Source organism: Cryptosporangium minutisporangium (assembly GCF_039536245.1).
In the GTDB taxonomy this organism is placed as follows: domain Bacteria; phylum Actinomycetota; class Actinomycetes; order Mycobacteriales; family Cryptosporangiaceae; genus Cryptosporangium; species Cryptosporangium minutisporangium.
In genome coordinates, this window is the sequence record NZ_BAAAYN010000019.1 from 1 (window position 1) to 56,570 (window position 56,570).

General features: G+C 70.8%; 51 protein-coding genes, 1 tRNA gene and 1 pseudogene (1 of these 53 running past the window's edge). 27 read left to right on the plus strand and 26 right to left on the minus strand.

What is annotated here, in order from left to right; all coding sequences use genetic code 11:
* Nucleotides 1-598: pseudogene (locus tag ABEB28_RS15650) on the plus strand (hypothetical protein); the annotation flags it as partial.
* A 15-nt stretch (nt 599-613) separates the two neighbouring features.
* Here the strand turns inward: ABEB28_RS15650 and ABEB28_RS15655 are convergent.
* On the minus strand, nt 614-820 hold the full coding sequence (locus ABEB28_RS15655; RefSeq protein ID WP_345728824.1) for a hypothetical protein: 207 nt from the start codon (nt 818-820) through the stop codon (nt 614-616).
* 163 nt (nt 821-983) lie between these two features.
* Here ABEB28_RS15655 and ABEB28_RS15660 point away from each other — a divergent pair, with 163 nt between their 5' ends.
* The 6 genes from ABEB28_RS15660 to ABEB28_RS15685 all read left to right on the plus strand — a co-directional run bounded on the left by ABEB28_RS15660 (nt 984) and on the right by ABEB28_RS15685 (nt 6,673).
* Nucleotides 984-2,123 carry a sensor histidine kinase gene (locus tag ABEB28_RS15660; protein WP_345728825.1) on the plus strand — a complete coding sequence of 380 codons (1,140 nt, stop codon included), beginning with the start codon at nt 984-986 and terminating at the stop codon, nt 2,121-2,123.
* A complete protein-coding gene (locus ABEB28_RS15665; RefSeq protein WP_345728826.1) occupies nt 2,120-2,803 on the plus strand; it encodes a response regulator in 684 nt (227 codons plus the stop codon). The genes ABEB28_RS15660 and ABEB28_RS15665 overlap by 4 nt, the downstream gene beginning before the upstream one ends.
* A 55-nt stretch (nt 2,804-2,858) precedes the next feature.
* Nucleotides 2,859-3,770, plus strand: coding sequence for an ABC transporter ATP-binding protein (locus tag ABEB28_RS15670; protein ID WP_345728827.1), 912 nt, complete (start codon nt 2,859-2,861; stop codon nt 3,768-3,770).
* Nucleotides 3,767-4,492, plus strand: coding sequence for an ABC transporter permease (locus tag ABEB28_RS15675; protein ID WP_345728828.1), 726 nt, complete (start codon nt 3,767-3,769; stop codon nt 4,490-4,492). Before ABEB28_RS15670 ends, ABEB28_RS15675 begins: the two co-directional genes overlap by 4 nt.
* 57 nt (nt 4,493-4,549) lie before the next feature.
* Nucleotides 4,550-5,383, plus strand: coding sequence for a siderophore-interacting protein (locus tag ABEB28_RS15680; protein ID WP_345728829.1), 834 nt, complete (start codon nt 4,550-4,552; stop codon nt 5,381-5,383).
* 264 nt (nt 5,384-5,647) lie between these two features.
* Nucleotides 5,648-6,673 carry an agmatine deiminase family protein gene (locus tag ABEB28_RS15685; protein WP_345728911.1) on the plus strand — a complete coding sequence of 342 codons (1,026 nt, stop codon included), beginning with the start codon at nt 5,648-5,650 and terminating at the stop codon, nt 6,671-6,673.
* 7 nt (nt 6,674-6,680) lie between these two features.
* On the opposite strand, the gene ABEB28_RS15690 is transcribed toward ABEB28_RS15685, so the two are convergent.
* Nucleotides 6,681-7,850 carry a UDP-N-acetylglucosamine--N-acetylmuramyl-(pentapeptide) pyrophosphoryl-undecaprenol N-acetylglucosamine transferase gene (locus ABEB28_RS15690; protein ID WP_345728830.1) on the minus strand — a complete coding sequence of 390 codons (1,170 nt, stop codon included), beginning with the start codon at nt 7,848-7,850 and terminating at the stop codon, nt 6,681-6,683.
* 9 nt (nt 7,851-7,859) lie between these two features.
* On the minus strand, nt 7,860-8,480 hold the full coding sequence (locus tag ABEB28_RS15695) for a TetR/AcrR family transcriptional regulator (RefSeq protein WP_345728831.1): 621 nt from the start codon (nt 8,478-8,480) through the stop codon (nt 7,860-7,862).
* Nucleotides 8,481-8,599: 119 nt separating this feature from the next.
* Here ABEB28_RS15695 and ABEB28_RS15700 point away from each other — a divergent pair, with 119 nt between their 5' ends.
* Entirely contained in the window at nt 8,600-10,177 is a 1,578-nt protein-coding gene (locus ABEB28_RS15700; protein ID WP_345728832.1) for a GMC oxidoreductase, read from the plus strand.
* 73 nt (nt 10,178-10,250) lie between these two features.
* Here ABEB28_RS15700 and ABEB28_RS15705 read toward each other — a convergent pair whose 3' ends face one another.
* Both ABEB28_RS15705 and ABEB28_RS15710 read right to left on the minus strand, forming a co-directional pair.
* Entirely contained in the window at nt 10,251-12,431 is a 2,181-nt protein-coding gene (locus ABEB28_RS15705) for an MMPL family transporter (protein ID WP_345728833.1), read from the minus strand.
* 190 nt (nt 12,432-12,621) lie between these two features.
* Nucleotides 12,622-13,017, minus strand: a complete 396-nt coding sequence (locus ABEB28_RS15710) for a hypothetical protein (protein ID WP_345728834.1) — start codon at nt 13,015-13,017, stop codon at nt 12,622-12,624.
* Nucleotides 13,018-13,264: 247 nt separating this feature from the next.
* Between ABEB28_RS15710 and ABEB28_RS15715 the strand changes: the two genes are divergently transcribed.
* Nucleotides 13,265-15,880, plus strand: coding sequence for a helix-turn-helix transcriptional regulator (locus ABEB28_RS15715; protein WP_345728835.1), 2,616 nt, complete (start codon nt 13,265-13,267; stop codon nt 15,878-15,880).
* Nucleotides 15,881-15,888: 8 nt separating this feature from the next.
* On the opposite strand, the gene ABEB28_RS15720 is transcribed toward ABEB28_RS15715, so the two are convergent.
* A complete protein-coding gene (locus ABEB28_RS15720; protein ID WP_345728836.1) occupies nt 15,889-16,524 on the minus strand; it encodes a hypothetical protein in 636 nt (211 codons plus the stop codon).
* A 304-nt stretch (nt 16,525-16,828) separates the two neighbouring features.
* Between ABEB28_RS15720 and ABEB28_RS15725 the strand changes: the two genes are divergently transcribed.
* Together ABEB28_RS15725 and ABEB28_RS15730 are read left to right on the plus strand one after the other, a co-directional pair.
* Nucleotides 16,829-17,503 (plus strand): TetR/AcrR family transcriptional regulator, encoded by a 675-nt coding sequence (locus ABEB28_RS15725; protein WP_345728837.1) that lies wholly within the window; start codon nt 16,829-16,831, stop codon nt 17,501-17,503.
* Nucleotides 17,504-17,616: 113 nt separating this feature from the next.
* Entirely contained in the window at nt 17,617-18,885 is a 1,269-nt protein-coding gene (locus ABEB28_RS15730; RefSeq protein WP_345728838.1) for an MFS transporter, read from the plus strand.
* Nucleotides 18,886-18,903: 18 nt separating this feature from the next.
* Here ABEB28_RS15730 and map read toward each other — a convergent pair whose 3' ends face one another.
* The gene (gene map, locus ABEB28_RS15735) at nt 18,904-19,686 is read right to left on the minus strand and encodes a type I methionyl aminopeptidase (RefSeq protein WP_345728839.1); all 783 of its coding nucleotides are present in this window, start codon (nt 19,684-19,686) and stop codon (nt 18,904-18,906) included.
* A 66-nt stretch (nt 19,687-19,752) separates the two neighbouring features.
* Here map and ABEB28_RS15740 point away from each other — a divergent pair, with 66 nt between their 5' ends.
* Entirely contained in the window at nt 19,753-20,013 is a 261-nt protein-coding gene (locus ABEB28_RS15740) for a helix-turn-helix domain-containing protein (RefSeq protein ID WP_345728840.1), read from the plus strand.
* 11 nt (nt 20,014-20,024) lie between these two features.
* Here ABEB28_RS15740 and ABEB28_RS15745 read toward each other — a convergent pair whose 3' ends face one another.
* On the minus strand, nt 20,025-20,579 hold the full coding sequence (locus ABEB28_RS15745; RefSeq protein WP_345728841.1) for an LURP-one-related/scramblase family protein: 555 nt from the start codon (nt 20,577-20,579) through the stop codon (nt 20,025-20,027).
* 305 nt (nt 20,580-20,884) lie between these two features.
* Between ABEB28_RS15745 and ABEB28_RS15750 the strand changes: the two genes are divergently transcribed.
* Nucleotides 20,885-21,940: a YihY/virulence factor BrkB family protein gene (locus tag ABEB28_RS15750; RefSeq protein WP_345728842.1), complete on the plus strand. Its 1,056-nt coding sequence runs from the start codon at nt 20,885-20,887 to the stop codon at nt 21,938-21,940.
* A 62-nt stretch (nt 21,941-22,002) separates the two neighbouring features.
* Here the strand turns inward: ABEB28_RS15750 and ABEB28_RS15755 are convergent, their stop codons facing one another.
* The gene (locus tag ABEB28_RS15755) at nt 22,003-23,904 is read right to left on the minus strand and encodes a glycoside hydrolase family 15 protein (protein ID WP_345728843.1); all 1,902 of its coding nucleotides are present in this window, start codon (nt 23,902-23,904) and stop codon (nt 22,003-22,005) included.
* Nucleotides 23,905-24,072: 168 nt separating this feature from the next.
* On the minus strand, nt 24,073-24,783 hold the full coding sequence (locus ABEB28_RS15760) for a hypothetical protein (protein WP_345728844.1): 711 nt from the start codon (nt 24,781-24,783) through the stop codon (nt 24,073-24,075).
* A gap of 248 nt (nt 24,784-25,031) precedes the next feature.
* On the opposite strand from ABEB28_RS15760, the gene ABEB28_RS15765 reads away from it, so the two are divergent.
* From ABEB28_RS15765 to ABEB28_RS15775, 3 genes are read left to right on the plus strand one after another with little or no spacing between them, the layout of a single operon-like run.
* Nucleotides 25,032-25,274 (plus strand): hypothetical protein, encoded by a 243-nt coding sequence (locus ABEB28_RS15765; RefSeq protein WP_345728845.1) that lies wholly within the window; start codon nt 25,032-25,034, stop codon nt 25,272-25,274.
* On the plus strand, nt 25,274-25,756 hold the full coding sequence (locus ABEB28_RS15770) for a hypothetical protein (protein WP_345728846.1): 483 nt from the start codon (nt 25,274-25,276) through the stop codon (nt 25,754-25,756). The genes ABEB28_RS15765 and ABEB28_RS15770 overlap by 1 nt, the downstream gene beginning before the upstream one ends.
* Nucleotides 25,757-25,779: 23 nt before the next feature.
* Nucleotides 25,780-26,808 carry a DUF1269 domain-containing protein gene (locus ABEB28_RS15775; RefSeq protein WP_345728847.1) on the plus strand — a complete coding sequence of 343 codons (1,029 nt, stop codon included), beginning with the start codon at nt 25,780-25,782 and terminating at the stop codon, nt 26,806-26,808.
* Between the two features lie 209 nt (nt 26,809-27,017).
* Here the strand turns inward: ABEB28_RS15775 and ABEB28_RS15780 are convergent, their stop codons facing one another.
* Entirely contained in the window at nt 27,018-27,929 is a 912-nt protein-coding gene (locus ABEB28_RS15780) for an alpha/beta fold hydrolase (RefSeq protein WP_345728848.1), read from the minus strand.
* Nucleotides 27,930-28,239: 310 nt separating this feature from the next.
* On the opposite strand from ABEB28_RS15780, the gene ABEB28_RS15785 reads away from it, so the two are divergent.
* Entirely contained in the window at nt 28,240-28,539 is a 300-nt protein-coding gene (locus ABEB28_RS15785) for a hypothetical protein (protein WP_345728849.1), read from the plus strand.
* An 84-nt stretch (nt 28,540-28,623) separates the two neighbouring features.
* On the opposite strand, the gene ABEB28_RS15790 is transcribed toward ABEB28_RS15785, so the two are convergent.
* Nucleotides 28,624-28,908 (minus strand): STAS domain-containing protein, encoded by a 285-nt coding sequence (locus tag ABEB28_RS15790; protein WP_345728850.1) that lies wholly within the window; start codon nt 28,906-28,908, stop codon nt 28,624-28,626.
* 439 nt (nt 28,909-29,347) lie between these two features.
* Between ABEB28_RS15790 and ABEB28_RS15795 the strand changes: the two genes are divergently transcribed.
* From ABEB28_RS15795 to tkt, 4 genes are all read left to right on the plus strand, one after another.
* Nucleotides 29,348-29,986 (plus strand): GAF and ANTAR domain-containing protein, encoded by a 639-nt coding sequence (locus ABEB28_RS15795; RefSeq protein ID WP_345728851.1) that lies wholly within the window; start codon nt 29,348-29,350, stop codon nt 29,984-29,986.
* Between the two features lie 61 nt (nt 29,987-30,047).
* Nucleotides 30,048-30,749, plus strand: coding sequence for an ANTAR domain-containing protein (locus tag ABEB28_RS15800; protein WP_376981034.1), 702 nt, complete (start codon nt 30,048-30,050; stop codon nt 30,747-30,749).
* A gap of 267 nt (nt 30,750-31,016) precedes the next feature.
* On the plus strand, nt 31,017-32,120 hold the full coding sequence (gene tal, locus ABEB28_RS15805) for a transaldolase (RefSeq protein ID WP_345728853.1): 1,104 nt from the start codon (nt 31,017-31,019) through the stop codon (nt 32,118-32,120).
* Between the two features lie 47 nt (nt 32,121-32,167).
* Entirely contained in the window at nt 32,168-34,363 is a 2,196-nt protein-coding gene (gene tkt / locus ABEB28_RS15810; protein ID WP_345728854.1) for a transketolase, read from the plus strand.
* Nucleotides 34,364-34,509: 146 nt separating this feature from the next.
* On the opposite strand, the gene ABEB28_RS15815 is transcribed toward tkt, so the two are convergent.
* From ABEB28_RS15815 to ABEB28_RS15825, 3 genes are all read right to left on the minus strand, one after another.
* Nucleotides 34,510-35,637 (minus strand): hypothetical protein, encoded by a 1,128-nt coding sequence (locus ABEB28_RS15815; protein WP_345728855.1) that lies wholly within the window; start codon nt 35,635-35,637, stop codon nt 34,510-34,512.
* Nucleotides 35,638-36,025: 388 nt separating this feature from the next.
* Nucleotides 36,026-36,361: a carboxymuconolactone decarboxylase family protein gene (locus ABEB28_RS15820; protein ID WP_345728856.1), complete on the minus strand. Its 336-nt coding sequence runs from the start codon at nt 36,359-36,361 to the stop codon at nt 36,026-36,028.
* A gap of 654 nt (nt 36,362-37,015) precedes the next feature.
* A tRNA-Asn gene (locus ABEB28_RS15825) sits at nt 37,016-37,088 on the minus strand.
* Between the two features lie 239 nt (nt 37,089-37,327).
* Between ABEB28_RS15825 and ABEB28_RS15830 the strand changes: the two genes are divergently transcribed.
* Nucleotides 37,328-37,687, plus strand: coding sequence for a hypothetical protein (locus ABEB28_RS15830; RefSeq protein ID WP_345728857.1), 360 nt, complete (start codon nt 37,328-37,330; stop codon nt 37,685-37,687).
* Nucleotides 37,688-37,938: 251 nt separating this feature from the next.
* On the opposite strand, the gene ABEB28_RS15835 is transcribed toward ABEB28_RS15830, so the two are convergent.
* The 8 genes from ABEB28_RS15835 to pdxR form a co-directional block, all read right to left on the minus strand.
* Nucleotides 37,939-38,946: a sugar phosphate isomerase/epimerase family protein gene (locus tag ABEB28_RS15835; RefSeq protein ID WP_345728858.1), complete on the minus strand. Its 1,008-nt coding sequence runs from the start codon at nt 38,944-38,946 to the stop codon at nt 37,939-37,941.
* 2 nt (nt 38,947-38,948) lie between these two features.
* Nucleotides 38,949-40,115: a Gfo/Idh/MocA family protein gene (locus tag ABEB28_RS15840; RefSeq protein WP_345728859.1), complete on the minus strand. Its 1,167-nt coding sequence runs from the start codon at nt 40,113-40,115 to the stop codon at nt 38,949-38,951.
* 8 nt (nt 40,116-40,123) lie between these two features.
* Nucleotides 40,124-41,197 (minus strand): substrate-binding domain-containing protein, encoded by a 1,074-nt coding sequence (locus ABEB28_RS15845; RefSeq protein ID WP_345728860.1) that lies wholly within the window; start codon nt 41,195-41,197, stop codon nt 40,124-40,126.
* 253 nt (nt 41,198-41,450) lie between these two features.
* The gene (locus ABEB28_RS15850; protein WP_345728861.1) at nt 41,451-42,527 is read right to left on the minus strand and encodes an ABC transporter permease; all 1,077 of its coding nucleotides are present in this window, start codon (nt 42,525-42,527) and stop codon (nt 41,451-41,453) included.
* Between the two features lie 111 nt (nt 42,528-42,638).
* Complete coding sequence (locus tag ABEB28_RS15855) at nt 42,639-44,411, minus strand: sugar ABC transporter ATP-binding protein (protein ID WP_345728862.1); 1,773 nt, start codon at nt 44,409-44,411, stop codon at nt 42,639-42,641.
* Nucleotides 44,408-45,601 carry an ROK family transcriptional regulator gene (locus ABEB28_RS15860; RefSeq protein WP_345728863.1) on the minus strand — a complete coding sequence of 398 codons (1,194 nt, stop codon included), beginning with the start codon at nt 45,599-45,601 and terminating at the stop codon, nt 44,408-44,410. Before ABEB28_RS15860 ends, ABEB28_RS15855 begins: the two co-directional genes overlap by 4 nt.
* Before the next feature lie 128 nt (nt 45,602-45,729).
* Entirely contained in the window at nt 45,730-47,136 is a 1,407-nt protein-coding gene (xylB, locus tag ABEB28_RS15865; RefSeq protein WP_345728864.1) for a xylulokinase, read from the minus strand.
* A gap of 8 nt (nt 47,137-47,144) precedes the next feature.
* Nucleotides 47,145-48,701: a MocR-like pyridoxine biosynthesis transcription factor PdxR gene (pdxR, locus tag ABEB28_RS15870; RefSeq protein ID WP_345728865.1), complete on the minus strand. Its 1,557-nt coding sequence runs from the start codon at nt 48,699-48,701 to the stop codon at nt 47,145-47,147.
* A 66-nt stretch (nt 48,702-48,767) separates the two neighbouring features.
* Here pdxR and ABEB28_RS15875 point away from each other — a divergent pair, with 66 nt between their 5' ends.
* A complete protein-coding gene (locus ABEB28_RS15875) occupies nt 48,768-49,733 on the plus strand; it encodes a DMT family transporter (RefSeq protein WP_376981030.1) in 966 nt (321 codons plus the stop codon).
* A 13-nt stretch (nt 49,734-49,746) separates the two neighbouring features.
* Here ABEB28_RS15875 and ABEB28_RS15880 read toward each other — a convergent pair whose 3' ends face one another.
* Nucleotides 49,747-50,454, minus strand: coding sequence for a TetR/AcrR family transcriptional regulator (locus ABEB28_RS15880; protein WP_345728866.1), 708 nt, complete (start codon nt 50,452-50,454; stop codon nt 49,747-49,749).
* Between the two features lie 43 nt (nt 50,455-50,497).
* Between ABEB28_RS15880 and ABEB28_RS15885 the strand changes: the two genes are divergently transcribed.
* Nucleotides 50,498-51,205: a DUF4386 domain-containing protein gene (locus ABEB28_RS15885; protein WP_345728867.1), complete on the plus strand. Its 708-nt coding sequence runs from the start codon at nt 50,498-50,500 to the stop codon at nt 51,203-51,205.
* Here the strand turns inward: ABEB28_RS15885 and ABEB28_RS15890 are convergent.
* Both ABEB28_RS15890 and dnaG read right to left on the minus strand, forming a co-directional pair.
* Nucleotides 51,162-51,734, minus strand: a complete 573-nt coding sequence (locus ABEB28_RS15890) for a hypothetical protein (RefSeq protein ID WP_345728868.1) — start codon at nt 51,732-51,734, stop codon at nt 51,162-51,164. The two genes, ABEB28_RS15885 and ABEB28_RS15890, sit on opposite strands and share 44 nt — an antisense overlap.
* A gap of 4 nt (nt 51,735-51,738) precedes the next feature.
* Nucleotides 51,739-54,651, minus strand: a complete 2,913-nt coding sequence (gene dnaG, locus ABEB28_RS15895; protein ID WP_376981040.1) for a DNA primase — start codon at nt 54,649-54,651, stop codon at nt 51,739-51,741.
* A 119-nt stretch (nt 54,652-54,770) separates the two neighbouring features.
* Between dnaG and ABEB28_RS15900 the strand changes: the two genes are divergently transcribed.
* The 3 genes from ABEB28_RS15900 to ABEB28_RS15910 form a co-directional block, all read left to right on the plus strand.
* A complete protein-coding gene (locus ABEB28_RS15900) occupies nt 54,771-55,451 on the plus strand; it encodes a PhzF family phenazine biosynthesis protein (RefSeq protein ID WP_345728870.1) in 681 nt (226 codons plus the stop codon).
* Entirely contained in the window at nt 55,448-55,858 is a 411-nt protein-coding gene (locus ABEB28_RS15905) for a rhodanese-like domain-containing protein (protein ID WP_345728871.1), read from the plus strand. The genes ABEB28_RS15900 and ABEB28_RS15905 overlap by 4 nt, the downstream gene beginning before the upstream one ends.
* Nucleotides 55,859-56,036: 178 nt before the next feature.
* Nucleotides 56,037-56,570 carry the 5' portion of a GAP family protein gene (locus tag ABEB28_RS15910; protein ID WP_345728872.1) on the plus strand. Its footprint extends 144 nt past the window's final position, so only the first 534 of its 678 coding nucleotides appear in the window; its start codon is at nt 56,037-56,039; the stop codon falls past the right edge of the window.

Here is a 56,570-nt window from a genome sequence, read left to right on the forward strand (position 1 = left end):
GCCAGCCCCCGCCGCGCCGCCAGCCCTCGCCGCGCCGCCGGCCCCCACGGCACCGGCAGCGTCGGCCGGGCGGGCGCTGCCGCCGGAGGTGGTGGCCGCGATGCGCCCCGCGAGCACGCTGCAACGCCCCACCGGCGAGCGCGCGAGCCTTCCGTTCCGTCCGGGCGACGCCCCGCCCGCGGCTCCCCGGCCCGTCGACCCGAACCCGCCGAACGACGTCACCCCGCCGAACGACGCGACTCCCACGAACGACGCCACTTCCGCGGCCGACCCGCCCTCGGTGGACGGGAGCCTCGACGAGAACGAAACCGACGACATGCGGGACGAGTTCGTCGAGGAGCTCTGGTTCTGGCTGGAGGACGAGGCCGACGACACCCCGGCGACCGTCGACGAGTGGCTGCGCGACACGTTGCTGCGCATCGTCGACGTCACCGAGGAGTCGATCACGTTCGAGGATCCGACCGGTCGTGTCATCGGTCCGATCCCCGTCCCGGCCGGCATCGCCGAACAGGCCGAGCCGGGCTGGCGAGTCCGCCTCACCGCGGCCCGGACCGGCGACGCGTGGCGCCTCCGCCGCGGTGAGGCGGGTACCTCGTAATTCCTCGGAGCCCGCTCAGCGGACCGAGGCACACTCCGGCAACGGCTCGTCGCCGGCGGAGGCTTGCACGCCGAGCAGGTGTGCGGCGTGCCGACGGTAGGCCGCGCGGTGAACCGCGTCCGGCGCCTCGACACCCGCAACCGCGGCTCGGGCGGCGACCAGTGCGGCCGCGTGAACACGAAGTCGTAGGGCGTGTGCTTGTCGTCGTTCTCGTGCCGTCATCGCGCTCACCGACCCCTGTAGCGCTGTGGCACCGAGCAGTTCGTCGTCCTCTGCTTGATGCGTTGACACCTACACGATAACCGGTCGCGCAACCGGCTTTACGCAAGTTGCAGCCCGCATCCTCGCGCTGTTGCGCTGAAGCGGCCACCCGTACGGTGGTGCGATGGTGGGCAGCCGGATCCCCCGACGGGTGATCGACACGCTCGCGCTTGCCACCGTCGCCCTCGTGACCGGCCTGGACGTGTGGTGGAGCCCGCCCGGCAGCCCCCGGGCCGACGCACTCGGTTACGCGCTCGCCGGAGCGTCGATCGCGGCATTACTGCTCCGCCGCCGACAACCGTGGCTGGTACTCGCGGTCTGCGCCGGTGCGTTCACCGTGCTGTCGCTGCGGGGCTACCGCGGCGAACTGCTGTTCCTCCCGACCGCCGTGGCGCTCTACACGGCGGTGGTCCGCAGCTCGCGGTCGCGCACCGTCCTGATCGGTGCGATCGCGGTCGGCTGGTCGGTAGCTCTGGCGTGGACGGCCGGTGATCGGTCCAGTGCTCCGATCACCGCGATGGCCTGGCCGGTCGTCGCGGTGCTGCTCGGCGAGGTGGTGCGATCCGGCCGGGAGCTGCGCCGGGAGCAGGCCGCTCGGGAAGCTCGGTTGGCCGCCGACCGCGAACGCGAGATCGCCCGCCGGATCGAGGCGGAGCGGCTACGGATCGCCCGCGAGGTGCACGACGTCGTCGCGCACGTCATGGCGGGCGTCACCGTGCAGATGGGAGTCGCCGTCGCCGCGGTCGACCGGCGTCCGGAGGTGGCCCGCGCGGCGCTGCACCAGGCCCGCACCGCGAGCCGGGGCGCGCTGGCCGAGTTACGCACCGCGGTCGCGCTGCTCCGCGACGGCACGTCCGCCCTCGACGCCGGTCCGCCGCCGGGTTTGGCCGACCTCGCCGGCCTGGCGGACGGCACGCGTTCACCGACCCTCCAGGTCGACGTCCGCACGGATCCGGACGCCACGCCGCTGCCCGCCGTCCTCGAACTCACCGCGTACCGCATCGTCCAGGAGGCGCTGACCAACGTCGTCCGCCACGCGCACGCCACCCGGGTGGACGTCTCGGTACGCCGAGACCAGGAGGTCTTGGTCGTGGACGTCACCGACGACGGTGTCGGCGGCACCGATCCGCCCGGCCGGGAGGGCTTCGGGCTGCGCGGAATGGCCGAACGGGCCGCGAGTTTCGGTGGTCGGATCGAGGCCGGTCCGCGGCCTGACGGTGGCTTCCGGGTCCGCGCGTTCCTTCCGACCGGAGGTGCGTGGTGACCGCGATCCGGGTGGTGCTCGCCGACGACCAGACGATCGTGCGGGCCGGCTTCCGTGCGCTGTTCGACCTCACCGACGATCTGCGCGTCGTCGGGGAGGCAGCGGACGGGCCGTCCGCGGTCGCCTGCGCGCGGCGGACCAGGCCGGACGTCGTTCTCATGGACATCCGGATGCCGGGGCACGACGGCCTGGAGGCCGCCCGCCGGATCCTCGCCGACCCGACGCTGACCGGCACCCGCATCCTGGTCCTGACGACGTTCGGGCTGGACGAGTACGTCTTCGAGGCCCTCTCCGTGGGCGCCAGCGGCTTCCTGCTCAAGGACGTCGACCCGGACGATCTCTATGCGGCCGTCCGGATGGTCGCGGGCGGCGGCAGCCTGCTCGACCCGGCCGTGACCCGAGCCGTCGTGCACGAGTTCGCCCGGCTGCGCGGGACGCTCGTCGGCGTCGAGCGGCTGGACGTCCTGACCGAGCGGGAGCGGGGCGTCGTCGCGCTGGTCGCTCGGGGACTGTCCAACGAGGAGATCGGCGCGCGGCTGGTCATCAGCCCGCTGACGGCGAAGACCCACGTCAGCCGTGCCCTGACCAAGCTCGGCCTGCGCGACCGGGTGCAGCTCGTCGTGCTCGCCTACGAGACCGGCCTGGTGCGGACCGGCGACTCGGTACTCCCATCGGAGTAGTCGCCGACTCCCGGTGGCGGATTCGGCGGACGTCGTCGCTTCCTACGGTCGGGCCATGATCCGGACGCGGCACTTGACGAAACGGTACGGCAGCACATCGGCCGTCGAGGACCTCTCACTCGACGTCCTTCCCGGCCGCGTGACGGGCTTCCTCGGCCCCAACGGCGCAGGCAAGTCGACGACGATGCGGCTCGTCCTCGGCCTGGACGCGCCGACGGCGGGCACGGCGGAGGTGAACGGGCGGGCCTACCGGGACCTCGCGATCCCGCTGCGGGAGGTCGGCGCACTGCTCGACGGCCGGGCGCTGCACCCGGGTCGCAGCGGCTACCACCACCTGCTCTACCTCGCGCAGGCGAACGGTCTGCCCCGCGAGCGGGTCGCCGAGGTCCTGGCGGAGGTCGGGCTCACCGACGTCGCCCGACGCCGAGCCGGGACGTACTCGCTGGGTATGGCGCAGCGCCTCGGGATCGCCGCGGCGCTGCTCGGCGAGCCGTCCGTGCTGATCCTCGACGAGCCGGTCAACGGGTTGGACACCGACGGCATCCGGTGGCTGCGAACGCTGCTCCGGCGCGTGGCGGCCGAGGGCCGCACGGTCCTGCTCTCCAGCCACCTGATGAGCGAGATGGAGCTCACCGCCGACCACCTGGTCGTGATCGGTGCCGGACGGCTGCTCGTCGACACCGACATGCAGGGCTTCCTCACCGCGCACTCGCAGGCGTACACGGTGGTCCGCGCGGCGGAGGCCGAACGCCTGCGGGACGTCCTCCGGGACGCCGGTGGCACGGTCCGGCCGGATCAACGAGGCGGGTGGCAGGTCGCCGGGGTGGACACCGCGACCATCGGCGAGTTGGCCGGCGCGCACCGGATCGTCCTGCACGAGTTGACGCCGCACCGGGACTCGCTCGAGGACGCCTACGCTCGCCTGACCGACGACGTGGGTGCCCATCGGACGAGGACGGCCGCATGAGGCACCTGGTCACGAGCGAGTTCACGAAGGTTCGGACGATCCGCTCGACGGTGGCGACGCTGCTCCTGATGGCCGCGACCACGATCGGGACGGCGCTGCTGGTCGCGTTGACCGGGAGCCTGCACCCAGGCGAGACCGCGTTGGCTGGGGCGTTGGGCAACAGTGGGGTCGGTCTGGTCGTGGCGGGGGCATTCGGGGTGCTGGTGGTGTCCACCGAGTACTCGTCCGGGACGATGCGGGCGACGTGCGCGGCGTCCCCACGGCGGGGTGCGGTGCTCACGGCGAAAGTGTTCGTCACTGCGGCACCCGTGTTCGTCGTCGCCCTGGTCGCCGCCGCGATCGCCTACGGAGTCGCCGGCGTCCTCCTCGACCGGGCGAGCCATCCGCTCGGCGAACCGTTTCCGGCGCTGTTCGGTGTCGCGGCCTGCCATGCCGTCGCGGCGCTGCTCGGGCTGGCGCTCGGCACCGCGCTGCGCAACGCCGCCGCCGGCGTCTCCGCGGTCGTCGGCGCGCTGCTCGTTCCGACGCTGATCGGTCCGCTGCTCGGCGACGCCCAGCCCTGGGTGAACGGTGCGACGCCGGTCGCGGCGCTGCAGAAGCTGGTGGGTCCGACCGAAGGCCTCGGATCCCTGGCGGCGTGGCCCACGGTGGCGCTGATGGCCGCGTACACAGCGGCCGGGTTGGCCGCGAGCACGTACCTGTTCCGCACCCGCGACATCTGAGCGGCGACCCCCTAGAGTGAGGCGACTTAGGTAAGCCTAACCATATGAGGTGGACGCATGGCCCGGCAGAACCTGCACGCGAACCGCATCAAGCCCCAGACGTCCGAGTTGCTCACCCTGCACGTCCTGCGCCGGGAACAGATCTCGCCCCACTTCAGCCGGGTGACGCTGGGCCGCGGTGACGTCGAACGGTTCGTGCCGATGGGGTTCGACCAGTGGTTCCGTCTGTTCATCCCGGTGTCCGACGGCTCGCTGGCGCGGGCACCGCAGAAGCTCAACACGATCGCCTTCCTGCGCTTCCTGGCCGTCTCGAAGTCCGAGCGTCCGGTGCTGCGCAACTACACGGTCCGGGACTACCGCGAAGACGGCCCGGACGGCCCCGAGCTGGACGTCGACTTCGTCCTGCACGGCTCGGCCTCCGACGAGACCGCCGGGCCCGCCGCGACCTGGGCGTCGACTTGCACGGAGGGCGACCCGGTGGCGATCTTCGACGAGGGCGTCGGCTTCAACCCGCCGGACGGCCTGAACCGGGTCCGCCTCGTCGCCGACGAGTCCGGCCTGCCCGCCGTCGCCGGAATCTTGCGTTCGCTACCGGCCGACGCCACCGGCGAGGCGATCGTCGAGGTGCCGTCCGCAGAGGACCAGCAGCCGCTGACCGGGCCGACCGGCGTCGAGGTGACCTGGGTCGTCCGGCCGGACCCGCACGGGGTGCCGGGACAGGCGGCGCTCGCCGCGGCCTCGGCGCTGCCGGCGACGACCGAACCGTTCTACGGCTGGGTGGTCGGTGAGCAGAGCCTGCCGACCGAGCTGCGGCGGCACTGGGTCGGCCAGGGTGTACCGAAGAATCACATCATGTTCTGCGGCTACTGGCGCGTCGGTCGGAGCCAGTGACCATGCGGAACGCGAAGACTGACCCGCAAGTAACTTCAGAGCGTGACAGCGAAATCACGATCCGCCTGCGAAATCCGACAGCCCAGCCCTAGCATCAGGTGCGCCGCGCCCGACCTCCGCGTCGGTCGAAGAAGGTACTCACCGGCTGGAAAAGCGGGGTGGCTGGAACCTGTGCTGAACACCGGCTCGCTACCGAAGACCGGATATGGACGCAGGCCGGCTCGGCGCGGCCCCGCTGGTACTCCCCATCAACGGCCGGTGCGAATGCCCGCGGAGTGGGCACCGCACGCCGCCACGTGGATGGCGTTCCCGACGCCGAACGCGACGTTCGAAGAGGACGGTGGCCCGGCGTTGGCCGCGGCACGGAACGCGTGGGCGGCGGTGGCGAACGTCATCGTGGACTACGAACCGGTCCGGATGCTGGTCAACACCGCCGATCGGGCCGCGGCCCGCGAGGTCCTCGACCGCCGCGTGCAGCTGATCGACGTGGAGCTGGACGACGCCTGGCTGCGGGACTCCGGGCCGACGTTCGTGCACGAGGAGAGCGGGACGGGCTCCGGGCCACGGGCGGTCGCCTGGCATTTCAACGGCTGGGGCGCGCAGTCGTGGGCCGCCTGGGATCGCGACCGGCACCTCGGGACGCGGGTCGCCCACTCGGCCGGCGTCGAGGTCGACCGGTCGCCGCTCACCCAGGAGGGCGGCGGCTTCCACGTCGACGGCGAGGGCACGGTGCTGCTCACCGAGACCGTCCAGCTCGACCCGGACCGCAACCCGGGCTGGACCCACGCCGACGTGGAGGGCGAGATCCACTCCCGACTCGGCACCACCACGGCGATCTGGTTACCGCGCGGGCTGACCGCGGACTACGACGAGTTCGGCACCCGCGGGCACGTCGACGTCGTCGCCACGTTCGCCTGCCCGGGGACGGTGCTCGTCCATACCCAGCCCGACCCCGGGCATCCGGATCACGAGCCCATGCGGGAGATCGCCGAGATCCTGCGCACCGCCGTCGACGCCCGGGGCAGGCGGCTGCGCGTCCTCGAACTGCCCTCCCCGACCGTCGCCGACTACGACGGGCGTCTGGTCGACCACTCCTACGTCAACCACTACCTGGGTAACGGGGTCGTGGTCGGCTGCGCGTTCGACGACCCGGGGGACGCCCGGGCGGCGGCCGTGCTGGCGGAGGCCTACCCGGGCCGGGACGTCGTACTCGTCGACGCCCGGGACATCTTTCGCTTCGGGGGCGGCGTGCACTGCATCACGCAGCAGCAACCCGCCACGCCCGGGTGAGGTGACCTCAGGCGGTCGGCGTAGCCACCGCGAGCAGGACGTCGACCAGGCGGTCAGCGGCGTCCGGGCGGCCGTGGGCACGCGCCGCGTCGGCGACCTCCCGTCGCCGGGACGGATCGGCCAGCAGCGGCGCCACCGCACTCCGCAGGTCGTCGGCCGACACCTCCCCCAGCAACCCGATCGCCGCACCGGCGTCCGCCAGGTGCCGCGCGTTGTGCGCCTGCTCGCCACCGGCCGCCGCCGCGTACGGGATCAGCACCGACGCCTTGCCCAGCGCGGTGAGCTCCGCGATCGTGCCCGCACCGCTCCGGGACACCACGACGTCGGCCAGCGCGAGGACGTCCGGCAGCTCGGTGCCCAGGTAGCCGGTCACGTGGTACCGCGCGGCGAGCTCGACCGGCAGCGTGGCAGCGACCGTCCGCAAGTCCTCGACGTTCGCCGGGCCGCACTGGTGCAGGACGTTGGCCTGGGTGAGCAGCCACGGCAGGAGCTCACGCACCAGCCGGTTGATCTGCACCGCGCCCTGCGCGCCGCCGGTCACGTAGACGGTCGGCAGCACCGGGTCGAAGCCCTGCAGGCCGAGCGCTTCGATCGCTTTCTGCGGCTCGCCGGCGAGCACCGCGGGGCGCACCGGATTGCCGGTCACGACCGCCGACGCCCGGGCCGACTCCGGCAGCAACTCCACACTCGACTCGGACGAGAGCGCCATCCGGGTGGCCACCCGGGCCAGCGTCCGGTTGGCCAGGCCGAGCCGGACGGTCTGCTCGTGCACCACCAGCGGACGACGGCACATCTTCGCCGCCAGGCCGACCGGCACCGCCACGTAACCACCGGTCGCCAGGACGACGTCCGGGCGGAACTTCGACACCAGCGACCGCGCCTCGTTCGCACCCACCGGGACCCGCGCCATGTCCCGCATGTTCGCGGCGGAGAGCATCTTCAGCGGGTTGCGGTCGCGACGGACCTTGCCGGTCGCCACCGACTCGAACCGGATTCCCTCCGCCTCGGCCACCCGGGACTCCAAGCTGTTCGCGGAGCCGATCCAGAGCACGTCCAACGCCCCGGCCAGCCGCGACTGCAGCGCGCGCACGGCGGTCAGGGCGGGATACGTGTGGCCTCCGGTTCCTCCTCCCGAAACGATCAGGCGGAACGGCCGGGCGGCAGAGGCAGAAGTCACGTCACCAGATTAGAACGAGCTGGCCTCGCCGACCGCCGGGCGTCGCACAGGAGTGGCCGGATCGCTGAAGAGGCCGTCGAGCAGGACCTGGAGCAGCCGCTCGGTCGCCTCTCCGCGGTCGACGGTGGAAGGCCCGCCGGCGAGTGCGCCCTCCAGCATCTCGAAGACGAGGGGAAGGTCGGCGATCGAGACGTCGGCGCGCAGGCTGCCCTCCTCCTGGGCGCGGCGGAACGCGGGGCCGAGCACGGCGAGCAGCCCTTCGGTGTACCGGCGCTGCTGCCGCTCGGGCAGTTCCCGGAAGAGGCGCACGAGTGGGCGGTGCTCGAGCTGCATCGACATCACCGCGTGCAGCAGGTCGCGGAACGTCAAGCCGTCGGCGTCGTGCGCGGCCGCCCCACGCTCGAGGTCCGCGAGCCACTGGGCCGCGACCGCGAATCCCAGCGCGTTGCGGTCGGGAAAGTGCCGGTAGACGGTCGCCCGGCCGAGCCCGGCACGGCGTGCGATCTCGTCCAGCGGAACGACGTCGCCATCGCTCCGGAACGCGTCCTCGGCGACCCGCAGAATAGCTTCCCGGTTACGCCGGGCATCCAGCCGTCGAGGCTCTGATCCCGCCGCTGGAATCGCTCGCACGATGCGGACATTACCCATCAGTAGTGAGATCGGCAATCAGTTCTTTCTCTCGGTTCGGCTCCCTAGAGTTCGGCCATCGTTGTCGCCGACAAATCTGTCATTGCCGGGAGGAATTCGGGATGCGCACTCTGAGCCGACGTTCACTCTTGCGGGGTGCGGCGGGACTGACCACGCTCGGCGCGGGTGTCACGCTGCTCCCGGCAAGCGCGTCCGCCCGGGTCCGCGTAGTCCGCGAGCAGCACCGCGTCGTCGTCATCGGCTCGGGCTTCGGCGGAGGTGTCACCGCACTCCGCCTGGCGAACGCCGGCGTTCCGGTGCTGGTACTCGAGCGTGGCCAGCGCTGGCCGGCCGGGCCGAACTCCGAGACGTTCCCCCGCCCCACCTCGCCGGACAAGCGGATGTTCTGGCTCGGGTCGGCACCGTCGCTGCCCGGCATCCCGTCGATTCCGTTCGCCCCGTACACCGGACTGCTGGAGCAGGTGCCCGGCGAAGGCATGCTGACCATCTGCGCCGCCGGCGTGGGCGGCGGCTCGCTGGTTTACCAAGGAATGACGCTCCAGCCGAGCGCTGAATTGTTCCAGAAATGTTTTCCGGAGACACTCGACTACGCAGAACTCGATCGTGTCTACTATCCGCGGGTCGCCGCGATGCTGAAGCTGCAAACCGCGCCGGACGAACTCGTGAACAGCAAGACCTATGCGGCGGCGCGGATCTTCGCACGTAATGCCCGGCGAGCCGGCTACGCGATCGAGAAGATCCCGATGCCGATCGACTGGAATTTCGCGCTCCGGGAACTCAAGGGCGAGATGAAGCCGGCGTACACCAACGGTGACGGCGCGCTCGGCGTGAACAACGGCGGCAAGCACTCGATCGACGTCACGTACCTCGCCGCCGCCGAGGCGACCGGTCGCTGCACGGTCGCGACCCGGCACAACGTCACCGGCGTCGCCCGGACACCGAGCGGCGAGTGGCAGGTGTCGGTCGATCACATCGACGCCGACGGCACCGTGCAGGTGAAGAAGATCCTCACCGCGAAGGCACTGGTGATGGCGGCCGGCACCGCGAACACCACCCGGCTGTTGATGCGCGCGGGAGCGAAGGGCGACATCCCGGATCTGCCTGATGGGCTGGGGACCAACTGGGGATCGAACGGCGACCGCATCTACACCTGGACGAACCTGGCGGACGATTTCGGTGCACCACAGGGCGGACCGGTGGTGTACGGCACCAAGGACTGGAGCGACCCAGCCACCGCGAACACCGTCATCCAGGCGTCGCTGCCACCCCTGCCGAACCTGCGCACGACCATGCTGGTCGGCTACGGCATCAGCGCGGGCCGGGGAAAGTTCGTCTACGACTCGGCGAAGGACGACGCGGTCCTGCACTGGCCCATGGACGCCGACGCCGCGCTGAGCAAGCGCATCCACACCCGCATCAGCCGGATCGCCGGATCGCTCAGCGGACTCGTGGACACCACCGCGATCGCCGCGAACACCTGGCACCCGCTCGGCGGGGCGTCGATGGGATCGGTCTGTGACCTGGAGGGACGGGTACTCGGTCAGCGCGGGCTCTACGTGCTCGACGGTGCGCTGATGCCCGGCACCACGGCGGCCTGCAACCCGTCGATGACGATCGCCGCGGTCGCCGAGCGGGCCCTCGACCGTCTCGTCCGCGACGATGTCGGCCGGGTCATCTGACCTCCGCAGCCGAGCGGTGTGCGTTCCGGCGACCTATGGCTCGCCGGAACGCACACCGCTCGACCGGCCCGGGTCAGGCGTTGACGAGCACCTTTTCGGCCGACTGCTCGTGCAGCTGTACGCGGAGCTTCTCGCCCTCGATATCGACGTTCGGCAGCAGCCGGTCCAGCCACCGCGGCAGCCACCACGCGCTCCGGCCGAACAGCGAGATCACCGCGGGCACGATCGTCATCCGGACGATGAACGCGTCGACCGCGACGCCGAGCGCCAGCGCGAAGCCCACCGCCTTGATCGTCGGGTCGTCGATCAGGACGAAGCCCGCGAACACGCTGGTCATGATCAACGCCGCGGCGGTGACCACCCGAGCGCCGTGCCCCATGCCGCTGATCGTGGCCTCCTGCGGGCCGGCGCCGTGGACGTAGTCCTCCCGCATCCGGGAGACGAGGAACACCTCGTAGTCCATGGCCAGTCCGAACAGGATCCCGATCAGCAGGATCGGCAGGAAGCTCACGAGCGGGCCCGGCGTGGAGACGCCGACCAGGTCCGCGAGGTGCCCCTCCTGGAAGATCCAGACCGTGATGCCGAACGTGGCACCGACCGTCAGCAGGAAGCCTCCGGCCGCCTTCAGCGGCACCAGGATCGAGCGGAACACCAGCATGAGCAGCAGCACCGACAGCCCGACGACCAGCGCGAGGTAGACCGGGAGCGCGTTGGACAGCTTCTCCGACACGTCGATGCCGATCGCGGTCTGACCGGTCAACGACACCTCGGCGGGGGTGATGCCGTCGGTCTTCAGCCGGACGTCGTGCACCAGCGTCTCGGTGCTGGCGGCGGTCGGCCCGTCCTTCGGGATGATGCCGAGCAGCGCGGTGCGCTTGTCCGGGCTCAGGTTCGGCGGCGTGATCGCGAGCAGGTTCGGCGTGCCCTGCAGGGCCTGGGTGACGGTCTGCACGGCCTTGACGGTCTGCTCGGGCGAGTCGCTGGAGACGACCAGGGCCAGGCGGCCGGTGAAGCCGGGTCCGAAGCCCTCGCTGATCAGGTCCGCGGCCTTCCGCTCGGGTGAGCCCTCGGCGGCGGTGCTCGAATCGGGTAGCGAGAGCCGCATGTCCGTGGCGGGCAGCGCGAGCAGCCCGAGGCCGACGATGCCGACGACCACGACCGGAATCCGCAGCCGGATGACCAGCCGGGCCCAGCGGAACCCGAAGCCCTCCTTCGCCGCGGGCGCCCGGTGGCCGGCGGTCCCCCGGAGCTTGCGCGGCAACACCTTCATCCCGGCGAAGCCGAGGAAGGCCGGCAGCAGCGTCACCGCCACCAGGACCGCGACCGCGACGGTTCCCGCCGCGGCCAGGCCCATCGCGGTGAGGAACGGGATGTTGACGACCGCGAGGCCGGCCAGCGCGATGATCACGGTGATACCGGCGAAGACGACGGCCGATCCGGCGGTGCCGACCGAGCGTGCCGCCGCCTCCTCGGGCTCGACGCCCTCGGCGAGGTGCTGACGGTGTCGGGACGTGATGAAGAGCGAGTAGTCGATGCCGACGGCCAAGCCCAGCATCAGCGCGAGGATCGGCGCGGTGCTGTTCAGCTCGAACACGCTGGACAGCGCGTACAGACCGGCCATGCCCGCACCGACGCCGATCAGCGCGTTGAGCATCGTCATCCCGGCGGCGACCAGCGACCCGAACGTGATCAGCAGGACCACCAGGGCGACCGCCACACCGATGGCCTCGGTGCTGCCGACCTCCGGGGGCGAGCTCATCACCTCACCGCCGTGCTCGACCCGCAGCCCGGCGGCCTTCGCGTCGGCGCCCGACTCCTCGTAGGCGCTGCGCTGGGCTTCGGTGACCTCGTCGGCACGGTCCGCAAACTGAACCTGTATCAGCGCGTAACGGCCGTCCGGTGTCAGGGCCTTCGCGGTGAACGGGTCGACGGCGCCCACCACGCCGGGGAGCGTGGAGGCCTCCTCGACCAGGCCGCGGACGGCGGCGGTGAGCTGCGGATCGGCGAGCGTGTCGCCTTCCGGAGCCGCCACCACGATCGTGCCGGTGGCGCCGCTGGCTTCGGGGAACTCACGGGCCAGAGCGTCCAGCGCGTGTTGCGACTCGGTGCCCGGGAGGGAGAAATCGCTGGTGGTCTGGCCTTTGAAGGCGAGCGCGCCGCCCCCGAGGGCGACCAGCAACACCAACCAGGCGACGAGGACGAGTTTGCGGCGGCGGAACGAACCCCGGCCGAGGCGGTAGAGCAGCGTAGCCAATGTGGATCCTTCTCAGGGGTGGAGTCAGGGCACGCACACGCCCCTCCCGTGCTCCCAATCCTGCCGGACCACCCTCGTACCTGCTAGCCGGGCGGCTAGTGGCATGGATTACAAAGAGCCCGCGTTTAGCGTCCTGAACCGTGACCGGGGTCACCGTGCGTCACGTCGGCCGACCCGCCGTCCGTTACCTCTACCTGGCGACTTCCGGATCCAGGTCGGGTAGCCGGGTGGACGCGAGAATCCTCCCGCCGACCTGCTGGAACATCGAGACGACGTCCCGGGTGCGGTGCTCGAGGATCAGCGCCAGCGCGACCTCACCGGGCACCATCGCACCCGCGAACTCGACCACGCTCTCCGCGTCGATCAGCCGGACGTCCTCCGCAGGCCCCCAGTCGTCCGGCACCGCCACGTCGGTGAAGTCTTCGCACCGCACCACGCCCGCCGCACCGCGGAGGATCAGCATCGCCTCGATGACCAGGACGTCGTCCCGGCCGTTGATGTCTTCCAGGGTGCGGGCCGCGCCGGCAGGCAACTCGTCGCCGGGGAACTGCACCACCAGGTACTCCAGAGGGCCTCTGCCGGCCATGTTCGCTCCCGTCCCGTTTCGCCGGACGGTGGAGTCGCCGGGGGCTGCGTGGGACCGCTGTCGTCAAGAGGCTTCCCGATCCAGCCGCTTTCGAACGCTTTCTGCGCACCCGACCTCATCGGGGCGGGACGCGCCCGGCAGATCCGTCGCCAGCGATCCGTGGCGGCCTTTGTCAGCGATGGTGACAATATGCCCCCTGCGTTCTAGGGTCGCACCGGCAGCACCGTGCGCCTGTGAGGGGGCCGCGATGAGCAACCCGCCACCGCTGCTGGCCGCGAAGCTCGACGTACCGCGCCTACCTTCGTTTCACCTGCCCCGGCCGCGGTTGCTGCGGACGCTGGGCACAACGACGGTCACCGTGATCACCGGCGCGGCCGGCACCGGCAAGACGGTCCTCGCCGCCCACTGGACACGCAGTGGACAGGCGCCCGGCCCGGTTGCCTGGCTCCGTCTCGACGCCGAGGACAACACCCCGGACGTCTTCTGGACCTTCGTTCTCGCCGCGTTGCGCGCGCACCTGCCCCGCCTCGATCCGGTCGACCGGCCGCTCGTCGTCGACCGCGCTTTCCTCGGACGCCTGGCCGGCCAGCTGTCGGAGCGGCAGAAACCCGTCGTCCTGGTGTTGGACCGCACCGACCATCACCTGCGAAGCCGAACGATCGGCCGGGAGCTGGACTCCCTGCTGCGGTACGCAGGCGACGGTCTGCGGCTGGTCCTCGTCGGCCGGGGTGTCCGGCTGTTGCCGTTGCACCACTACCAACTGGCCGACGCGCTGACCACGCTGTCCACCGAGGACCTGGCGTTGCGGCCGGACGAGACCGCCGAGCTGGTCGCGTTGCACGGCGTCCGACTCGATCCGTCGGAGGTCAACCGGCTGCACGCGGACACCGAGGGCTGGATCACCGGAGTCTGCCTGAACGCGCGGGCCCGGCGTGCCGCCCCCGCGGATCCCGGCGGGGCCCGAGCCGCGGCACACCGGGCGATCGGCGGCTTCTTCCGGAGCGAGGTGCTGGACGCGCTGCCCGGCCGCGTCCAGGAACTGCTGCTGCGGAACAGCCTGGTCCGCGACGTCGAGAGCGGCCTGGCGGACCGACTGACGGCGCGGTACACCGCCGCCGGTGTCCTCGACGAGCTGGTGCGGGCCGACGCGTTCGTCCGGCAGATCGACCTGTCCACGTACCGGATCCACCGGCTGTTCCGCGAGGTGCTTTCCGAGGAGCTGTCCCGCCGCCACCCCGGCCTGGTACGCCGCCTGCACCAGCGAGCCGCCCGCTGGTACGCCGAGCACGACCGCACCGCGGACGCGGTGCGGCACGCCGCGCTGGTCCGGGACTGGAGGTACGCCGCTGAGCTCGTCGTTCCCCGCGGCGGAGTGCTGGCGATGCTCACGTCGCCCCGCTGCGAACCGTCGGTCGCGACGTTCGCCGGTCTGTCCGCGGAGACCGTCGGGGCCCCGGTGGCGCTCGTCCGTGCCGTCGCCGCCCTCACCCGATACGACTTCGTAACCGCTCGCGGGCATGCGCGGACCGCGCGGAACCTCGCGCTGGCCGAGGCGGACGACGTCTCGGCCGCGGCCCGGTCGACCGCGACCAGCCTGGAGATCGTGATCGGCCGGCTGTCCGGTGAGTGCGACGCCGCCGCGACCGCCGACGGCGAGGCCGACGTGCTCGCGGCCCTGCTTCCCTCGCACTACCCGGCGGATCGGAACGTCCGCTCGTTCCTCGTGGCGAACCTCGGCGCGGCACATCTGTGGGCCGGCCGGCACCGCACGGCCCGCGTTCTGCTCGACCAAGCGGCCGGCGACGCGGACCCGGCGACGAGCGTCGGTGTGCACGATGCGCTCGCGCAGCTGGCCTTGCTCGACTACGCCGACGACCTGCTGGGCCCGGCCGAGGCCCACGCCGCCGCGTCGGTCACCGCGGCCGTGCGCGCCGGCCTCCCCGCGGCCGGACAGTACGGGGCGGCGAGCGCCGCGCTGGCCGGGGTCGCTCTCCAGCGCAACGATCTGCCCGCGGTCCGCGAGCACCTCGCCCGGGCGATCACGGCGGCCGGCTCACCGCACGATCCGACGACCGCGGTCGCCCTCGCCCTGCTGCGGTCCCGTCTCTCCAGCGGACGCGGGGACGGCCACCGAGGACTGGCCGCGCTCCAGGTGATCCGAGCCAACGCCGCCGGCTGGCACCTTCCGGCGACGGTCCGGAGCCGCCTCGACCTCGCGACCGCCGAGGGCCATCTCGTGCTCGGTGAGCTCGGCGTGGCCGAGGAGTACCTACGCCGGATACCGGCGGGAGCCGAGCAGGCGCTCGGGTTGGCGCGGCTCGCGCTGAGCCGAGGCGACCTGAGGTGCGCCGCCGGGCTCCTCGACGACGCCCGCACCGCGACGAACTCCCCCGGCGCGCTGCTGCGGGGCGCGTTGCTGCGGGCCGAGGTCGCGGCCCGGGGCGAGCAGTACGACGCCGCGTGCGAGGCGCTCCGTGAGGCGCTCGAACGCGCGCGGCCGGATCAACAACGTCGGCCGTTCGTCCTGGCGAGCGCGTGGATCCGACCGTTGCTGCGGGGGGATTCGGCGCTGGCGGCCGAACACGCCTGGCTCTCGTGCGCGACCGACCGGTCCACGAGCGGTCCGCCCTCGCCGACGTCGGCGGCGGCAGAACGACTGACCAATCGGGAGGTCGACGTGTTGCGCCGGCTAGCGCAGGCCCAGTCCACCGGCGACATCGCGGTCGACCTGCACCTGTCGGTGAACACGGTGAAGAGCCACTTGAAGAGCATCTACCGGAAGCTGGGGGCCACCGGCCGCAGCCAGGCCGCGCGACGGGCGCGCGAACTCCACTTGCTCGACGACTCCCGGGACGCCGGTTAGGGCCGTGCTCAGCTGAGGTCCCAGGTCTGCCACGAGATCACCCAGTCCCGCTCCACCCGCTCGGGTGACTCACCGGTGAACGCGGTGTCTATCGTCGCCGTGCTCTGCCGGACGCCCTTCTCCTCGTGGATGGCGGGGCACTCGACGTAGACGTTGCCGCCGGCGACGAACGTGCGGACCGACTGCCGCGTCCGCCGACGGACCATCCCGCGCACCACCTTCCGCAGCTCGGCCTGTTGATCACCGGGTACGCCGTGGATCTCGGCGAAGCCGCGCTGCTCGACGACGCCCGCCGCCAGTTCCGCCACCAGCGCCAACCGCGAGTCCGGCGTGGGCGTGGGGAAGTAACGGTCGATCAGCGCGAGGCAGCGACGGCAGGTCGGCGCGAAGGCCACGTCGCCGTGCGGACCCACCGGTCCCCCGTCACTGCCGGCCATGACGGCCCACTCGCACCCGCACAGGGTGCTCCGTGACCACAGCGGGGCGGTCAACGCAGCGCGGTCGTAGCCGGACATCGTTCGGCCGTCGTCCTCGGTCGCCCGGTCGAACTCGACGTCGGGGACGGCTTCGCGGCCGCTGCCGGGCTCGTCCGCGACGGTGGCCAGGTGAACGGCGGCGCCGCTGCTCGTGGTCGTGAGCAACATGGGCCTACCGGTTACCTCGATCACGTTCGGTCCGTGCCGCGAGGAAGACATACCTGCATTCTCACCGCGTACGAGCGTGCTCACCACCGTGCGCGGATCACCGGCACCGGAGGTCACCCGTCGTTCACTCCCGCCTCGCCGAGCGGGACGCGCACCCGGTGCCGGGCGCGCGTCCACGTCAGTCACATGTGTGCTGCCGGCGGCGCGTCCGGATCGGGCGAGCGCGAAGCCGACCAGGCGGCACCAAGTTGAGAGGTTGTCTCTAAGTGGAGACTGTGTCTCAGCTCATGTTACGGTGAACCGCATGACGGGCAAGGACGCCGGGACATCGAATCGACCGCTCCGGCGCGACGCTGAGCAGAACCGGCTACGCATCCTGGCCGCCGCACGTGAGGTGTTCGCCGCCCGCGGCGTCGACGTCACGCTCGACGACATCGCCCACCACGCCGGCCTGGGCGTCGGTACGGTCTACCGCCGCTACCCCAGCCGCGAACATCTCGTCGAAGCGCTCTTCGACGAGCAACTCGACCGCATGGTGACGCTGGCCCAGGACGCCGCCCGGCACCCGGACGCCTGGACCGGCCTGACCGAGTTCTTCGCCGACTCCATCGAACTGCTCGCCGCCGACCGGGGCCTGCGGGACGTCCTCTTCAGCCGCGTGTACGGGCACCAACGGGTCGCGAAGGCCCGCGACCGCATCGGACCCGCGGTCGACGCGCTGATCAGTCGCTGCCAGCAGGCGGGCGTGGTTCGGCCGGACGTGACCGGCACCGACATGCCGCTCGTGCAGTTCATGACGGCGGCACTGTTGGAGTACACCGAATACGCGGCCCCCGGCCTGTGGCGCCGGTACCTGACGATCCTCCTCGACGGCCTGCGCCCGGACGCGACACCGCTCCCGGTCGCCGCACCGGACTTCGACGCCCTCGCCGAGATCGCACGCGGCTGGCACCCGCCTCGTCGCCACGCCCCGGAGTAGCGGCCCCGGACGTTGCCCCACTCGCCACTAATGCAAGTATCTTGCAATAGCGGATGAGTTGCAGCTGAGGGGGGCGCAGTGCGGGCGAGGCACGCATATCTGCTCAGCGGCCGATGAACGCCGATCTGTCGCCGCTGCGGCGCGTCCGGATTCTCGTCGTGGGCTCCGCCGTCGTCAGCCTCGCGAACGCCGTCACCGTCCCTTTTCTCGCCATCTACCTGCGCACCGAGCTGGACGTGTCGATCTCCGCGGTGGGGTTGCTGCTGGCCTGCGCCGTGCTGTTCTCGATCGCCGGGGGCTTCGTCGGCGGCGCGCTGTCGGACGCGCTGGGGCGTCGGGTGGTGCTGTGCGCGGCCGTGCTCGGCGTCGTCGGCTCGTTCGTGGGCCTGTCACTGAGCGACGACGTCGGCACGGCGTTCGTCTGTACGGCGACGCTCACGACCGCGTCCGGCGCCTACAACCCGGCCGCCAAGGTGCTGCTGGGCGACCTGGTGGCCCCGGCCGACCGGCCCCGGTGGTTCTCCTACCAGTACCTCGCGATCAACGCCGGTTACGCGGTCGGGCCGCTGCTCGGGACCGTGCTGGGGGTGACCGGGGACCGGACTTCGTTCCTCGTCGCGGCTGGGTTCTACGCCCTGTACCTGCCGGTGTTGCTGGTCGTCGCAGCTCCCGACCGGCCGCATGTGGCCCGCGCCGGAACGCCCGGAACGGGGACGCCCGGCGCACCCGAGGCGGGGCCGGCCGGGATCGGGACGGCCCCGCCGACCAGGCCGGGGTGGCGTACCGCGCTGGCGCGGTCCGCGCTCGCGCTGGTCACCGACCGGCGGCTGCTCTTGTTGCTGATCGCCGCCGTCCTGCTGGAGACCGTGCACAACAAGATCTCCGTGCTGCTCGCCCAGTACTTCGTCGGTGCCGACGAGAACAGCACCACTCTCCTGGGTGCGGTGATGACGACGAACGCGGTGGCCGTCGTCGGGCTGCAGGCCGTTCTGGCTCGGTCCGTCCGTCGGCGCGATCCGCTCCACGCGCTGACCGCCGGTGGCGTGCTGACGTTCGTCGGGATGGCGGGCTTCGCGCTCGCGACCGACCTGTGGCAGTACGTCGCCGCCATGGTCGTCCTCACCCTCGGCGAGGTGCTCATCGTCCCCTCCGAGTTCGCGCTGCTCGACCGAATCGCCCCCGCTGACCTGCGCGGCGGCTACTTCGGCGTGCAGACGCTGTCGCAGCTCGGCGGCTTCACCGGCCCGTACCTCGGCAGCCTGATCCTCGCCGCGTACGGCGGTCCGGCCATGTTCCTCTCGATCGGATCGCTGGCCCTGGTCAGCGTCGGGATCTACCTGTTCGTCGGGCGACTCACTCCGGCGCCGGCGGCGACGCCGTGAGCGCGCGCAGCCGGTCGATCACGGCTGCGACCGCGGGGGCAGGGTGAGGATCTCGGCTCCGTCGTCGGTGATGGCGATCGTGTGTTCACTGTGGGCGGTCCGGCAGCCCGTCGCGCTCCGGAGCGTCCAGCCGTCGGCATCCGTGACGAGTTCGGCGGTGTCCGCCATGACCCACGGCTCCAGCGCCAGCAGCAGCCCGGGGCGCAGTCGGTATCCACGACCGGGTCGTCCGGTGTTCGGGATGTGCGGACCTTGGTGCATCGTCGAGCCGACGCCGTGACCGCCGAACTCGGTGTTGATTTCGTACCCCGCCTCGCTGAGCACCACGCCGATGGCATGGGAGATGTCGCCGATGCGAGCATCGGGGCGGGCCACGGCGATTCCTGCGCTCAACGCGCGCTCGGTCGCGCTGATCAGGGCAACGGTCTCCGAGGACGTCGCGTCACCCACGATGAAGCTGATCGCGGAGTCCGCGACGACCCCACCTGCGGAGACGGCGAGGTCGAGCGTCAGGAGATCGCCGTTGGCAAGCGTGTAGTCGTAGGGCTTCCCGTGCAGCACAGCGTCGTTGACCGACGTGCAGATGTAGTGACCGAACGGCCCGCGCCCGAAGGACGGTTCGTAATCGACGTAGCAGGACTGCGCTCCGGCCTCGGTGATCATGGCTTGGGTCCACAGGTCGATGTCCCGCAGGTTGGTGCCTACCTCGCAGCGGCTCTTGAGCGTCTGCAGAATGCCGGCGACGAGGGCACCTGCCTCTCTCGCTCGGGGCAGTTCTGTGGTGTTCAAGACCTCGATCATCTGGCACCTTCCCGCGATACCCAATAACTATCCCGGTAAGACTATCCCGGTACTAGAATTGGTGTCATGGTCAGGTTGCCCCTCACCCCCGCAGAGGTCGAACGCGGACAGCGCCTCGGTGCCCTCCTGCGACGCGCCAGAGGGCAGCGGTCGATGCTCGACATCGCGCTGCGAGCAGGCGTCTCACCCGAGACCCTGCGGAAGATCGAGTCCGGTCGCGTAGCCACCCCGGCCTTCTCGACCATCGCCGCGATCGCCGACGTACTCGGCCTCTCCCTCGACGCGCTGTGGACCGAGGTCAACCAGGCGGAGCGGATGGTCTCCTAGCCTCGGCGAAGTCACTTCCCTCCATGGGCCATCTCGTCGATCGCGACCGTGACGGCGAGCAGCAGCACCGCGTCCTGATCGGGCGCGATCTCCACGCCGTAGGTGTCACGGACCCGGAACCACCGCTTCGACACGTTCGCGACCTTGCGGCCGTCGGCCTCGATCTCGTATTCGTGGTCGGCGATGCTTCCGTGGGCCTCGAGATCAGGGCCGTTCTCCACCTCGACCTTCCACCGGTCCCGCAGCGGCGAGATCATCGCCTTGTGCACGAGCGCGATGCGGCCGCCCTCGGGCCCCTCGATCTCCATCGTGTCGCGGATGTGCATTACTCGCTTCTGGATCGTGCAGAGGCGCCGTCCCTCCAGATCCTCGAGGTGGAACGTTTTCCTGAGCCGCAGTGCCTTCCCGTCCACGTGGAAGGCCCGTTCGCCGTCCTCGTCCTCGACCCAGTAGTCGTCCCCGATCGAGATCAATTTCTGCCGTAACTGGTAGCGCCGCGCGCTGCCACCGCGTCCGAACGTCTCGCGCTCCTCACGCCGTCTCGCTCGCCGATCTCCTAGCCCCATGCCGCGGCCTCCGTTCAGTGGAAGGCCCGGCGCGCTGCGCGCCGGGGAGCGACCTGGGCTCGCGATGCCCGGGTGCGCCCATCTCACCGGCTCCACCGTGCCCCGAACCGGCGGCCCTGTCGTCATCCTGCCCGGGTGACGACCCGCGGCGCCGACGGCACGGCTCGTTCGCCGACGGTGGCCGGCGCAGGCCGGCCGGGGCCGCGCCGGGGCGGCCTCACCCCGTCGGGATGAGGCGGCGTTCCCGGCGCGTCCGGCACCGTGACCTTCAGCCGGAGTAGTCCGAGCGACCGGAAGGGCGGGCCGTGGTGCGTGAGGCCGGCCGGCGGGTCGGTGCCCGGCTGGGCCGGGCCGGGGCGTCGATCGTGCGTCGGCTGGACGTTCTGCAGAACCGCCACCGATTCCTCGGCCTTCCCTGGGCGGTGTTCCGCAAGTACTCCGACGACAACGGCGCACAACTGGCGGCGTTACTCACCTACTACGGGTTCCTGAGCCTGTTCCCGCTGCTGCTCGTAGCCACGGTCATCGTCGTCGAGGTGCTCCGGTCGCAGCCGGAGTTGCAGCAACAGCTACTCGAGCGCCTGGTCAATCCGCAGATCCGGCCCGACGTAGAGCAGGCGCTGCGCCAGTTGCCGTCGAGCGGATTCCCGCTCGCCCTGGGGCTGGTGAGCCTCGTGTACGCCGGCACCGGCGGCGTGCTCGCCCTCTACTCCGCGCTGAACCGGATGTGGGGCGTGCCCCGGCGGGACCTTTACCCCCTCGGCCGGCGATACGTCCGGGTACTCGTCGTTCTCGTACTGGCCTTCGCCAGCGCACTGCTCTCCGCCGGCTCGGCCGTGGTCACCGACGAGGTGCTGGGGCTCCCCGCGGTGCAACGCGTCGCCGCAGCGGCCGCGACGGCAGCGGAGATGGTCGTGCTCATCGCCATCGCGCACAAGATGCTGGTCTGCCGACCACTGCGGATCCGCGACTTCTGGGTCGGCGCCGTCATCGGCGCCGTCGTCATCACCGCTCTGCTCACCGTGGCCGTGACCGTGCTTCCGGCCCTCGTCGCCAGGGCCGGACCCGTCTACGGCAGCTTCGCGACGGTGGTAGGGGTCTTCGCGGTGCTGTATCTCCTCAGCCAGACGCTGGTGCTGAGCGTCGAGATCTCGACCGTCCTCGAGGCGGGGCTCTCACCGCGGGGCCTCACCGACGCCCGGCTGACCGCGAGCGATCGCCGGGCGCTCGTCCTTCAGGCGCGCCGACAGGAACGGGTCGCCGGCCAACGCATCACCACGACCTTTCCGACGCCGGCCGCGGACCGTTCGTCCGGAGCCGGCGAGCCCGGAGAGCCGAATCGGGGGGACGTCGCCGAGTAGCGGCGACCATCCGCTCCGGATGAGGCGCTTCGTCGTGGCTGCCCAGCGGCCAAGCAGGACGGTCAGTCGAACTCCTGCTGGAACTCGGCCATGATGATCCGGCCGGCCGCCTCGATCAGGGCCAGGTGGGAGAACGCCTGAGGAAAGTTCCCCAGGTGACGCCCGGTCGCGACGTCGAACTCCTCCGCGTAGAGCCCGAGCGGCGACGCAACCCGCAGCAGGCGCTCCATCAGGTCGCGGGCCCGCTGGTGGGCGCCGGTGATCGCCAGCGCGGAGACCAGCCAGAACGAACAGATGAGGAACGAGCCCTCGCGGCCGGACAGACCGTCGTCGGTCTCGTCGGTGCGATACCGGAGGACGAAGCCGTCCTCCGTCAGCTCGTCGGCGATCGCGTCCACTGTGGCGCGCAGGCGCGGGTCGTCGTGGGGCAGGAACCCGAAGATCGCCGCGAGCAGCGCTGAGGCGTCCAACGAGTCGGTTTCGTAGTGCTGACGCAGCACGCCGGCATCGGTCAGGCCGTTGGTGAGGATGTCCTGCTTGATCTCCTCGGCCGTCGCCCGCCACCGGCTGACGAGCTCCGCGTCCGAACGGATGTCGGCGAGCTTCGCGGCGCGGTCGAGGGCGACCCAGCACATGAGCTTGGACGACACGTAGTGCTGCGGTTTGCCGCGAGCCTCCCAGATGCCCTGGTCCGGCTCGCGCCAGACCGCTTCGGCGCATCGGGCCTGGGACTCGACGAGCGCCCACAACCGGCGCGGCAGCCGTTGGCTGCGGCGGCTGTGCAGCAGGATGCAGTCCAGCACCGCGCCGAACACGTCGTTCTGCCGCTGGTCGAAGGCGCCGTTCCCGATCCGCACCGGGTGGGCGCCCGCGTAGCCCGACAGATCGTTCCGGATGGACTCGGTCAGGTCGCGACGACCGTCGATCCCGTACATGATCTGCAGCGAACCGTCCTCGTTGGGTTCGAGGTCGGCGACGAACTGCATGAACTCGTCGGCCTCCCAATCCAGGTTCAGGTAGTGCAACGCCTGGAGAGTGAAGGTCGAGTCGCGCATCCAGGTGTACCGGTAGTCCCAGTTACGCTCGCCCCCGGGTGTCTCGGGCAGGGACGTGGTGAGCGCCGCGATCGTCGCGCCGGTCGGCATGTAGGTCAGGCCCTTCACCACCAGCGCGGCACGTTGGATCGGGTCGCGCCAGTGATGGTCGGGGATCCGGGCCCGGTCCAGCCACGCGCGCCAGAAGCGGACGGTGGCGCTGAGCCGACGACCGGCCTCCTGGACGTCGGGCACCGAGGCGAGACCCGCCTGCCACGACAACGAGCAGTAGACCTCGTCGCCGGCGGTCAGCGTCCGCCGCGCCCGGACCCGGTCGCCCTCGATGCCGAGGGCCAGGTCCGTCTGCAGGCGGATCGTCTGCCCCGCCCCGTGCGCGTCGGCGATGTGCCTGCCGCTGTCCGTCACCATCGTCCACTCGGCGGGGACCCGCCCGTAGTCGAAGACCGGCTCGCAGACCAGCTCCATCTCGACGCTGCCCTCGAGGCACCGCATCGTGCGCACGAGTTGGTGGTCGGCGTCGTCGTCGGCCGGCGGCCGGCTGTGCGGCGTCACCTCGTCCTCGTCCTCGCTGGGCCCCATCGTGAGCGCCTCGCGGACCTCGACCCAGCCGCTCGGCGTCTTCCAGGTGGTGATCAGCACGTTCGTGCCCGGCTCGTAAGCCCGTGCGGTCGGGTGGTGGACCCCGAACGGACCGATCCGGAAGTACCCGGCCTGACGGTCGAGCAGTGTGCCGAACACGCTCGCCGAGTCGAAGCTGGGGACGCAGAGCCAGCCCACCGAGCCGTCCGGCGAGATCAGCGCACCGGTGTGGCAGTCGGAAAGAAAGGCGTAGTCGGCGATCGGAGGGAACGGGGAGGGCGCGGCAGCGCTCTGCACGTGCGCCCCGGGGGCACTGGCCATCTCACCCATGGTCGCTCCATTCGTCGGCACGAGAACCCATGCTCGACCGATGCAGCGGAGACGCACCTCATCCCGTCAGGGTGGTTCCTTCCGTACCGAGCGACGCCGCCGATGCGATGCACACCAGGGGCCGCTGGAGGGGAGAAAAGTGTGCACAGCCGCGACCGGCCGTCCCGCTCAGTAGGACGGCGGCATCGGCCGGCCAGCCGTCGCCGCAGCATCCGGCCCGACGGTCAGCGCCACGTCGAGTGCCAGCTGTGCCTCCAGGACCCGGGGCCGCAGCACCCGCCAGCTCCTTCCGGCCGCGATGCTCTCGCTCTCCGCGTCGACGGCGGCGATCAGCTCCCGGAGCAGTCCGTTGAGCCGGAGGGCCCACTCCCGACGCGATTCGCCGGGGGCGCTCTCGACGAGCAGGTCCCATTGGTCGACGAGCCCCACGAGCCCGGTGCGGATCGGTGGCCACACCACGCCGCGGTCCGCGCGGCCCGTCGTGTTCAAGACCGGGGGCACCCTGCTCTCGGCCGCTGCCACGGTCGAAGAGCGCAGCTGCTGCGCCTGCCGGTCCCACGCCGACCGTCGTTGCGACCGGGAGAGCACTAGACCACCGACGAAGAGCCCGACGATAACCAGCACCAGAACGCATCCCAGCACGCTGACCGCGGTGTTGTCCTCGGCTGCGGCCGCTGGGGACTGCGTGCTCGCGGGCTGAGATGCCGCGGCCTGGCTCTCGGCAGGGCGGGACTGCTCGGCCGCGGACTCGACCGCATTGTTCGGCCGATCGGTGGCACGCGACCTGGGCTCCCCCTCCGCGCACGCGGCCGGCACTGCAGCGAGTACGGCCACGACGAACGCGGCGCCCAAGAGACGAAGTCGGGGTGAAGCCCTCATGCGCGGCTCCTACTCATCGGCGTGGGGTGCTCCGACGCTATGGAGAGCCGGTCGCCCGGACATCGCTCGCAGGGAATGACTGCCGGATGGTGAATCGACCGGACGTGTCGCCGCACTGAGCGAGTTGTGCGCCCGGTCGCGTGTTCCTCGATGTCCGGCGCGGAGAGCGCGAGATCCGCCCGCTGGGGATGAGGCGGTACCGGCCGCATCCGCGCAACGCTGCAATTCGTCGACGGGAGGAGGCCGATGTGCGGTTGGTGCCCAGGCAGTTGCTGCGTGCGGGGATGACCGGCGATGTGCCCTACTACGGCGGACGCATGACACCGGCCCAGGCGTACGCCGCGTCCCACCCTCCGCCGCCTCCACCCGCGCCGGCACCACCGGTGGCGAGGAGTGGGCCTGATCCACTGCTGGCGCTCCAGCACTTGCTCGACACCGGCGTGATCACGACCGAGGAGTACCGGCAGTTCTGCGCCCGGGTGCGTCAGTGATGGCACCGGTGCAGGTGCTCGTCGTGGGTTTCGACCGCCCTGCGTTCTCCGGCGAGGTTCTCGCCGAGCTCACCCGGCTCCGGCACGCCGGGATCGTCCGCCTGATCGATCTGCTTCTCGTCGCGCGGGCGGCGGACGGCACGCTCGAAACGCTGACCGCGCCGGCCGGCGTCGGCGCGGGCCTCGGTGGACTCGCCATCAGGCTTCTCGCCCGGCCTGAGGTCGAGGCCGACGGTGAGGAGCAGGGGCCCGAGTCCGACCCTTCCGGTACGTGGGCGTGGTCTCTGGCCGATGCGGTGCCGGCCGGCTCCGCGGCGGCCGTGGCGCTGATCGAGCATCTGTGGGCCGAACCCTTGGCGGCCGCGATTCGGCGCGCCGGTGGTACGTCGCTGAACGAGACCTGGCTGGCGACCTATGACCTGGCCCGGCTCGAGGCCCTGGTCGCGCAGCGCCCGACCAGCGACGTGTCGATGTCGCAGTAAGCGAGACGAGGAGAGGAGTTGAGATGACCACGAAGGATGCGTTCTCCCCCGAGGAGTGGAAGACAGTGCTGGAAGGTCCACCGGCCGCCGGCATGATCGTGATCAGTGCCGCTCGTGGCGGCACGATCCGCGAGACGATGGCGATGGCCAAGGCCTACGCCGAAGCACGCGCCGAGCACGGCCAAAGCGAGCTGCTCGACGAGATCGTGGCGGCCAAGCCCAAGGCTGACCACACCAGGTACCACTCGTACGACGAACTCCGGAACCACGGCCTCGGACACCTGCGAACGGCAGTGGCTCTGCTGGAGCGCAAGGCAACGGCCGACGAGGTGGACGGTTACCGGCGCTTCGTTCTCGCCGTCGCGAACAAGGCCGCGGCCGCGCACCGCGAGCACGGCCAGATCGTGAGCCCGGCGAGGCCGCCGCCATCGACCAGGTCGCAGCGGCGCTCCGCCCGACCGACCCCGAAGCGTCTCGAACCTGATCGTTCGAATGAGCAAGGAGGGATGGGAATGGCTGTCGACACTTTCCTGGCCTACGTCGGGGTGTACCGGAGAGTCGAGGATGCCGAGGCGGACTACGACCTGGTGCGGGATCTGCACCGCAAGGTCGGGCTGATCGACGCCTATGACGCCGCCGTGATCGAGCGACGCGCCAACGGCAAGACGAAGATCGTCAAGAAGCACGAGACCCCGACCCGCGTCGGTGGGGCGCTGGGCAGCGGCTTCGGTCTCGCCACTGGTCTGGTCGTCGCGCTGTTCCCGTTCGCTGCGATCGGCGGCGGCCTGCTGGCGGCCACCACTGCCGGTGGCGCAGCGCTCGGTGCGCTGGCCGGCCACGCAGCGGCCGGAATGAGCCGCAGCGATCTCAAGGAACTCGGCGAACACCTGGACGCCGGGACCGCCGGGCTGGTGGTCATCGCCGTGTCCGACATGGCGTCGAAGGTCGAGCGCGAGATGCGCCGCGCCGAGAAGGTGGAGGCCAAGCAGCTCAAGGCTGACACCGCTGAGATCGAGCAGGACGCAAAGGCGGCCGGGGCCGGGCAGGCGTAGAGATCCGAACGGAGCGGTGGACCGTGGGTTCGCGAAGGGGTGCCCCGGCCGGGCGGCCTTGTCCTCGTCCTGTCCGGCTGACGACCTGCGGTCCGCCTGCCATTTCGACCGATGCGAGACGGCGCAGGCCTGCCGTGTAGCTAGGTCGGCGCGGCATCAGCCGCATCGACACGAGGCCGTGTTCCCGGTGCGTGCCGGCACCGTGACGTTCAGCCGGACGACGTCCGAGGGACCGGAAGTGCAGGCCGATAGGGCTGGGTGGTCCGGAGGAAGGCGTGGATCGCCGGGAGGATCTGGGCGGGAGCGGTCTCGTGCGGGTAGTGCCCGGCATTCGCGATCTCGAGCGAATGGGCGTCGGGTAGCTGCTGGACGAGCGTCCGGTGGTGGTGCGGCGGAATGGTCCGGTCGCGGCCGCCCCAGGTGACGAGGACGGGAAGGTCCGCGAGGAGACCGAGTTGACGGCTCGCGCTGACCGTCTGACCTCGCCAGTCGATGACCGACCGGGCGGTGCGCAGGAACGCGCGACGCTGCTGCGCCCGGGCCATCCCGCGGAGATCCTCGGCGACCGAGCGGGCATCCTCCCGGGCGATCACGCCCGGGACCACGGAGATCAAGGGCAGGATTCGGCGGGTCAGGCCCACCGGGAGCCGCCCGAGGCCGGCCACGAGGGTTGCGGCGCCGGGGAGTGTCGCCACCCGCAGCATCGGCGATACCTCGGCACCCAAGCCTCCGCTGCTGATCAGCACGACCCGGTCGGTACGCTCGGGAAACTGGTAGGCGAACTGCAGCGCGACGCCGCCCCCGAGGCTGTGCCCGACCAGCGTGGCGCTGGAGTGCCCCAGCGCCGCGAGCAGATCGCGCAGCGCGGACGCGTGAGCACCGAGGGAGTAGTCACCGGCGGGCGAATCGGACTGCCCGTGACCGGGGAGATCAACGGCGATCACGGTGTGGGTGGTCGCCAACGAGTCGATCAGGTGACGCCAGGTGCGGCGGGTTCCCCCCAGCCCGTGAACCAGCAGGAGCGGCTCGCCCGTCCCGGCCGTGGTGTACGCAAGGATGCCTGCAGGCGTCGCGATGCGACCGTCCGCGCGAGCGCTGGGCGGAAGGGCGAGGGCGGTCATGGTTCCAACTTCCTGGCGGAGAGGTCCGCCCGCGATCGGGATTACGAGATCAGCGGGCGTTTGTTGCGGCGGAGCCGTGTCGGAGACGCATTGATCATTCCCGTCGGCTGGCTCGACTCTACGGCGCCGCTAACGACGGTTCGGCCGAAATCAGCTTCCGACCGTCGTAGTGCGACGAAACCGAAAGCGACGGAGGCGTGTATCACCTGAAGCTGATCTCTCCATTCCCGATTGGCGGGGAGAGGGCGGGGTATCTCCTGGTGGCACACCGAATAGATTCACCCCTTCTTGGCCCTCAATTTGGAGAGCAATGACTACCGCTAATCCCACCGGCACCTACGCGGCCGACACAACCGCCGATCGGGCACCGCACACGCGGCGTCTGAGCACGGAAACAAAGGCCTCGTTCAAGACCAGCGAACTAGTCGCCTACCTGGTTGCCGTCGTCGGTGTGCTGGTCGCTTCGCAGGTCGTCGGCGGCGACGACGGGCACAGCGACTACTTCCGCGCCGACCGCGCGTGGCTCTACATCGTCATCCTGACCGTCGGTTATCTGGTCAGCCGCGGACTGGCGAAGTCCGGCAGCCGCGACCCCTACGACGCCAAGTAGATCCGGCGCACGGCCCGGCGGGTGCGAATCCGCCGGGCCGCACCCGGCGTTGCGGCCGGAATGCCGTACCCGGCGGGACAATCGTCACGATTGCTCGGCCGGCAGGAAGGTCGTGCGGGGGGCGGATCGCCCGGAGGAGGCCCGGAGCACAAGGCTGGCTCGCGCGGACGGCCGCCACACGATCAACTCGGTGCCCGCAGGCATCCTGCGGGAGAGCCTGGCGAGAAAGTTCAGCAGCGCCGAGCCGGCGAAGGTCACTGCCGCGAGGTCGATCAACACGCCGGGCGGCACATCGTCGTCGGCCAGCCAGTCGACGGCCTCGGACAACAAGCACAATGCTGCCGTGTCGACATCGCCGACGAGATCCACGCGGGCTCGACCGGTTTTGGAAGGCGGGCTCGAAATAGTGACCGTGAGCCCTGCTTCAGATCGGTGAAATATGCCGCGCGATGACATCGCTCCGCCTCCGACATACCGAAAGATGCCGGGGTCCGGGGCAACGGCTCATTAAGGAAGCCGCGCTCGGATTCTACGCTCGACGGCGTTCCACAGCTAGCCCGACGCGGCTCCGAGTACTCTTGACCGAGGACCGGAGCCTCCGGTCCTGCTGCCCCGGCCCTCGGCGGTCAACTCGAGACACCGAGAGGCACGGTCGTGCCACGCAGGAATCACCCTCCGCGTCGTCTTCTTCTTTTCCGTGACTGGACACAGGTCTCCCGTTCTCCGAGTGAACCGCATGCCTGAGCGGGAGAGTGTCATCAGAGGCCTCATCGAGGCCCAACCCTCTTCGCCGGGCACGAGAGGGACCTTGCTGCGCATCTGCCGAGCCGCCTCGGAGGCGCTCGCCGCGTCGGGGACCGGGGTCAGCGTGTTCACCGCGGGTGCCGACCGGGGAGTGTGCGCCGCCTCCGACTCACGGAGCGAGCGGCTCGAGGAGCTGCAGTTCGTTCTCGGGGAAGGCCCGTGCATCGATGCCTTCGACAGCCGCCGCCCGGTACTCGTCGCTGACCTCACCGAGGACGCGACGGCCCGATGGCCGATGTACGCACCCGCCGTGCACGGCCGGGGTGTCCGGGCCGTGTTCGCTTTTCCCCTGCAGATCGGCGCGGCTCGGCTCGGTGTCTTCGACGTCTTCCGCGATCAGGTGGGTGCGCTGTCCACCGAGCAACTCGTCGACGCGTTGACCTTCGCCGACGTCACCGTCGCGGTCCTCCTCGACGAACAGGACGGGCTCGGCGGCGCGGGCGGTGAGGACGTCACCGACGCGGTCGAGCATCGGGCGGAACTATTCCAGGCTCAAGGGATGGTGATGGTGCAAATCGGCGGGACAATCAGTGAGGCCATGGTCCGCATGCGGGCGTACGCGTACGCCGAGAACCGTGGCTTGAGCGAGATCGCCCGCGACGTCGTCGCCGGGCGTCTGAGGTTCGATCAGGGCGATTCGTGACCGCGGGAAGTCCACGCCCAGACGCCGGGAGGCAGGCATGACGACCGTTTCCGCTGAGCGGTTGGCGTCGATCTTCGTTGATGTCGCCGACACCCTGGTCGAGCAGTTCGACTTGCTCGAGTTCCTGCACATGCTCACCGACCGGACCGCCGACCTCGTCAGCGCGGCCGCGGTGGGGCTGGTGCTGGCCGACAAAAACGGCCGTCTGGAATTCCTCGCCGGCTCGAACGAGAACGTGAGACTCCTCGAGCTCTTCCAGCTGCAGACCCGAGAGGGACCCTGCCTGGAGGCCTACCGCACCGGACAACCAGTCATCAACATCAACCTGGGCGAGGCATCCTCCCGGTGGCCCCGGTTCGCTCCCCAGGCCACCGCCCTCGGATTCCAGTCCGTTCATGCGTTCCCGCTGCGACTGCGTAACCAGACCATCGGCGCGTTGAACGTCTTCGGCGACACGAAGGGCGGCAGATTCGAGGAGAGCGACGTCCCGATCGTGCAGGCACTCGCCGACGTCGCCGCCATTTCGCTGCTACAGGAACGTGCCATTCATCGCGGCGAGATCCTCACCGAGCAGCTTCAAGGCGCGCTCAACACGCGCATCGTCATCGAGCAGGCCAAAGGCGCCGTGGCCCAGATCCACCAGATCAGCGTCGACGAGGCGTTCATGCGGATCCGCGCATACGCACGCAACAACAACAAGAGGCTCACCGACGTCGCCCACGCCGTGATCGCCGATCGGACCAGAGTGCCTGGCCTCGTCTGACCATCAGGGGTCGGCGCGGCCGGCGACGCCCCGGCACAGTGGGTTACGAAGATCGCCCCGGTGGGCGGGTTTACTCGTCGCCGTGAGGGGCAGCCGAGGGTGGGGAACCGCGTCGGCATCCACCGGCTCGCTGCGTTCCGTTGTTCAGGGGTGGCCTCCCCGGGGACGGCGACCATCCGGAAAGCCCCGATCAGCACTGCCTGCACGGCACCTCCGGCTCGCGCCTGCCGCCGCTGGTCTCCGCTTCGCACCGAACACAGGAGAGCCATGCCCACTTCACTGCAATCGCTGGCCGCCGTCGGGCAGAGTCCCTGGCTCGACTATCTGTCGCGGGTCTTCGTCCGCGACGGTGATCTCGCCGGGCTCGTCGCCGACGGGGTGACGGGCGTGACGTCGAATCCGACGATTTTCCAAGCCGCGATCGCCGAAGGCGACGCCTACGACGAGCAGATGCGCGAGGTGCTGAGGTCGGAGGAGGACCCGAAGCAGGTGTTCCTCGCTCTTGCCGTGCAAGATATCCGCGCAGCTTGCGATCTTCTCTTGCCGGTCTACGACCGTGGCGATTCATCCCGCGACGGATGGGTGTCGTTCGAGGTCGACCCGCACCTGGCCCACGATGCCGAGGCCACCGTCGAGGAGGCCGTCACTCTGCACCGGCGCATCGACCGTCCCAACCTGTTCATCAAGATCCCGGGCACCGAAGCCGGTATCACCGCGGTCGAAGAGACGATCGCCCGCGGCATTCCGGTGAACGTCACCCTGCTGTTCTCGTTGGAGCGCCACCGCGCCGCTGCCGAGGCGTACCTCCGTGGCCTGCGGCGACTGCGCGACGCCGGCGGTGACCTGGCCGCGGTGGCGTCCGTCGCCTCGTTCTTCGTCTCCCGCGTCGACGCGGAAGCAGACCGTCGCCTCGACGAGAAGAGCGGCCCGGCCGACCTGAAGGGCGCGCTGGGGATCGCCAACGCCAAGCTGGCCTACGAGGCCTACCAAGAGATCTTCACCGGCGACGAGTGGACGGACCTGGAGGCTGCCGGCGCCTCGCCGCAGCGATGCCTGTGGGCGTCCACGTCGATGAAGAACCCGGATCGCCGCGACGTGACCTACATCGAGCAGCTGATCGGGCCGAACACGGTCACGACGATGCCTCGGACGACGCTCGAGGCGTTCGTCGACCACGGCCTCGTCGCCGACACTCTGACGAGGGACGTCGAGGACGCGCACCGCACCTTCGATCGACTGGCCGCGGCCGGCGTCGACTACGACGACGTCGTCGCCGAACTCGAACGCCAGGGCGTCAAGGCATTCGTCGAATCCTTCCAGCAGCTCTTCGACGGGATCGCCGAAAAACGCTCGGCGCTCATCGCCACCTGATCGACCGCTGACGCGGTACCCCGCACTACCGACGGATCGGGAACACCATGACGCAGGGCCTCTCTCTCGATCGCCGGGCAGCGGCGCCGATCGCCGACACCGCCGGCTGGGACGACATCGACATCCGGGCCGTCGATACGGCCCGAATGCTGGCCGCCGACGCCGTGCAGAAGGTCGGCAACGGGCACCCGGGTACCGCGATGAGCCTGGCCCCGCTGGCGTACCTGCTCTTCCAGAACGTGCTCCGCCACGATCCGAAGGACGATCAGTGGCTCGGCCGGGACCGGTTCGTACTGTCCTGCGGTCACTCCAGCCTGACGCTCTACATCCAGCTCTACCTCGCCGGGTACGGCTTGGAGCTCGATGACCTCCAGGCGCTCAGGACCTGGAACTCTGCCACCCCCGGACACCCGGAGTACCGGCACACCCGAGGGGTGGAGATCACCACCGGGCCGCTCGGCCAAGGACTGGCCAGCGCGGTCGGCATGGCGCTGGCGGCCCGGCGCGAACGCGGTCTGCTGGACCCGGACACCCCAGCGGGCGCGAGCCCGTTCGATCACCACGTCTACGTGGTGGCTTCCGACGGCGACCTGATGGAGGGCGTCACCGCGGAGGCCAGCTCGCTCGCCGGACACCAGCAACTCGGCAACCTGGTGCTGTTCTACGACTCGAACCACATCTCGATCGAGGACGACACCGACATCTCCTTCAGCGAGGACGTCGCCGCCCGCTATGCCGCCTACGGCTGGCACGTGCAGAGCGTCGACTGGACCGGCACCGGCGAATACGTCGAGGACGTCGACGCGCTGCTCGCCGCGACGGAGTCAGCGAAAGCAGAAACCGGCCGCCCGTCGCTGATTCTTCTGCGGACGATCATCGGCTGGCCCGCGCCGACCAAGCAGAACACCGGCAAGGCGCACGGCTCCGCGTTGGGTGCTGCCGAGATCGCCGCCACCAAGACCCTGCTCGGATTCGACCCGGACACCACGTTCGCGGTCGACCAGGACGTTCTGACCCGCACCCGTGGCGCCGTGGACCGTGGGGCGCGGCTGCACGAGGACTGGCTGCCGCGGTACGCGGCGTGGCGCACTGCCCACCCTGACCGCGCCGCACTGCTCGACCGACTGCAGAAGCGGCAGCTTCCCGACGGCTGGGCCGCAGCGCTACCGGTGTTCGCTGCTGACCCGAAGGGCATGGCCACCCGCAAGGCCTCCGGGGAGATCCTCACCGCGCTCGCTCCGGTTCTGCCCGAGCTCTGGGGCGGCTCGGCCGACCTGGCGGAGAGCAACAACACGACGATGAGCGGGGAGCCCTCGTTCGTTCCGGCCGACCGGCAGACGCGCGACTGGTCCGGCGGTCCCTACGGGCGAACCCTGCACTTCGGTATCCGTGAGCACGCCATGGGCGCGATCCTGAACGGCATCGCCCTGCAAAGCCTGACCCGCCCCTACGGCGGCACGTTCCTGGTCTTCAGCGACTACATGCGTCCGGCGGTGCGCCTGGCGGCGCTCATGCAACTACCCGCCACCTACATCTGGACGCACGACTCGATCGGCCTGGGCGAAGACGGCCCGACGCACCAGCCGGTCGAACATCTGGCCGCGCTACGGGCCATCCCGGGGCTGGATGTCGTACGGCCCGCCGACGCCAACGAGACCGTGGCCTGCTGGCGCACCATCCTCGAGCACACCGACCGGCCCGCCGGCCTGGTACTCACCCGGCAGAACCTGCCCGTGCTCGACCGCGGGCCGGACGGCTACGCACCGGTCGACGATGCGGCCCGCGGCGGGTACGTCCTGACCGTAGAAAGCGACCCCGCGGTCCTGCTGATCGCCACCGGTTCCGAGGTGCAGATCGCTCTGGACGCCCGCGGCCTGCTCGCCGCGGAGGGAATCACCGCGCGGGTCGTCTCGCTGCCGTGTCGGGAGTGGTTCGCCGAACAATCACAGTCCTACCGGGACGCGGTCCTGCCGCCGACCGTCCGCGCACGCGTCAGCGTCGAGGCCGGCATCGGCCAGGGCTGGCGCGAGATCGTGGGCGACGCCGGCCGGATCGTCAGCCTCGAGCACTTCGGCGCCTCCGCCGACTACCAGCGCCTCTACCAGGAATTCGGCATCACGCCCGAAGCCGTCGCCAGTGCCGCACGCACCAGCATCCACGACAGCTCCGGCTCCGTCCGCCCCGGCGGCAACCAGCAAACCGCCGCACCCACCCGCGGCGGCACCGGGGACCGGCCCGCCTGATCCGCGAGCCGATGCCGCCGAATGATGACGCGTTGCGCGCGCTGTCCCGCGCCAGATCCGTCATCATTCGAGCCGGTTGCACGGACGCGCGATGACCCGCCGACGATCAGCACGGTCCTGCCCGGCGGCGGGGTCGTCTCGTGTCGCTACTCGGGTGACCCTGGCCGGGGCGGCTCGCCCGGCCCGGACGAGACCGACACGGCCCGCTCCCCCTCTGCTCGCCGGAACTCGTAGATCGGCCGGTAGCGGTCGTCCAGGAGGGTGGTGAGGCTGAGCAGCAGAACGAAGAAGAGTGTGTTCCCCATGTTCAGGTCGCCCCGGCCACGACCGAGCAGGACCTCGGCGAGAACGACCAGCCCGGAGTTGAGCAGCACCCGGAGCGCGAACGCGGACACGATCGACTGCACGCCCCGAGCACCGCGCGCGACCCACAGGGTGACCGCGGCGTTGATCACGACCAGCACGGCGACGCCGAGGAACAGCTGCAGGTCCGTCGTCCGCCGACCGGGCACCATCTGCGCGTAGATGACCAGCAGCAGGCCGACGAGGAACACCTTCTCCGCGGTGGAGGAGGACAGCAGGCGTCCGTGGGTCGCCACCCACCGTTCGCGCTGCGGCGCGGTGCGTATCCCGGCCGGCAGCGGATCGGCGGCGACCCGCCACGGCTGATCGGGCGCGGGAAGCCGTGGGCGGAGGACCGTCCAACCCACCGCTGCCAGGACGACCAGCAGCACGGCGATGCCGACGCCCACCCAGGGGTATTCGCCCAGGAGATCGGTCACGTCCAGCTGAGCGACGTGGATCCAGTACTCCTGCGGCAGCTTGACGAAGATCCAGATCGACGCCGCGGTCACCACCCAAAATCGGGTGCCGCACCGGTTCGGACGCCACCAGATCCGGACTACCTCGTACGCGATGAAGTAGTACTCGAACGTGTTCGGGAAGATCAGGAGCATCGGCCGCCAGTCGGTCAGCTCGAACGCGACCACGCCGACCAACCGGTAGAAGTAGAGGAAGGCGGCGATTCGGATCGCTGGCTGACTCGTCCAGTTCCGCATCGTCGTGAGGTAGGCGATGGACAGGTAGTACACGTCCATCGCCTTGTCGTAGCCCTGGTAGCCCGGCGGGTCGTACCCCATGGCCTGGAAGATCGTCTGGTCGACGCCGTCGAGAATCAGTGCCGCGAGAATCGCAGGCAACGGGAACCGCGGGATGAGCAGCGGGACCAGAAATCGCGCAGCCACGACCGCGGCGAACACCAGGACGTCGTCCATCACCGTGCTCCCCAGGGTGCTAGTGGGTGGCGGACGCTCCGGCGTCGACACCATTCGTTGCGGATCAGGCGCCGCTCGTTCTCGGCGTCGACCTGGAGGGTTCCAAGCCTGTTCCCCGCCCCGGGTGCGGTCGCTGATCGGCGTCCCGGCCACCACCTCGACGACAGGATGCCGGTGATCGCCATGGACGAGGTCGACCCGTGCCGTGACGAGAGCTTCCCGCGGTGGCCCGGGACGTGACCGGCCATGTGTCCCCCGGTCGTGTCGGCGCGGACGGTCCTCCCACGATCGTCGCCGCCGATCGCGCGCACATCATCCGGTCCGGAGGACCCCCGGCCCGCCGTCGGCGCGTAACGGCGTCCTCGCCCGGCGCAGTCCAGGCAGTGAGCTACCCCCGTCGCGCGCTAGCGATGGCCGTCATGGCTTTCTCGGCACCGGACAGCACCCGTGCGCTGCCCACCACCGGTCCGAGCGCGATCAGCACACCCCGCACCTCGTCCGCGGTGATGCCGACCTCGTCCGCGACAGCCAGGGTGACGAGGTAGGACGCCGCCGAGGCGTCGACAGCCACCAGAGCCGCTATCCGCACCAGGAGGTAGGTGCGATCGTCCAGGCCGGACTGCTCCTGAGTGTCCGCCTGCAACTGGACCAGGCTCTCCAGCAGGGGCGCCTCACCAGGGACGAGAGCTTGCAGAAGCTCCGTGACCACTGCGTCTACCGACATCGTCCGCATCTCCATCCGACAGGTTCTGACCGGGACGGTCTTCGGCCCGGTCTCCGACCGCTTTACCGTGCGGCAGCGAGACGACGGCTGCCTCATCCGACGGGGGTGGCTTTCTGCGGTACCGGGCCGGATCACCGGCGCGGCGCCGGGCCGGATCGGCTCCGTCCTCATCCGCTGCGACCGAGGCCAGCCCGGGCGGCCCAGACGACGATCGGGGCATCGGACTGCCCGATTCGGGGAAGATCCGGTTGCTGTGCGTTCTCGGCCGCCGGCGGCCGGAGGAGGTCGAGGACGACGCGGTCTCCGGGAACATCGATGCCGAGGAAGAGAAGGTCGGCTACGCGCCGCGCTTCGATTCTCGGTCGGTCACGCCTTCAGAACGCCAGCCCGACGCTGGCCCAGATGATCTCGCCTGGGGGCAACTACCTTTACCGGCGATGGCGGGCTCACCACGGCGCTCCTCCGTACCGCGCGCTGCCTGCCATCCGCGAGTGGAGCAGCGCGCGGATGCTCACCGACTCCCCGTCACGCTAGGTGACCTCCGGTCGGCGTACCCCTGGAACGACGAAGCCCCCCGCTTACCCCCGGATCCGGGTGGTAAGAGAGGGCTAGCGCTGCGCAGCGAGCGAGAAACCCGTCTGCGCTGGGCGAATGCTCCCCCGACTGGACTCGAACCAGTAACCCTTCGATTAACAGTCGAATGCTCTGCCAATTGAGCTACGGGGGACTGCTCTGACCGCGCCGCCTCTCGGCGACGTGCCTGGGCAAGCCTACAACATGCCGGTTGGTGCTCGCGGACGGCGGTCACCCCGTCCGTTCGCAGGCGCGACCACCCGGTATGCCCCGACAACGGCCCTAACAGACCCCCGGGCTGCCACGGTTTGGTACTACGGGTGTGGGATAGACCCTCGTCGGGCATCACCTCGTCATCAGGCAACCACCCGGAAGCCGACTTCAGGAGTCGACATGCGCAACAAGCTGCTCTTCCTCACCGGTGTTGGTATCGGCTACGTGCTGGGCACCAAGGCCGGCCGCGAGCGGTACGAGCAGATCCGCCGCAGCGCCGCCAAGATCAAGGAAAACCCGACCGTCCAGGAGGCGGCCGGCGTCCTCCAGGCGCAGGCCGGTGGCCTGGTCAATACCGCCAAGGACGTCGCGAACGACAAGCTCGGTAACACGGCCATCGGCGCCAAGGTGAGCAACCTGCTCGGCTCGTCCACGGGTAGCTCCACCGGAACGCCGAGCACGATCAACGCGGGCCCCGCGACCGGCGCCCCGTCGGCCAACACGCCGCGTCCGGCCGGCTCGAACGGCGTCATCGACTAAGGCCTGCGCCTGGGCGGATCTCGCTGCGAGCGAGATCCGCAGGAGACGGCCTAGTTCACCCGCCCGCCGGGTCGAACCACGGACGAGGGCCCAGCCGCTACGGCTGGGCCCTCGTCGTGTTCTCGTGTCCGTGGCTAACTGGGGCCACGCCGGGTGCCCGGCCACGGCCGGGCCGCCGCCCGAAGCTCCGAGCGGCTCGCGCGCCGCGGCCGGTCGACCCGCTCATCGCGCGGCTCGGGCGCCACGGCCCGCTAGCTTCCGCTGGAGAACGCCGCGTCGAACGAGGCCGCCGGGGGCTCGATCGCCACCAGCTTCCGCACGAACGCCAGCGCGTCCGGCGCCCCGACCAGGCGGTCCATCCCGGCGTCCTCCCACTCGATGCTGATCGGCCCGGCGTACCCGATCGAGTTCAGCATCCGGAACACCGGCTCCCACGGCACGTCGCCGTGGCCGGTCGACACGAAGTCCCACCCGCGCCGCGGGTCACCCCACGGCAGGTGCGAGCCGAGCCGCCCGTTCCGCCCGTTGAACTGCTTCACCGACTCCTTGCAGTCGACGTGGTAGATCCGGTCCTTGAAGTCCCACAGGAACCCGACCGGGTCCAGGTCCTGCCAGACGAAGTGCGACGGGTCGAAGTTCAGCCCGAACGCCGGCCGGTTGTCGACGGCCTCCAGGGCCCGCACCGTCGACCAGTAGTCGTAGGCGATCTCCGACGGGTGCACCTCGTGGGCGAAGCGCACACCTTCGGCATCGAACACGTCCAGGATCGGGTTCCAGCGATCCGCGAAGTCCTGGTACCCGCGGTCGATCATCGACTCGGGCACCGGCGGGAACATCGCCACGGTGTGCCAGATCGAGGATCCGGTGAACCCGATGACCGTGTCGACGCCCAGTGCCCTGGCCGCCCGAGCCGTGTCCTTCAGCACCGCGGCGGCCCGCTGCCGCACTCCCTCGGGGTCTCCGTCGCCCCAGACCTCCGGGGAGAGCATGCCCTGATGCCGCTCGTCGATCGGGTGGTCGCACACCGCCTGCCCGGTCAGGTGGTTCGAGATCGCCCACACCTCGAGCCCGTACCGCTTCAAGATCTCCCGCCGGGAGGCGACGTACGACGGGTCGGAGACCGCCAGCCCCACGTCGAAATGGTCACCCCAGCACGCGATCTCCAGCCCGTCGTACCCCCACCCGGACGCGAGTTCGCACACCTTCTCGAACGGCAAGTCGGCCCACTGCCCCGTGAAGAGCGTTACTGGCCTCGGCATCGTCAGACCTCCACCCATCCAGAATTGGACTCCGCACTCGAGGAGACCGCCGCCAGCACCCGCTGCACCTGCAGCCCGTCGGCGAAGCTCGGCGAGGGGTCTGTGCCCTCGTCGAGAGCCACCAGGAAGTCGCGGAACTCGTGCGTGAACGTGTGCTCGTACCCCAGCGGGTGCCCCGGCGGCCACCACGCCTCCAGGTACGGGTGCGAGGCCTCGGTCACCAGCACCCGCCGGAAGCCGCCCTCCTCGTCCGGGTCGGAACCGTTGAAGAACTGCAGTTCGTTCATCCGCTCGAAGTCGAACCGGATCCCGCCGCCCGACCCGTAGAGCTCCAGCTGCATCGCGTTCTTCCGCCCGGTCGCGAACCGGGTCGCCTCGAAGGTCGCGATGCCGCCCTGTGCGAACCGACCGAAGAACACCGCCGCGTCGTCCACGGTGACGTCGCCGACGCCCGCGCCGCCCGCGGCCGCCGAGAGGCCGGAGCCACCCGAGAGCGGACGGGACTTGACGAACGTTTCGGTCATCCCGCTGACCCCGGACAGTACGTCGCCGACCACGAACTGCGCCGCGTCGACGATGTGCGCGGCGATGTCGCCCAGCGCTCCCGACCCGGCCCGCTCCTTCTGCATCCGCCAGGTCAGCGGCGCCGACGGGTCGACCAGCCAGTCTTGCTGGTAGGCCGCCCGCACGTGGTGCAGCGTGCCGATGCGGCCGTCAGCCACCAGGGCCCGGGCATAGGCGAGCGCCGGAACCCGCCGGTAGTTGAACGCCACCATCGAGCGGACGCCGCGGGCCGCGTCGTCCGCCGCCGCGGAAGCCATCGAGACGGCCTCCTCGACAGTGTTGGCGAGCGGCTTCTCGCAGATCACGTGCTTGCCTGCGGCGAGCGCGGCCACCGCGATCTCCGCGTGCGTGTCTCCCGGCGTGCAGATGTCGACGATCGCGACGTCGTCGCGCTCGATCAGCGCACGCCAGTCGGTCTCGGCCGCCGCCCACCCGTGCCGGTCGGCCGCCGCTTTGACCGCAACCGGATCCCGTCCGCCGATGGCCGCCAGCCGGACCCCGACCGGCAGGTCGAATACGTGGTTCACGGTGCGCCACGCCTGCGAGTGCACGGCGCCCATGAACGCGTACCCGACCATGCCGACGCCCAGCTCAGCCTTGCTCATCAAACCCCCTAGGACCGGAAGCCGGTGTTCATGTACTCATCGACGTTCTCCTTGGTCACGGTCGCCGAGGCCAGCGTGATGTGCGCCGGGACGTCGTTCTCGACCAGGTCGGAGAAGCCCTTCTTCTGGCCGATCAACCGGGCGATCGAGATCGCCGACGACGCCATGCTCGGGCTGTACGTCACGGTCGCCTTGAGCACGGAGTTGTCGGCCTTGATCGCCTCCATCGCGTCCAGCGAGCCGGCGCCGCCGACCATGAAGAACTCCTTGCGGTTGGCCTGCCGGATCGCCGCCAGCACGCCGAGGCCCTGGTCGTCGTCGTGGTTCCAGATCGCGTCGATCTTCGGCGCCGCCTGCAGCAAGTTCGAGGTGACCTGTTGCCCCGAGGCCACCGTGAACTCCGCCGCCACCCGGTTCGTCACCCGGAATCCGTAAGTGCCCAGCGCTTCCTTGAAGCCCCGGCTGCGATCCTGGGTGAGCGGCAGCGAGTCGATGCCGGCGATCTCGGCGATCACCGGGTTGGTCGTATTCGCCTGCTTCAACCGCGCTCCGATGTAGTGACCCGCAGAGACACCCATGCCGTAGTTGTCCCCACCGATCCACGTCCGGTACGCGAGCGGACTGGCAAAGATCCTGTCCAGGTTCACGACCGGAATCCCGGCATCCATCGCCTTCCGCGCCACGGCCGTGAGCTGCTTGCCGTCGTTCGGCAGCACGACGAGCACGTTGACCTTCTTGGTGATCAGCGTCTCGATCGCCGCGATCTGCGCCGCCACGTCGTTGGTGGGCTCCACCGGCTCGAACGTGACGTCCTCGAACGTCTTGGCCTGCGCCTCCGCGTTCTTGGCGATCGCGCCGATCCAGCCGTGGTCGGCCTGCGGCGCGGAGAACCCGATCGTCACCTGGGTGCCCTTGGCGGCGTTGTCACCGCCGACGGTCTTGGTGTTCGTCTCGTTGTTGTCGTCTCCCGAGTCGTTCGAGGTGCACCCGGCGACCAGCACGGTCGCTCCGACGGCGGCTCCCCCGAGCAGGAAGCGCCGGCGGCCGAGCCCGCTTTGCGGGCCGCTGATGACGTCACTCATGGTTCTCTCCTTTGAGATGAGCTAATTACGCGTGCGGGCGAACCACCGCAGGACGGTCAACTGCGGTGGGCCAACGGGATCTGGGGTCGAGCCGGCGTCGAGCGGGGACCGCTCGGGCCGACAGGGTTCGTCGAGTGACCAGCCGTCCGGGGGGCGTCCCGGCAACCGGGGTTGTTTTCGGGAACTCCGCCCCCACGTGCCCGTGGAGGGGCGAACCTTCGGGAACGCCGCCTCGACGGCGGCGCCCCCAGCGTTAGGTCGCGGCTCCGGACCGGCGACGCTGCAGCAGGACCGCGCCGATGATGATCAGGCCCTTCGCCAGGTTCTGAACCGGCGTGGACAGGTTGTTCAGGATGAACAGGTTCGTGATCAGCGTGAACACCAGCACGCCGAGGAACGTGCCGACCAGCGTGCCCCGGCCACCGGTGAGCAGCGTTCCGCCGATGATGACCGCGGCGATCGCGTCCAACTCGTAGCCCTGGCCGTTCGTGGACGATCCCGACGCGGTCTGCGCGGTGAGCATCACCGCGGCGAGGCCGCAGCAGAGCCCGGACACGCCGTAGAGGAGTGCGGTGTGCAGGCGGACGTTGATACCCGCCAGCCGCGCTGCCTCCGGGTTGCCGCCGACCGCGACCGTGCGGCGGCCGAACGTGGTCAGGTTCAACACGACCCAGCCGATCACGAACGTCCCGATCAACAGCCAGACCAGGTACGGGACGCCGAGCAGCGACCCGTCGGCGATCTGGTTGAACCCCTGCTGGGTGACGACCTGGGTTTGCAGGTTGGCGATGTACTGGGCCAGCCCGCGGGCGCCGATCAGCATGCCGAGCGTCACGATGAACGCGACCAGCCGTCCGTAGGCGATCAGTACGCCGTTGATCAAGCCGACGGTCAGCCCGACCAGCAGCGCGCAGAGCACCATGACGACCGGCCCGTACTCCTGGGTCGCCACGGTGGTGCACCAGACCGAGGCGAGCCCGACGATCGAGCCGACCGACAGGTCGATGCCCCCGCCGATGATCACGAACGTCATACCGACCGAGACCACGCCGATCACCGAGGCGTTGGTGAGGATCGTGCGGATGTTGCCGGTGTTCGAGAACGTCTCCGCGGTGACCAGGCCGACGATGCAGAGAATGATCAGCGCGACGAGCAGCCCGATGTTCCGGGTGGCGCCACCTTCGGACAGCGACGCCAGCCAGGTACGCAGCGGGCTGGCTTGGCCGTCCGGTTCAGCGGCGGCCGCCTCGACCCGGGTGTGTTCGTCGGCGGGTGGAACAGTGACCGTGGCCGAAGAGTCGGCCGACGGTCTGGGGGTGGGATCGGTCATGAGCGCCTCGCTCCAATGCGGTGGCGGAAATCGGCGTAGCGTTCGATAGCGGAGAACTGCGCACAGTGGGGATTGCGGGCCTGTGCGTACTCCGGTTCGGACGGTTGAAGATCAGCGGGAAGTGGTGACGCGCTCCCCGGCCATGACGAGGTCGAGGACCTGAGCTTCGGTGAGGTCGGACGCCGGCGCTTCGTGCACCACACGCCCCTCTCGCACGACCAGGACGCGGTCGGCGAGGCCGAGTACTTCGGGGACTTCGCTGGAGACCATGAGCACGCCGACGCCCTGGTCGGCGAGCGAGCGGATCAGCTGGTAGAGCTCGGCCCTGGCCCCGATGTCGACACCCCGGGTCGGCTCGTCCAGGAGCAACAAGCGGGTCTTGCCCAGCAGCCAGCGGCTCACGACCGCCTTCTGCTGGTTGCCGCCGGAGAGCGTACGCATGACGCGGCGCGGATCGGCCGGGCGGAGGTCCAGCGAACTGGTCACCGCACTGACCTCCGACCGCTCCAGCCCACGCCGGACGAAGCCGAGGCGGGCCAACCGCCGCAGCGACGCCAGCGAGACGTTGCGGTAGACCGGCTCGCCGAGCAGCAGCGCCTGACTCTTGCGCTCCTCCGGTGCGAGCCCCATCCCGGCGGCGACCGCGGCCTGCACGCTGCCCCGGCGCAGTGACTTGCCGTCCACTTCGACGGTGCCGATGGCGGGTTTCCGGGCGCCGTAGACGGTCTCCAGGATCTCCGAGCGGCCGGCACCGACCAGCCCGGCGAGCCCGACTATCTCGCCCGCCCGAACCTCGAACGAAACCCCTTCGAACTCTCCCGGCCGGCCGAGGTTCGCGACCCGCAACAGCGGCGCGGCGCCGCCCGGCGATCCAGCGGTGTCGGCTGCGGCGGGGCGAGGCACGGCGGTGTCGTCGCCGACCCGATCCGGGGAGAGGGCCACGGTGGGGGTCTCGCCGCCGGGTGACGCGGCCGAAGCCTCGGCGGCGCCGGCGCGCGCCGCGTCCGCGTCGGTCGTGCGGTCGGCCCGCTCGGCGCGCCGGGCCGGGAAGACGTACTCGACGTTGCGGCCGGTCATCAGCGTGACGACCTCGTTCGTCGGCGTGGTCCGGGCCGGCAGGTTGACCGCGACGGTCCGGCCGTCCTTGAGGATCGTGACCCGATCGCCGATGTCCCGGATCTCGGCCAGCCGGTGCGAGATGTAGATGACCGCGACACCGGCGGAGGTCAGGTCCCGGATCACCCGGAACAGGTTCTCCACCTCGTCGTGGGCGAGCACCGCGGACGGCTCGTCCATGATGATCAGCCGCGCCTCGTGCGAGAGCGCACGGGCCATGCTGACGATCTGCTTGCCTGCGGCGGGCAGCCGACCGACTTCGCGCCCGACCGGAATCTCCGCGTGGCCGAGCCGGGCGAGCAGCTCCTTGGCGCGGCGACGCGCCACACCCCGGCTGGTGAAGCCGAGCCGGCGGGGCTCGTGCCCGAGGAACACGTTCTCCGCGACCGTGAGGTCGTTGACCAGGTCCAGCTCCTGGTAGATCGTCGCGAGCCCGGCCCGCAACGCGGCGGTCGGTTTGGTGAACCGGACCTGCTCACCGAGCCACTCGATCGTTCCCTCGTCCGGCTGGTGCGCGCCGGAGAGCACCTTGATCAGCGTGGATTTCCCGGCGCCGTTCTGCCCGAGCAGGCAGTGCACTTCACCGGGCAGAACGGTCAGGTCGACGCCGTCCAGCGCCCGGACGCCCGGGAAGGTCTTGACGACCCCGGTGAGTCGGAGCAATGGCTGCGCCGCCGAGTCCCCCGCCGCGCCGGTGGTGCCCGCGCCGGTCACGTCCGACACGCTGCCCGGGCCGGGCGTGCTGCCCGGGTCCGTCCCGGCGCTCATCGGGTCACCGGTCCGTACGCGAGTTCGCTGACCAGCGCGGTGGCTCCGGCCACCCCGGCGCGCGATCCGAGTTCGGACAGCACCACCGGAAGGTTGCGGGTCGCCAGCGGTAGCGACCGCCGATAGATCACCGACCGCACCTCGGCGAGCAGCAGGTGCCCGAGCCCCGCCAGCCCGCCGCCGATCACGATCATCGACGGGTTGAAGAAGCTCACCAGGCTGGCCAGGACACCGCCGAGTCGGCGGCCACCGTCCCGGATCAGGCCGATGCACACCGGGTCGCCCTCGACGGCGCCTGCCCCCACGTCGGCTGCGGTGACCGTGCCGTGGGTGCGGAGACGTTCGGCCAGCGACGGCGAGGTGTCGTTCCGGGCCGCGGCCAGCGCGTCGCGCGCCAGCGCGGCACCGCCGAACACCGCTTCCAGACAGCCGGCGTTGCCGCAGGCGCACACCGGGCCGTGCGGGTCGACCTGGATGTGGCCGATGTCGCCGGCGCAGCCGTCGACACCCCGGTACACCTGGCCGCGGACCACGATGCCGCAGCCGATGCCGGTGCCCACCTTGACGAAGAGCAGGTCGTCGACGGAGCGGGCCACTCCGCCGCGGCGCTCACCGACCACCATGATGTTGACGTCGTTGTCGACGACGACCGGGCAGCCGTGCCGCCCGGCCAGCTCCTCACGGACCGGGTAGCGATCCCAGCCCGGCATGATCGGCGGCGACACCGGGACACCGTCCCGGAAGCTCACCGGCCCCGGAACGCCGAGCCCGATGCCCGCGAGCCGGGTGAGGTGACCGTCGGCGCGCAGCTTGGCGACCAGGTCGTCGATCCGATCGAGGACGGCTTCCGGGCCCCGCCGGATGTCGATCTCCTCCTCCACCGACGCGACCGGTTCCAGCGACGCGTCGGTGACCTCCAGGGTCACCGACGTCACGCCGAGGTCGACGCCGACGAACCGCAGCTCGGGGTCGAGCTCGACCATCGTGGAGCGGCGACCACCCCTGGACGCGGCGGGTCCACCGTCGCGGGCGAGGCCGAGCTCGGTGAGCCGGCTCAGCTCGGCGGCCAGCCGCGCTCGCGGGAGTTCGAGCCGGTCGCCGAGCTCGGCCCGTGAGACGGGCCCCTCGTCACGAAGGGTCAGGAGTATTTGGGACTGGGCGGAGTTGTCCGGCCTGGGCCGAGGCGTCATGAGGCGGCCTTCCCGAGCTTCCAGCACGCTGCCGAGTGGGGGTTTCTCGGTGGCGCGCGTCACAAGGCGTGGGGAGACCGTAGGGCGGCACAGCGGCCCCTGTCCAGACTCTTTTGTATTACGACCGCCTAACTTTTGTTCGGCTGAGTCGAAAGTTCGACCACTGCGGTACGGAACTGGGCGTAGCGGTCACGAGCTGCGGAGTAGTCGGCCGGGTTGGTCTCCGGTGCTCGCTGTGCCGCGACGGGCCACTGCGGAGGCTCGGCCGCACCCGAGAGCGCCCACGCGGCCTGCCGGGCCGCACCCAGCGCCACGTACTCCCCCGGCGCCGGGACCTCGACCGGAACGCCGAGGATGCCCGACGCGACCGCGCGCACCGCCGGCGAGAGCGCCGCACCGCCGATCAGCAGCGCGCGACGCACCGGGACACCGTGCTGGCGGACGGCGTCCAGGCCGTCGGCGAGACCGAGCAGCATGCCCTCCACGGCGGCCCGGGCCAGGTGCTCGGGACGGGCGTTCGCGCGGGTCAGGCCGGTGAGCCGACCGGTCTCGTCCGGGAGATCGGGCGTGCGCTCGCCGTCCAGATAGGGCAACAGCGTGAGCCCGGCGGCACCGGGCGTGCTGGCGAGCGCCAACTCCGACAACCGGTCGAGATCGACGCCGAGCAGGTCGGCGGCGGCGGTCAGCACCCGGGCCGCGTTGAGCGTGCACACCAGCGGCAGGAACCGGCCCGTCGCGTCGGCGAACCCGGCGACGAAGCCGCTCGGGTCGGTGGTGGGCCCCTCGGCGACCGCGAACACCGTGCCGCTGGTACCGAGCGAGACGACGACGTCGCCGGGCCCGGCGCCCAGTCCCAAGGCGGCGGCCATGTTGTCGCCGGTGCCCGCGGCGAGCGCGATGCCGTCCGCGGTGTGGCCGACGATCGCGTCGGGCTTCTTGACCTCGGGCACGCCCACGTCCCGCCCGAACGCCCGTCGCAGCAGGTCGAGGCGGTACTCGCCGGTCGCTCCTGACCAGTAGCCGGTGCCGGACGCGTCGCCGCGGTCGGTGGTCGGGTCGGCGTTGGTCGACAGCTTCCAGGTGAGCCAGTCGTGCGGGAGCACCACCCGCTCGGTGCGGGCGGCCGCGGCCGGTTCGTTCGTGGCGAGCCAGCGGAGCTTGGTGATCGTGAAGCTGGCCACCGGCACCACCCCGACCGCGTCCGCCCAGGCCTGCCGACCGCCGAGCTCGTCGATCAGCTCGGCGGCGGCGCCGGCCGACCGGGTGTCGTTCCAGAGCAGCGCTGGGCGGACCACCTCACCGTCGGCGTCGAGCGTCACCATGCCGTGCTGCTGGCCGCCGACGGCCAGCGCCTCCACACCGTCCAGCAATCCGTCGGACGCGCTGCGCAGCGCGTCCCACCAGATCGTGGGGTCGACCTCGGTCGCATCGGGGTGCGGTGCCCGCCCTTGCCGGACCACCGCCCCGGTCTCGGAGTCACAGATCAGGACCTTGGTGGATTGCGTCGAGCAGTCGACGCCCGCGACGAGTGCCATGGCTTTTCCTACCTCGTGACGCCGCCCCGCACCACCGCGGTGAGGCGGGCTCCCATCCTGCGGGCGGCCTCTTCGAGACGGTTCGGGGGATGTGCGGCATAACCGATCACCAGACCGGGCCGCCCGGGCTTCATCCGGTGCCAGGACAGCGGGTGCACCCGCACGCCCACCACGGCGGCCTCGTCGGCGAGGACCGTGTCGGGGACGTCGCCGGGCAGGGTGATCAGCAGGTGCAGGCCGGCCGCGACCCCCTCCACCCGGGCATCGGGGAGGTGCTCGTGGAGCGCGGTGAGCAACGCGTCCCGGCGGCGACGCTGACGGACCCGGACCCGTCGCAGGTGGCGCTCGTACTCGCCGCTGGTCAGGAGCTCGGCCAGAACCAACTGGGACAACGCCGGATTGCCGAGGTCCACGGAGTGCTTGGCGGCGAGCAGGTCGTCCCGCAACGCGCGCGGCGGGATCATCCACCCCAGCCGCATGCCCGGCGCGAGCGTCTTGGACGTACTGCCCATGTAGACGACGCGGTCCGGTGCCGACGCCTGCACTGCGGCCACCGGCGCGCGGTCGTAGCGGTGCTCGGCGTCGTAGTCGTCTTCGAGGACCAGCCCGCCCCAGGCGAGCAGCTCGCGGCGCCGCTGTGGGCCGAGGACGACTCCGGTCGGGAACTGGTGCGCGGGCGTGAGCAGCACGGCCGGCAGGCCGCTGGCGACCAGCGCGTCCACGCGGAGCCCGTCGCCGTCCACCGGAACCGGCTGCGGACGCAGGCCCCAGCTGGTCAGCTGGTCGCGGGCGCCCCGGGAGCCCGGGTCCTCGATCCCGACGTCGCGCCCCTCGCCGAACACGCGGGCGACCAGCGCGAGCGCCTGGGCCACCCCGGCCACCACCAGGACGTCGTCCGGCTCGGCGCGAGTGCCCCGGGTGCGGGCCAGCCACGCGGCCAGCTCGGTCCGCAGCGCGAGCGTGCCGCGCGGGTCGCCGTAACCGAGGTCGGCGCTGGTCATCGTGGCCAGGACCGTGCGCTCAGCACGGAGCCAGGCCGCGCGGGGGAACGCGGCGAGGTCGGGGCGGCCGGGCGAGAGGTCGAACTCGATCCCGGCCGCGGGGCCCAACGGCAGCCGAAACCCCGGCGGATTCGACGCCCACCCGGGCGCGTGGCTCCCCGCCGCCGAGTGCCCCGCCGCGGCGCCGTCCGCCGCACCCTGGGCAGGTGGCACGCGCACCCGCGGCGCGCGGTCTTCCCCCGGCGTCCGGCCCGTAGGCGCGACGCGCTCCCGAGTATCGCCACCGAGCCCGGACACCGGCGCCAACAGGTTCGTGACGACGGTGCCCACGCCGGTGCGGCCCTGCGCGAGCCCTTCGTCGACGAGGCGCTGATACGCCTCGACCACCACGCCCCGCGAGATGCCCAGATCCGCGGCGAGCATCCGGGTCGGCGGTAGCCGCGTACCGGCTGCGAGGCGCCCGTCGGCGACGGCCGCACGCACCGCGTCCACCAGCCAGGTCGTCAGGCCCTTGGCCGGCGCCGACGCCGCTCGCAGCTGGAGAAAATCCGCACCGGCCGACATTGGTCCACTCCTTCGCGCGTCCAGTGGTCCTTCAACCGAACCACGAGGGTCGCCGAGCATGGCTGCATGGTCAACTCGGTACTCACCCCACCGCGCGTCGGGCCCCGCTTGCCCGCAGGTGGAGTCGCCGCGGCATCCGGCGCCACCGGCATGGTCTTCGTCGGGGGCAGTGTCGCGGTGTCGTCGCTGCTCGTCAGCAGCCCGCTCTTCACCGTTCAGGCGGTGCGCTACGGCCTGGCGTGCGTGCTGCTCGTCGTGTTCGCGAAACTCACCCGGCGGCACATCCACGCCCCGCGAGGGGTGGAGTGGCTCTGGCTCAGTGGGATCGCGGTGCCCGGGTTGGTGGTGTTCAACATCGCGCTGGTGTACGGGTCGAAGCACGCCGAGCCCGCGGTGCTCGGCGTCGCGGTGGCGAGCGTGCCGGTGGTGATGGCGGCGGTGGGGCCGCTGCTGGAAGGTGCCCGTCCCACGGTCCGGGCGCTGGTCGCGGCGCTGGTGGTCACCGCGGGGGCGGCGCTGGTCGAAGGGCTCGGGCGCAGCGACGCGATGGGCTTGATGTGGGCGGTCGTGGTGTTCGCGTGCGAGGCCGGCTTCACGCTGCTGGCGATCCCGGTGCTGCGACGGCACAAGCCGTGGGGCGTCTCGGTGCACACGACGTGGATGGCGGCGCTGATGTTCCTGGCGATCGGGATCGTGCGGGAAGGTCCGACCGCCGTCCTCCGCCTGGGCCGGACCGAACTGGTGGCGATCGTCTACCTGTCGGTCGCGGTGACCGCGGTGGCGTTCGTCCTCTGGTACACCTGCGTGACCCGTTTGGGGTCCGGGCGCGCCGGGCTGCTCACCGGCGTTGCACCGGTGGCGGCAGCGCTGAGCGGCGTGGCGCTCGGCCAGCCGGTCCCCGGCGTCCTGGTCTGGGTGGGCATCGCCGTGGTCGGGTGCGGCCTCGCGCTCGGCCTTCCGTCCCGCTCCGGTCCCGCCCGGCCCACCGTGCCCGGGCGTGCTCCTACCGCGCTGCACGAAGCGGCAGTCTGAGCCGCCCCGATCGTCAGGCGGGCGGGGCGATGCCGTCGAGAAGTCGGTCCAGGCCCCAGCGGAACTGCTCGGTGGAGACGTATTCGGCCACGACCGGCGCCGCGGCCGCGGTCCGCGGGAAATGCTCCGTGGGCGCGGCGGCGAACGCGTCCCGGCGCGCCGCGATCCGTTCGGCTTCCGGCGGCAGCGGGCCCGCGCCGGGATGCTCCGCGGTTTCCAGCGCGACCGCACCCAGCACGTACACGATGACCAGATAGGACGCTCGAGCCGCGACGTCCGGCGCTAGGCCGGCCTCCGCCAGGACGTCGAGCAGGTGTTCGCCGAGCGCGAGCGCCTCGGGTCCGTCCATCGGCCCGCCGAGCAGCAGCGGAACCACCGCCGGATGCGCGCTCAGCCGCGCCCGCACCTCGAGCGCGAGGCCGTGGATCCGCTCCCGCCACGGCAGCCCCGACGCGGTGAGTGCCCGATGGTCGACCGCGCCGAGAATCCGGTCGACGAGCGCCCGCTGTACGGCGGCCTTGTCGGGGAAGTACGTGTACACCGCGTTCGGAGCCACTCCGACCGCCGCGGCGATGCGCCGGACCGAGGCCGCTTCCAGCCCGCCCTCGTCGAGCAGCGCGAGCGCCGCGTCCAGGATCGCGTCCTCGCTCAACACCCGCCGCGGACCGGGGCGTCCGATCATCGCACCTCCCTTGACGTAACCCTGCACACCGTACATCATCTGTACGCCGTACAAATTGTACGCCGTACAGAATCGAGGGATCATGAGCCGTCGCCTCACCGGTGCGCTGTTCGTCGTCGGCGCGGTGGCGTTCGCCATCGCCGCGACCGTCCTGTCGTCGACCTTCGAGTGGCCCGACATCCTGCGGGAACCGGCCTCCGTCGTGCTGCCGGCGTTCACCGACGGCGGGAACGGGCTGATCTGGACGTGGTTCACCACCGCGTGGACGTACGCGATCCTGCTCGTCCCGGTGCTGTTGTTGCCGGGTGCACTGGCTCGGTCCGCGCACCCTGCCTTACGAGCGGCGACGTGGATCGGCGCGGCGTCCGTGCTGCTCTCGCTGGTCGGTTTCCTGCGGTGGGTCGTCGTCGTGCCGCCGCTGGCGCGTGCCTACGAAAACGGCGACGCGACGATGCGCGCCGCCGTCGAGGCGGCCTGGATCGCCCAGCACCAGTTCGGCGGAGCGCTGCTCGGCGAGCACCTGGGGCAGTTACTGGCGATCGGATGGTCGGCGACCGTGAGCGTCGTCGTGCTCCGCTCCGGGCTGCTACCGGCGGTGCTGGGGTGGTTCGGACTGCTCGCGAGCGGGCTTTACCTGCTCAACCAGGGCGACGTCCTGGCGACCGCGGTGCCGGACTTCCCGGTCTGGGACGCCGCCGGATTCGTCGGCAGCACCGCCTGGGGTGCGTGGGTCGCAGCCCTGGGCGTCACGCTGCTGGTCCGTCGCCCCAACTCACCCGAGCCTCGGTGAGGAGTCCTTCGGCCTCGGCGCGGGCCGCGGGCACCTCGCGATCGGACGGATCGTCGAAACGGAGATGCCACGTCAGGCCGTCCCGGCCCGGCACCCGGCGAGCCACCACCCGCACTCCCCCGCCGGTGCTCAGCCGGTGGTGCTCGGTGTACGCGACGCTCTTGGTCACCCGCGTCCGCACCTCGGCCGGGAGATCACGCGGCTCGACGAGTCGCAGCCGACGCTCCGGACCGTCGGTGACCACGCCCGGCTCGATCTCGACCCCGGTCGTGACGACGAGCGCCCCGTCACGCCAGACCGCCTTGTGGATCTCCGACCAGCCGAGCCGGTGCCACTCCGTGCCGTCGGGGCCGGTTACCCCCTCGGCGCCCTTCTTCGGCGGCAACCACAGCGCCCGGATGCTGGCCACCGCGACCGCCTCCGCGGTGGTGGCCCACGCGACCACCCGGTCGTGCGGCTCCAGCGGCGGCGTCGCCGGTGGGGCGTCCCGTCGCAGGAACCGGTCGAGCACTGTCTTCGGATTCAGCACGGAACTACAGGCCTCCGATCGCCTGTTCGCGCAAGCCGCGGGCGTACTGCTCCAGCGCCACCAGCTCGCCGAACAACCGGCTGTACTCGTCCGCCGACTCCACCGGGTTGAGCCGCTGCAACTTGGATTTCACCGCGACGATGCGCCGCACGGTCGCCAGTTCCTGCACCCGGTTCAGCTGTGCGGCGACGTACCTCGGGTCGAGCTCGCCGTCGTTGTAGAGGCGCTCGACCGCCAGCTCCGGGATGAGCGCCTTCCCCACCGCGTCGTCGCAGGAGGACACCAGCGTCTGCACCCACTCCGGGCCGGACGTACCCGCCACGGCGCCCCCGGCGGCGCTCACCGCACGCCGGACCGCCCGGAACGCCGGGTGGGTGTACGCGTCCTCGCCGACCGCGTCGAACAGCGGACCGGCCAGTACTGGCTCCTGCACCGCGAGCTTGAGAGCTTCTCGCTCGACGAGCAGCGCGCGGTCGTGCGGGTCGGGCCGTCCCCCCGCCGGGCTCACCGGCTCGGACGCCTCCGCCTCGGGCGCCCCACCTTGGCGCGGCGCCCGTCCGTTCGGCGCGGCGGCCGGCCGGCCGCCCTGCGCACCCCGACCGCCCTGCGCACCCCGACCGCCCGGCGCGCCCTTGCCTGCGGCGCCCGCGGCCTCGTTCACGGCCTTGAGCACCGGCTCCAGGTCCATGCCCAGGTCACCGGCGAGCTTGCGGGCGTACTCCGGCCGCATCGCCCGGTCTTTGATCCGGGCGACCAATGGTGCGGCGGCCCTCAACGCGGCCACGCGCCCTTCGACGGTGTCCAGGTCGTAGCGCGCGAGCAGCGTCCGCAGCACGAACGCGACCAGCGGCTCCCGGCGGGCCACCAGATCGCGGACCGCGGAGTCTCCGTGGGCGAGCCGCAGGTCGCACGGGTCCATGTTCTGCGGCGAGACCGCGATGAACGTCTGCGCGACGAACCGCTGGTCGTCCTCGAACGCCCGCACCGCGGCTTTCTGCCCGGCGGCGTCGCCGTCGAAGGTGAAGATGACCTCGCCGCGGAACTCGTCCTGGTCCATCAGCAGGCGCCGGAGCACCTGGATGTGGTCGGCCCCGAACGCGGTGCCGCAGGTGGCGACCGCGGTGACGACCCCGGCCAGGTGGCAGGCCATCACGTCGGTGTACCCCTCGACGACGACGGCCCGCTGCTGCTTGGCGATGTCTTTCTTCGCGGCCGCGACCCCGTACAGGACGTGCGACTTCTTGTAGATCGGCGACTCGGGCGTGTTGAGGTACTTCGGGCCGTCGTCGCCCTCCAGCAGCCGGCGGGCACCGAACCCGATCACCTCGCCGCCGAGGTCGCGGATCGGCCAGACCAGCCGTCCGCGGAACCGGTCGATCAGCGAGCCGGAGCGCGCCGTCTTCGAGATGCCGCCGGCGACCAGTTCTTCGTTGGTGAACCCGCGCCCCCGCAGGTGCTTGGTGAGGATGTCCCACCCGGTGGGCGCGAAGCCGCAGTCGAACCGGGTGGCAGCGTCCGGCCCGAAGCCGCGGGCGGCCAGGAACTCGCGGGCGGGCAGCGCCTCACGGCTGCCGAGTTGCTCGACGTAGAACTCCGCGGCGGCGGTGTGCGCCGCGATCAGCCGCTGGCGCTGGCCGGTGTTGCGCACCGGCGCCGGACCGGCCTCGGTGTAGGTGAGCTGGACGCCGACCCGCGCCGCCAACCGCTCGACGGCCTCGCTGAAGTTCAGCATCTCCGTCTTCATGACGAAGCTGAGGATGTCGCCACCTTCAGCGCAGCCGTAACAGTTTCCCGTGAGGATATTGTCCTCGAGAACGAAAGCATGGCCATCGTCGACGACCGCACAGAACACCTCCTCGACGCGGTCAGTCGGTTCGACCGACTCAACCACCCAACCGCGCCGCGAATACGCCTTCCGCGCGGCGCGGTAACGGTCGCGGTGTTCGTCGATCAGGAAGAAGCTCTCAGTGAGGTCGTCGCTGACGATGTGTACCCGGTAGAGATCGGTCGGCTCACCCGTCTTGTAGCCCTCACGCGACTGCGACGTAATGCCGTACGTGGCGATGCCGAGGCGCGTGCAGACCGTACGAACGAATTCGAGATTCTCACGGCGCGCCGAATGAAGCACCACGCTGCCGTCCGCCGCGACGTGACCATCTGCCGCGAGGTACCCCGCCAGCCAGCCGTACAGGTACGGCACGGACTCGTCGAGATCGGGAAGCCCCTTGAAGAACTTGGGTAGGTGGTGCACCAACACCGAATCAGGGCGGCCGCTGACCTGACTGGTGAAGCTGTGCGGGAACCACTTGCGGAGTTGAGCGTCCTTCTCGCCGACCAAGAGAGCCATCGAGCCGGTCCCGCTCAGCGTTCCGTCACCGAACGTGATCCCATGTGCGATACCGAAGGGCGAGGGAGTTGTGTTTTGAACCCGCGAACGCGGATAGGTGTACGAGAGCCGCTGGCCAGGCCGTAGCTCACTCGTCACCGTCTCCCGGCGCCCTTGCAGCTTCACGCCGGACCGGACGAACCACCGATGCTCCGCTGTCGCGAACAGCTCCTTCCGGCGACCGTTTCGCTGCACCACCACGCGCATCAACGGCTGGACACCGAACGAGTAGAACGGCGCCTCCTGCCAGTCCGCCCGCGCATTGAGGATGCGGTGGGTTCCGCCCGCCAACTCACGGATCGGCCGTGGGCCGTCCCAGGTCAGCACCTCGGTCTCGCCAGCCAGGCAGTAGTAGACGCCCTTGGCCGGGTTGACGTTGAACGACGGCGTCTTCTCGTCGTGGAACGGGCACAGGCCTTTGAACGTGCCGCCGCCCGCCGGACGGAGTGTCACGCGTTCGCCGATGACGTCGACGATCGCCGACCGTTCGCGCACCAGCGCGATGTCGCTGTCCCTGATCCGCCCCGCCACGGCGTTGAGTTTAGGCTGCCCCGCCGACAATCGGCGGCGCGGTCGATGGCAGGATTCTTGCGATCATGGGCAAACCTGCCACTCGACGGAGAAGGCGCACGCACGGCATGCTCTGCCCCATGAGTATCGACGTTCACGAATTGCTGGTCTTCCCTGGTCCGGACGGTCAGGCCGGTAATCCGCTCGGCGTGATCCTGGACGGTGCGCGGGTGCCCGACGCCGACCGCCAGCGGGTCGCCGCCCAGCTCGGCTACTCCGAGACGGTGTTCGTCGACGACGCCACCACCGGCGCGATTCGGATCTTCACGCCCTCGACCGAACTGCCGTTCGCCGGCCACCCGACGGTCGGCACCGCCTGGTTGCTGGCCCGGGAAGGAAAGCCGGTCGAGGCGCTCCGCCCGCCGGCCGGCACCGTGCCGGTGCGGTACGAGGCCGAACTGACCTGGATCACCGGCCGCCCGGAGTGGGCCCCCGACTTCGACTTCCAGCAGCTCGGAAGTGCCACCGAGGTCGAGAGCCACCCGCAGCCCGCCGACGGCCGCACCTACGTCTGGGCCTGGATCGACGAGGCCGCGGGCGTCCTCCGCTCGCGGTGCTTCCCGGTGAGCCTGGGGATCGCCGAGGACGAGGCCACCGGCGCCGCCGCGGTGGCGCTCGTCGGCAAGCTCGGACGGCGCGTGCAGATCCACCAGGGGGTCGGTTCGGTGCTGGTCGCCGGACCGACCGGCGACGGCGCGGTGGAGCTCGGCGGCCGGGTGTCGGCCGTCCGCACGTTCGCGCTGGACGGAGCCGCGCGGTGACCGCGCCCCGGGTGTTACGCGGGCTGGTGACCCGCGTCCCGGCCGCGGACCCGGAGAGCGCGGTGGCGCGCCTGAGTGAACGGTTCCGCTTCGAGACCGATTGTGCGGACGTCGCGAGCGACCTGGCGCACGGCGTCGCGGGTTTCGTCGTGGTGGACGCCCGGTCGCCGGAGAAGTACGCGGCCGGGCACGTCCCGGGATCGGTGAACCTGCCCACCCGGACGATCACCGAGCAGAGCACCGCCGGGCTCGATCGAGAGCTGGTCTACGTCACGTACTGCGACGGGCCGCACTGCAACGGGTCGACGCGATCGGCGTTGCGCCTCGCGGAGCTCGGGTTCCGCGTGAAGGAGATGCTCGGCGGCTTCCACTTCTGGCAAATCGACGGGCACCCCGTCGAATACTGATCCGGAACGCGGTAGCGGCGGAACAGCGCCGCCGCTACCGCACCGCATCATTCGTTCCGGACGATGTGTGCTCGCGGTCAGGTCGGTAGTTCTGGAACATGCCGATAGCTGACGTGACGGAGCCGCAGATATCCACTGGCTTCGCTGACCGGACCGACTTCGACAACCCGAACCACTGATGGGTGAAGCCATCGGAGGATCGCTGCCGCTCGCGGTCGGGATCGCGCTCAGCCCGCTTCCGATCATCGCGGTCGTGCTGATGCTCACCAGTCGCCAGGCGAAGGTGAACGGCCCGGCCTTCCTCGTGGGCTGGCTGCTCGGCCTGGGGATCGTCGGCGCCCTCGTCCTGAGCCTCGCCGGATCGGGCGGGGCCAGCGACGGCGGCGCTCCGGCCACCTGGGTGAGCTGGGTCAAGATCGTCCTCGGCGTCCTGCTGCTCCTGGTCGCACTGCGTCAGTTCCGGGGCAGGCCGCACGGCGACGAGGAAGCGCAGATGCCCGAGTGGATGGCGAGCATCGACAAGACCAGTCCGCTCGCCGCGCTCGGGCTGGCCGCGGTCCTGGCCGGCGCGAATCCCAAGAACCTCCTGCTGGCCGTGGGCGGCGGCGCCGCGATCGCCCAGACCGGGATCACGGGCGCGCAGCAAGCCACCGCCTACCTGGTCTTCGCGCTCATCGGGACGCTCGGCGTCGGCGCTCCGGTCGTCCTCTAC

Coding starts and splice junctions, on each gene's coding strand:
- ABEB28_RS15655 (WP_345728824.1), bottom strand. CDS start 820: ATGACGGCACGAGAACGACGACAAGCACACGCCCTACGACTTCGTGTT.
- ABEB28_RS15660 (WP_345728825.1), top strand. CDS start 984: ATGGTGGGCAGCCGGATCCCCCGACGGGTGATCGACACGCTCGCGCTT.
- ABEB28_RS15670 (WP_345728827.1), top strand. CDS start 2,859: ATGATCCGGACGCGGCACTTGACGAAACGGTACGGCAGCACATCGGCC.
- ABEB28_RS15675 (WP_345728828.1), top strand. CDS start 3,767: ATGAGGCACCTGGTCACGAGCGAGTTCACGAAGGTTCGGACGATCCGC.
- ABEB28_RS15680 (WP_345728829.1), top strand. CDS start 4,550: ATGGCCCGGCAGAACCTGCACGCGAACCGCATCAAGCCCCAGACGTCC.
- ABEB28_RS15685 (WP_345728911.1), top strand. CDS start 5,648: ATGCCCGCGGAGTGGGCACCGCACGCCGCCACGTGGATGGCGTTCCCG.
- ABEB28_RS15700 (WP_345728832.1), top strand. CDS start 8,600: ATGCGCACTCTGAGCCGACGTTCACTCTTGCGGGGTGCGGCGGGACTG.
- ABEB28_RS15710 (WP_345728834.1), bottom strand. CDS start 13,017: ATGGCCGGCAGAGGCCCTCTGGAGTACCTGGTGGTGCAGTTCCCCGGC.
- ABEB28_RS15715 (WP_345728835.1), top strand. CDS start 13,265: ATGAGCAACCCGCCACCGCTGCTGGCCGCGAAGCTCGACGTACCGCGC.
- ABEB28_RS15720 (WP_345728836.1), bottom strand. CDS start 16,524: ATGTTGCTCACGACCACGAGCAGCGGCGCCGCCGTTCACCTGGCCACC.
- ABEB28_RS15725 (WP_345728837.1), top strand. CDS start 16,829: ATGACGGGCAAGGACGCCGGGACATCGAATCGACCGCTCCGGCGCGAC.
- ABEB28_RS15730 (WP_345728838.1), top strand. CDS start 17,617: ATGAACGCCGATCTGTCGCCGCTGCGGCGCGTCCGGATTCTCGTCGTG.
- map (WP_345728839.1), bottom strand. CDS start 19,686: ATGATCGAGGTCTTGAACACCACAGAACTGCCCCGAGCGAGAGAGGCA.
- ABEB28_RS15740 (WP_345728840.1), top strand. CDS start 19,753: ATGGTCAGGTTGCCCCTCACCCCCGCAGAGGTCGAACGCGGACAGCGC.
- ABEB28_RS15745 (WP_345728841.1), bottom strand. CDS start 20,579: ATGGGGCTAGGAGATCGGCGAGCGAGACGGCGTGAGGAGCGCGAGACG.
- ABEB28_RS15755 (WP_345728843.1), bottom strand. CDS start 23,904: ATGGGTGAGATGGCCAGTGCCCCCGGGGCGCACGTGCAGAGCGCTGCC.
- ABEB28_RS15760 (WP_345728844.1), bottom strand. CDS start 24,783: ATGAGGGCTTCACCCCGACTTCGTCTCTTGGGCGCCGCGTTCGTCGTG.
- ABEB28_RS15770 (WP_345728846.1), top strand. CDS start 25,274: ATGGCACCGGTGCAGGTGCTCGTCGTGGGTTTCGACCGCCCTGCGTTC.
- ABEB28_RS15775 (WP_345728847.1), top strand. CDS start 25,780: ATGACCACGAAGGATGCGTTCTCCCCCGAGGAGTGGAAGACAGTGCTG.
- ABEB28_RS15780 (WP_345728848.1), bottom strand. CDS start 27,929: ATGACCGCCCTCGCCCTTCCGCCCAGCGCTCGCGCGGACGGTCGCATC.
- ABEB28_RS15785 (WP_345728849.1), top strand. CDS start 28,240: ATGACTACCGCTAATCCCACCGGCACCTACGCGGCCGACACAACCGCC.
- tal (WP_345728853.1), top strand. CDS start 31,017: ATGCCCACTTCACTGCAATCGCTGGCCGCCGTCGGGCAGAGTCCCTGG.
- tkt (WP_345728854.1), top strand. CDS start 32,168: ATGACGCAGGGCCTCTCTCTCGATCGCCGGGCAGCGGCGCCGATCGCC.
- ABEB28_RS15815 (WP_345728855.1), bottom strand. CDS start 35,637: ATGGACGACGTCCTGGTGTTCGCCGCGGTCGTGGCTGCGCGATTTCTG.
- ABEB28_RS15820 (WP_345728856.1), bottom strand. CDS start 36,361: ATGTCGGTAGACGCAGTGGTCACGGAGCTTCTGCAAGCTCTCGTCCCT.
- ABEB28_RS15830 (WP_345728857.1), top strand. CDS start 37,328: ATGCGCAACAAGCTGCTCTTCCTCACCGGTGTTGGTATCGGCTACGTG.
- ABEB28_RS15835 (WP_345728858.1), bottom strand. CDS start 38,946: ATGCCGAGGCCAGTAACGCTCTTCACGGGGCAGTGGGCCGACTTGCCG.
- ABEB28_RS15840 (WP_345728859.1), bottom strand. CDS start 40,115: ATGAGCAAGGCTGAGCTGGGCGTCGGCATGGTCGGGTACGCGTTCATG.
- ABEB28_RS15845 (WP_345728860.1), bottom strand. CDS start 41,197: ATGAGTGACGTCATCAGCGGCCCGCAAAGCGGGCTCGGCCGCCGGCGC.
- ABEB28_RS15850 (WP_345728861.1), bottom strand. CDS start 42,527: ATGACCGATCCCACCCCCAGACCGTCGGCCGACTCTTCGGCCACGGTC.
- ABEB28_RS15855 (WP_345728862.1), bottom strand. CDS start 44,411: ATGAGCGCCGGGACGGACCCGGGCAGCACGCCCGGCCCGGGCAGCGTG.
- ABEB28_RS15860 (WP_345728863.1), bottom strand. CDS start 45,601: ATGACGCCTCGGCCCAGGCCGGACAACTCCGCCCAGTCCCAAATACTC.
- xylB (WP_345728864.1), bottom strand. CDS start 47,136: ATGGCACTCGTCGCGGGCGTCGACTGCTCGACGCAATCCACCAAGGTC.
- pdxR (WP_345728865.1), bottom strand. CDS start 48,701: ATGTCGGCCGGTGCGGATTTTCTCCAGCTGCGAGCGGCGTCGGCGCCG.
- ABEB28_RS15875 (WP_376981030.1), top strand. CDS start 48,768: ATGGTCAACTCGGTACTCACCCCACCGCGCGTCGGGCCCCGCTTGCCC.
- ABEB28_RS15880 (WP_345728866.1), bottom strand. CDS start 50,454: ATGATGTACGGTGTGCAGGGTTACGTCAAGGGAGGTGCGATGATCGGA.
- ABEB28_RS15885 (WP_345728867.1), top strand. CDS start 50,498: ATGAGCCGTCGCCTCACCGGTGCGCTGTTCGTCGTCGGCGCGGTGGCG.
- ABEB28_RS15900 (WP_345728870.1), top strand. CDS start 54,771: ATGAGTATCGACGTTCACGAATTGCTGGTCTTCCCTGGTCCGGACGGT.